Raw genomic sequence first — 52,329 nt, forward strand, 5'->3', positions numbered from 1 at the left:
CATGACAATGGCGCCTTCGCCAGAGCTGCCCATGACTCTCTCCACTCGCCTTGCCACGCCTGACGACCGGCCGCGCCTGCTGGCCGCCGTTGCATCGACCGCCTCGCCGCTGCAGTTGGCGCATGCCGTCGATACGCTGCTCGCGCATCCGAGCGTGCATCCTTGCTTCCTGGTGGAAAAAGGGGAGGTGTTGGCCGGCGTGGCGCCGATCACGCTCGTGCCGCATCTGGTGCTGGGCGGCTTGGTGGCGTGGTTGCCCGTTGGCGTGATGGTGCTTTCCGGTGACATGGCTACCCGTGACATCGCCTTGGCCGCCATCAATGAGTACGCCAGAGCACATGGCATACTCCACGTCCTGCTGCCGCCCGCGGCGCTTTCTGCTGAAGACGCCGCAGCGCTCGACTTTGCGCCCGATGCATCCGGCTGCTGGCGGCGCAGCGCGCGCCCGTCGCCCAAGTCGCTGGGCTAATCCTTCCCGTTTCGTTTCTCCTGATGGAATTCGCTTTGCTCGCCGTGGCTGGCTTTCTGGCCGGCCTGATCGATGCCGTGGCCGGTGGCGGCGGCTTGGTGCAGATTCCTGCGCTGTTCTCGGCGTATCCCAACATCGCGCCCGCTACGCTGATCGGCACGAACAAGGTCGCGTCGATGTCGGGCACCGCTACGGCGGCGGTGCGTTACGGCCGCACGGTGCGCATCTATTGGGGCGCGACGGCGCCGGCGGTGGTCACGGCGTTTGCCTTTTCGCTGCTGGGCGCGTGGGCGCTCATGCATATCCCGGCCGAGCCGCTGCGCCGCGCGCTGCCGTTCGTGCTGGCCGTGCTGCTCGTCTACACGGTCGCCAAGAAGGATCTTGGCGCCGATCACGCCCCGAGCCTCAAGGGCTGGCGTGAGCGTGCGGCAGCCCTGGTGGCCGGCGCCGCCATTGGCTTCTACGACGGTGTGTTCGGCCCGGGCACCGGCAGCTTTCTAATGATCGTGTTCGTGCGCGTGTTCGGATACGACTTCCTGCACGCGTCGGCGTCCACCAAGATCGTCAACTTGGCGACCAACGTGGCGGCCCTGTTGCTGTTGGCCGCCAAGGGCCACGTGTGGTGGCAGCTCGGCGTGGTGATGGCGGTGGCGAACGTCGCCGGCAACCAGGTGGGCAGCCACCTTGCGTTGCGGCACGGCAGCCGCTTCGTGCGCAAGGTGTTCATCGTGGTGGTGTTGGCGCTGATTTTGAAGACGGCTTACGACGCGTTCATCCGTTGAGTTGCTTATCGAGCGCTACCGTGCGCTCGGTCATGACATCGCCCGTGTGCTGCGTGGTGACGGTCTCGATCAACATGATTCCGCATTCCTCGTCGGCAACCGGAAAGTGACGCACGCCGCGCGGTACGACGCAGAACTCGCCGGGGCCGAGGTGTACGTCGGCGCGGTCTTCGAAGGCGATTTTCAGGTGGCCGTAGACCACGAAGAACAACTCGTCTTCATTTGGGTGGTCGTGCCAGACGAATTCACCCTTGAGCTTGGCCACCTTGATGTATTGGTCGTTGACTTGGCCGACAATGCGCGGCGACCAATAGTCCGTGACCTGTTCCAGCGCGTGCGTGACCTGTACGGCGTGTCCTGCGAGCATATTGCGCTCCGGTGTGTGGGAAGGCTCTGAAGATAAGGGCGGCCGCCGCGCATTCCCAACCAAACTTTCTAATCGCGCCGATCACGCAGGCTAATGCTCGGCGCGCTGTCACCCCGTTGACGCACGCGCGGACTAGGCTGCAAGGTTCCGCCTTCTCCCGCGCAGCATCATGGCCCTCAGCCTCAACGATATCCGCACGCTATTCGATCGCCACGGCCACATCGCTTACAGCGGCGAGCCCGTCACCCAGCTCGAACATGCCTTGCAGACGGCGGCACTGGCGGAGGCGGCCGGCGCCTCGGATGCGCTAATCACGGCGGCGCTGCTGCACGACCTTGGCCATTTGCTGAACCTGCAGGGTGAGACGCCGACCGCCCACGGCATCGACGATCAGCACCAATACTTTGCACTGCCGTTTCTGCGTGCGACGTTTCCCGATGCCGTGCTGGAGCCGATCCGCCTGCATGTGGATGCCAAGCGCTGCCTGTGCGCGATGGATGCGCATTACTACGCGCGTCTGTCAGCGGATTCCGTACGGAGTCTGGCATTGCAGGGCGGTGTATTTTCAGCGCACGAGGCCGAGGCATTCATGCAGCGTCCGTACGCGGCTGATGCACTGCAACTGCGTCGGTGGGATGACCTCGCCAAGGTAGCCGGTCAGTGCACGCCTGATCTTGCCCACTTCCTGGCGACGGCCGCGCGGGTTTCAGTGGCAGCCTAGGCTACGCAGCGTCGTGCCCACGGCTTCGTCCCACGGTGTGTGCGGCTCGGCCCCGAGCGCCTGCACGAGCTTGGCGTTGTCCATGCGCACCGGCTGCTGCCACAGATAACGCATTTCGCGCATCTCGCGCAGCATCTCCGAAAACGGCGCCAGCACGGGCATCAGCCACCACGGGAATGCGCGCGTCTTGACCGGGTGGCCCACCGCACGGCCGATCGATGCGGGCATCTGCGTGCCGTCGGCATCCCAGTGCCCGCGCATGTGATAAACGGCGAAGTCCGGCAGACGGTCGCCTTGCTCGACAAGACGCAGCATGGTTTCGGCCACATCGGGCAAGTAAGCCCATTGATGCCCTACGCCCGCCGCGCCCGGATACGTGACGGTGCGCACGGGCTTGCCCGGCTTGACCAACGCACCCGCGAACCACGTATTGCTTGTTTGCGGCCCGAAGAAGTCGCCCGCACGCACGATCAGGCTACGCACGCCCTCGGCGCTGGCGGCCTGCATGCGGCGCTCCAGTTCTGCGCGGATCTTGCCCTTGCGCGTGAGCGGTGCCTGCTTTGTCGTTTCGCGCAGCACCGGAAATGTGTCCGGCGCGAAGTTGTACACCGTGCCCGGCAGCACGATGCGCGCCCCCCAGGCGCGGGCAGCGGCGATGGTGTTGTCGATCATCGGCAGCACCTGGCCGGCCCAGTTCTTGTAGCCCGGCGGGTTGACGGCGTGGACGATCAACTCCGCGCCTTGTGCCGCGCCAACCACGTCTTCGCGCACCATCGCGTCGCCGCGAATCCATTCGAATGCGGTGTTGCGGTTCGTCAGTGCGTCCGGATTGCGCTGCAGCGCCCGCACATGCCAGCCACGTGCCACCAGCCGACGTGCCACTTCGCCGCCGATGCCGCCGGTGGCGCCCAATACCAATGCAATGCGTTGTGCCTGTTCCATGACCGTGCTCCTGGTTTGTGTGAGAGCGTTGCGATGGAGGCATTCTGGGCGCCGCTGTGCTTCAATTGAATTGTTTACGATGAGCGTGCAGCTATACGAATTTGTATGGGCGGATCTGAACCGGGTTGGGAGCTGTATCGGACCTTTCTTGCTGTCGTGCGAGAAGGATCGCTGTCGGGCGCGGCGCGCGCGCTCGGGCTGACGCAGCCGACGGCGGGCCGGCATGTCGATGCGCTGGAACGGGCGCTGGGCATGTCGCTGTTCATCCGCACGCAGCAGGGGCTGAGCCCGACAGAAGCGGCGCTATCGCTGCGGCCGTTTGCCGAATCGCTCGAAGCCACCAGCGCCGCCTTGCTGCGCGCCGCCTCCAGCCAGGGCGAGGGTGTGCGCGGCACCGTGCGCATCACCGCCAGCGAGGTCGTGGCGGTGGAGGTGTTGCCGCCCATCCTCGCCGATCTGCACGCCGCCTATCCGGAGCTGACGCTCGAACTTGTGCCGTCCAACCGCATGGAAGACCTGCTGCGCCGCGAGGCGGACATCGCCGTGCGCATGCAGCCGCCGAGCCAGGGCGTGCTAGTCGCGCGGCACCTGGGCGAGATTGAATTGGGGCTGTTTGCGCATCGGCGCTATCTGGCACAGCGCGGCACGCCAACCACGGTGGAAGAACTCGCTGGCCACACTTTGATCGGCTACGACAAAGAAAACGCATTCCTGCGCAGCGTGCGGACGCAGTTCCCATGGATCCAACGCAACCGCTTCGCACTGCGCACCGACAGTGATCTGGCTGCGATCGCCGCGCTGCGTGCTGGTTTTGGTGTTGGCTTTTGCCAGGTCGGCTTGGTACGGCACAACGCGGATCTCGTCCGGCTGTTCAGCGATCAGATCGCCATCACGCTCGACACCTGGCTCGCGATGCACGAAGACCTGCGTGACAGCCCGCGCTGCCGCGTCGTGTTTGATGCGTTGGCGACGGGGCTGCGGCGGTACATCAACGGAGATTGATCGATCGCGTTGTCACCGGCCCTGGCGCAACGGGTCGAGCAGACCCTTCAGCCCGTTGTGATCCAGCTCCTGCATCAGCGCGAGCAAGCGGCCGATCTGCCCCGGCGGAAAGCCCTCGCGCGCGAACCAGTTGAGGTAATGGCCCGGCAGGTCGGCAATCAGGCGGCCCTTGTATTTGCCGAAGGGCATTTGCGTGGTGACGAGGCGTTGGAGATCTTCGGGGTTCATGGGCGCTATTGTGCCGTCGATGTGGGGACGAGCGCGGGCACCTGCTCCAGCAAATGCGCAACAAAACCGGAGAGCTTCGGCAACGGCCGCCGGTCTTGCCGATACACGACATGAATCGGCCGCGGCTCGGGCGCATACGCTTGCAGCACGCGCACGAGGCGGCCGCTTGCCAAGTCCTCTGCGACGAGCACTTCGGGCTGCAGCAGCAGACCCGCACCGGCAACCGCTGCAGCGCGCAGGCCGTGGCCGTCGTTGCAGGTGAAGGCAGGGTCGTCGCGCCACGGCGTGTCGCCATCCCAGCCGCGCAGCTGCCACGCATTGCGGTTGTTCCACACCATGTGTGAGAGGCAGCGATGCTGCGATAGGTCCGCCGGTGTTTCCGGCCGCCCGTGCCGCGCAAGGTAATCCGGCGAGGCGCAGATGACCATGCGATACACGCACAGCGGCTTGGCGATCAAGTCGGCGTCGCCCAGCGGCCCGATGCGGATGGCAAGGTCGAACCCCTCGTCGACGAGATCGACCATGCTGTTGCTCAGGTTCAGCTCCACGCGCACTTGCGGATGCGCCTGCTGGAACGTCGCCGCCAACGGCGCGATCACGCATGCGCCAAACGTGGTGGGCGCGCTCACGCGCAGCGTGCCCGATGGTGACGCGCGCAGCCGTTCGACGGACGTTTCCGCCCAGCGCACCTGTTCCAGCACGCGTTTGGCGTCTTCGTAAAACACGCGGCCGGCGTCGGTCAGGCTCTGGCGGCGCGTGCTGCGCTGGAGCAGGCGCGCGCCCAATTGCGTCTCCAGCGCGCTCACATATTTGCCGACCATGACCGCGGACATTTCCAGCCGCGCCGCTGCCTCGGTGAAATTGCCGCCATCCACCACAGCGACGAAGGTTTCCATGCTGCGAAGCTTGTCCATATTCCGAACTATTGATTTGGAATGGTCGAAGGTATCACGGCTTTATCGCATGATGGGTTCGACCAAGAATAGGCGCCATTCCAACCGGATTTGTGAAGGAGCAGAGCATGAAAATCGTCGTGATTGGTGCCAGCGGCACGCTTGGCCGCGCCGTAGTTACGGAACTGGAGCAGGGCGGTGCGCACGAGGTCATTCGCGTGGGCCGTACGCAGGGTGAACATCAGGTCGACATCACCAACGCCGACAGCGTGGCCGCGCTGTTCGACAGGCTTGGCCGTGTGGACGCCATCGTCTCCACCGCCGGCAACTTGTTCTTCGGGCCGCTCACCAAGATGACCGCGGCGGATTTTAATGTCGGCCTGCAGGACAAGCTGCTTGGGCAGGTGCGCCTGGCGCTGGTCGGCCAGCACTATCTGAACGATGGTGGATCGATCACGCTGACGACCGGCATCGTCGGGCAGGAACCGATCGCGCAGGGCGCCAACGCGACCGCCGTGAACGCGGGCGTAGAAGGCTTCGTGCGCGCAGCCGCGTGCGAGTTGCCGCGCAGCCTCCGCATCAATGCCGTAAGCCCGACCGTGCTGGCCGAATCCATGGGCGCATATGGCCCGTTCTTTCCCGGCTTCGAACCGGTGCCGGCGGCGCGGGCGGCGCTGGCCTACCGCCGCAGCGTGGAGGGCGTGCAGAGCGGGCGGGTGTATCGCGTGGGCTGAATCTGCCCAGGTTGTGAACACGTTAAGGTTTCGGGTATCTCCCCCTTGCCCGGGTGGCGTGACTCCTTCTAGACTCGTTCATCCCCGACCCAGCGGTCGGCCAATCGCAGATCAGGGCGGGCGCAGACCCGCTCGGCACATCTCAGGAGACGGCATGAAGGTTTCGCGCGCATCCCGCATTGCACTCGCCGCAATGGCGCTGTTGGCAGGTACGGCATTCGCCCAGGTAAAAGTCGGCATCACGGTGTCTGCCACGGGCCCGGCCGCCTCGCTCGGCATTCCGGAAAAGAACACCGTGGCGCTGCTGCCCAAGGAAATCGCGGGCAAGAAGATCGAGTACATCGTGCTCGACGATGCGTCGGACACGACGACTGCCGTCAAGAACACGCGCAAGCTGATCACCGAAGACAAGGTCGACCTAGTGATCGGCTCGACCGTCACGCCGAACTCGCTGGCGATGGTGGATGTGGTGGCCGAGAGCGAAACGCCGATGATCACCCTGGCGGCATCGGCGCGCATCATCGAGCCGATGGACGCCAAGCGGGCATGGGTATTCAAGACGCCGCAAAACGATTCGCACATGGCGACCGCCATTGCCGAACACATGGTCAACCACGGCGTGAAGACCGTCGCGCTGATCGGCTTTGCAGATGCCTATGGCGATTCGTGGGCGCAAGAGTTCGATAAGGTGGCGGGGCTGCGCAAGCTGAAGGTCGTCGCCAACGAGCGCTTTGCGCGCACCGATACGTCGGTGACGGGGCAGGTGCTGAAGATCATGTCGGCCAATCCGGATGCGGTGCTGATTGCGGGCTCGGGTACGCCTGCCGCGCTGCCGGAGCGGACGCTCAAGGAGCGAGGCTACAAGGGCAAGCTGTATCAGACGCACGGCGTGGCGAACGCCGACTTCCTGCGCGTGTGCGGCAAGGACTGTGACGGCACGTTCCTGCCGGCAGGCCCGATCTTGGTTGCCGAGCAACTGCCCGACAGCAACCCGGTGAAGAAGCCAGCGCTGGCGTACAAGACGGCATATGAGAAGGCCTATGGCGGGCAGGTTTCCACCTTCGGCGGCCACATGTGGGATGCCGGTTTGTTGTTCACGCATGCGATGCCCGAAGCGCTGAAGAAGGGGCAACCCGGCACACCGGCGTTCCGCAAGGGGCTGCGCGATGCGATGGAGATGACGACCAATCTAGCGATCTCGCACGGCGTGATGAACATGAACGCGAAGGATCACCTCGGGCTGGACCAGCGGGCGCGGGTGATGGTGGAGATCAAGGACGGGAAGTGGAAGCTGCAGAACTGACGGCGTAGCCAACGTCATCGTCCCACGCAAAATGCACGGTTCGCGCCGTGCGTTTTGCTTTCTGCGGCTCAAGCGGTGACGAGGCGCTTCGGTATGGGCGCTGCCGTAGTCTTGGGCAACGCGGCCTGGATTTCGGTGGGGCCCGTCAGCCAACTTCAGACCGGCCGTGCGACGAGGCGCTCACGTGTCATGCGCGACCGCAGTTCCGATTGCTGCTGGGAACACTCGATGCCGCGCATCAGTAGCGAATAGGGTGGTTGCAGCGAACAATCGGCGCGGCAGAGCGGCGTGTTCCATTTGCGCCGCATCGAAATTCAAAACGCCTATGTGGGGGATTCTGCCGGCACACGGCTGCCTGGCCGATCACGGTTTCCACGTGGCCGATTTATCGCTTTCATCTCTATTTTTCCCGCACCGCCATAGCTTCCCCGGCAAGCTTCGGGTCTTCATCGATTTTTCTGCGCGCGCATTCACACTGCGAAGGCGGAGCGCCAACCGCTTGATGTGTTTCACGTGAAACACAAACGCGGCCAACAAGCGGTGCATGTTTCACGTGAAACACGAAAAGCGTCCGAAATTTGTCTCGATTGCCGCATGGCCGAACTGTGGTGTAGCTGCGCGACTTATAATTCCGCTTCTCCAAATTTTTGATGCCTCCATGCGAGGAGGAAGCCATGCTGTATCCAACTGAATTCGATGTGATCGTGGTGGGCGGCGGACACGCCGGCACCGAGGCCGCCTTGGCGGCGGCGCGCATGGGTTGCCAGACCCTGCTGCTGACGCACAACATCGAGACACTGGGGCAGATGAGCTGCAATCCGTCCATCGGGGGCATTGGCAAGGGCCATCTGGTCAAGGAAGTGGATGCGCTGGGCGGGGCCATGGCCATCGCAACGGATGAGGGCGGTATCCAATTCCGTATCCTCAATTCCAGCAAGGGGCCGGCCGTGCGTGCGACCCGTGCTCAGGCGGACCGCGTGCTGTACAAAGCTGCCATCCGCCATCGCCTGGAAAACCAGCCGAACCTGATGCTGTTCCAGCAGGCCGTGGAAGACCTGCTGGTGGAAGGCGACCGCGTAGTCGGGGCAGTGACGCAGGTTGGCGTGCAGTTCCGTGCCCGTGCTGTGGTACTGACGGCAGGGACGTTCCTTGATGGCAAAATCCACGTCGGGCTGAACAACTACACCGGCGGCCGCGCGGGCGACCCGGCTGCGGTGTCGCTGTCGGCGCGTCTGAAGGAATTGAAGCTGCCGCAAGGGCGCCTCAAGACCGGCACGCCGCCGCGCATTGACGGTCGTTCCATCAATTTTTCTGTGCTGGAAGAGCAGCCGGGCGATCTCGACCCGGTGCCGGTGTTCTCGTTCATGGGGCGTGCGGACATGCATCCGCGCCAAGTGCCGTGCTGGGTGACGCACACCAACGAGCGCACGCATGACATCATCCGCGCCGGGTTGGATCGCTCCCCGATGTACACGGGCGTGATCGAAGGCGTGGGGCCGCGCTATTGCCCGAGCATCGAAGACAAGATCCACCGCTTCGCCAGCAAGGATAGCCACCAGATTTTTCTGGAGCCGGAGGGCCTGACGACCAACGAGTTTTACCCGAACGGCGTGTCGACCAGCCTGCCGTTTGATGTACAGCTCGACCTGATCCACTCGATGCGCGGCCTGGAAAGCGCCCACATCCTGCGCCCTGGTTACGCCATCGAGTACGACTACTTCGACCCGCGCGGGCTGAAGGCCTCGCTGGAATCCAAGGCGATTTCCGGCCTGTTCTTCGCCGGCCAGATCAACGGCACGACTGGTTACGAAGAGGCCGCGGCGCAAGGTCTGCTGGCCGGTATCAACGCCGGCTTGCAAGTGCAGGGCAAGGATGCATGGACGCCGCGCCGCGATCAGGCTTATCTGGGCGTGCTCGTAGACGACCTCATCACGCGAGGCGTGACCGAGCCTTACCGCATGTTCACCAGCCGTGCCGAATTCCGCCTGAGCCTGCGCGAAGACAACGCCGACATGCGCCTGACAGAAGTCGGCCGCACGCTGGGTGTGGTCGACGACGCGCGCTGGGATGCCTTCAACCGGAAGCGCGACGCTGTTTCACGTGAAACAGAGCGCCTCAAGTCGACTTGGGTGAACCCGGCCACGCTTCCGTTGGAAGACGCTGAGCCGGTCCTTGGGAAGGGGATCGAGCGCGAGTACGCTCTTGCTGACTTGCTGCGCCGCCCGAACGTGACCTACGAAACGCTCATGGGCATGCAGGGCGGCAAGTACGCGCTTGAAGCTCCGTTGGCTGAAGATCCGGTGCTGGCCGAGCAGATTCGCGAGCAGGTCGAAATCGGCATCAAATACCACGGCTACATCGCCCGGCAAGCCGATGAGGTGGAGCGTTTGGGTGCAAACGAAAACACCCGTCTGCCAGCGGATTTCGACTATTCGCAAGTGCGCGGCCTGTCGATCGAGGTGCAGCAGAAGCTGGCCAAGCACAAGCCCGAGACCATCGGGCAGGCGTCGCGTATCTCTGGGGTCACGCCGGCCGCCGTGTCGCTGCTGCTCGTGCACTTGAAGAAGGGCGTGTTGCGCGGCCAAGTGGGCCCTCGCACCGATTCCCAAGGCGAGGCAGCTTGATGGCGGAGGCACTAACTGACGCCCGGGCAGAGTTGGAAGCCGGCGCCCGCGCGCTTGGCTTGTCGCTGGACAGCGCGCAAGTCGATCGCCTGCTGGCGTACCAAGGGCTGCTCGCCAAATGGAATCGCGTCTATAACCTGACGGCCATTCGCGACGCCGGCGACATGCTGACGCATCACTTGCTGGATTCGCTCTCGGCCGTGTCGCGCATTGCTGAGCTGGCTCGGCGTGCTCAACCTGACGCGCCGCGCGTGCTGGACGTCGGTTCGGGCGGCGGCCTGCCTGGTATTCCGCTGGCCATCGCTTTTCCAGATGTGAGCGTCACGATGGTCGACATCGTGCAAAAGAAGACGGCCTTCCTGACGCAGTGCCGTGCAGAGCTTGGCCTGACCAATGCCCAGTCGCATTGGGGCCACGTGGAAAAACTGGCCGATGCCACCGGCTACGGCGTCATCACCTCGCGCGCGTTTGCCGAGCTGGTGGATTTCGTGAATCTGGCCGGTCATCTGCTGGCTCCGGGCGGCCGCATGGTCGCCATGAAGGGCGTGCGCCCGGATGCCGAAATCGAACGCCTGCCCGCCGGCTGGACCGTCGAAGCCATCGAACGCCTGAGCGTGCCGGGGCTGTCGGCCGAGCGTCACCTGGTCATCCTTGCGCCGTCGGCGTGAGCGAACGTTGTAGCGAGCCATTCACCGCAGAGGAGTCATGTCGAATATTTTCGTGATCGCCAACCAGAAGGGTGGGGTCGGCAAGACCACCACCACGGTGAATCTCGCGGCCGGGCTGGCCGCGCAAGGGCAGCGCGTGCTGCTGGTCGATCTCGACCCGCAGGGCAATGCCTCGATGGGCTCGGGCATTGACAAGCACACGCTGGAATTCAGCGTCTACCAAGTCCTTGTTGGGCTGGCGACGATCCCGCAGGCGCGCAAGCGCTCCGAGGCGGGGCGCTATGACGTGTTGCCAGCGAACCGTGACCTGGCCGGCGCCGAAGTCGAACTGGTCGATCTGGAGCATCGCGAAAATCGCCTCAAGCTCGCGCTCGCCGAGGTAGAAGCCGATTACGATTTCGTCCTCATCGATTGCCCGCCGTCGCTGTCGCTGCTCACGCTCAACGGCCTGTGTGCCGCGCACGGCGTCGTCGTCCCAATGCAGTGCGAGTACTTTGCGCTCGAAGGCCTGTCGGATCTGGTGAACACCATCAAGCAGGTGCACGCCAATCTGAACCGCGACCTCAAGGTGATCGGTCTGTTGCGCGTGATGTTCGACCCGCGCGTGACGCTGCAGCAGCAGGTATCGGCGCAGCTCGAATCGCATTTCGGCGACAAAGTGTTCAAGACAGTCATTCCGCGCAACGTGCGTCTGGCCGAGGCGCCATCGTACGGCATGCCGGGCGTGGCGTTTGACGTGGCATCGAAAGGCGCCAAGGCCTATCTGGATTTCGGCGCCGAGATGATCGCGCGCGTGCGGCAGATGGCCGACGTGCCGGCCTGAGCGGCAAGAGGAACAACATGAGCACGATGAAGAAAAAGGGACTGGGCCGAGGCCTCGAAGCGCTGCTCGGCAGTCCGGCCGAGATTGTCGAAGCTGCCAAGCAAGAGGGCGCGCCGACGGTGCTGAAGCTCGAGCAGATGCAGCCCGGCAAGTACCAGCCCCGTACGCGCATGGACGAAGGCGCGCTGCAGGAACTCGCCGCGAGCATCCGCGCGCAGGGCCTGATGCAGCCGATTCTGGTGCGCAAGGTCGAGTCCGACGGCACCAAGCCGAAGTACGAAATCATTGCGGGTGAACGCCGCTTCCGCGCTTCGCGCCTTGCCGGTCTGACTGAAGTGCCGGTGCTTGTGAAGGACGTGCCGGATGAATCGGCCGCCGCCATGGCGCTGATCGAAAACATCCAGCGCGAAGATCTCAACCCGCTGGAAGAGGCGCAGGGCATCGCGCGCCTGGTGCGTGAATTCCAGTTCACACATGAGCAAGCGGCGGAATCGGTGGGGCGTTCGCGCAGCGCGGTGTCGAACCTGCTACGCCTACTGAATCTTGCCCAGCCCGTGCAGACCATGCTGATGGCCGGCGACCTGGATATGGGCCACGCACGTGCGCTGCTCGCAGTCGATGGTGCTACGCAAATCACCTTGGCCAATCAGATCGTCAACAAGCGCCTGTCGGTCCGCGAGACGGAAAAACTGGTGGCGTTGACGCTCAAGCCGTTTGAGCTGAAGTCACTGAAGCAGAAGGGCGGCCACCAGGGCGGTCGCGACGTCGCGCGTCTGGAAGAGGAATTGGCTGATCAACTGGGCTTGGGCGTGCAGATCAAGCTGGCAGCGAAGGGCCGTGGTCAGCTGACCGTGCAATTCAGCAGCCTCGATGAGTTCGACGGTCTGTTGGCGCGTCTGCGTCCTGACGGCGACGAAGAAGCTGCCTGAGTTCCGTCTGCGACAGTTTGACGCATAGGCCTTCGCCCGCGTCGTTGCGCCATTTGAGGGCAGTCAGTTGGCACGGAATTGGTGCGATTACCTCCCGCGTCATCGACGCGGAGTGTTGCCAACACCATCATGAAATCAACGGGGTGCCGCTCCATCAGGCGGATTCGGTGCCCCGGCAGCAGCAACGCATTGCGCACGCGGTATGGAACGCGGCCGCGCAGAGTGCTGTCGAAGGCGCCCGCACGAGCGTTCGCGTGCGCGTTGACTGGTGAACGCCATGTCCCGTAAAATCGTGCGGTTTTAAATCCGCCTGACCCAAAGCGGTGCGGCATGATGAAAGCACATTCTTCCATGCAGCCAGCCGACCGGCAACGGCCCGATTCTTACGCTTCGTTGAACGCCGCCCGACCTCAGTCGGTGCAGGATCCGAAGCACGACAGTTGGGACGATGAGGAGACGGCGGAGCCGCCGGTGCATGTGCTCTCACATGACGAAGCGGTCGCCCTGTTTGGCGAGCAGGCTCTGCAGGCCTCGCGCATCACGCCTTTTTCTATCGTGCTCGGCCAGGTGGCCATCACACTGTTGTGTGCGCTCGGTTGGTATGTCGGCAGTTGGTTCGCGGGCACGGGCGCTGCGTCAGCGGGCGAGGCTGCGCTTTCTGCGCTGTTGGGCGGCGGCGTGTGCGTGGTGCCTTCGGCATGGTTCGCGATGCGGCTGTCGAAGGCCAAGGGGTTCGAATCCATCGCCCGCCTGGTGGTGGGCGAAGCGATCAAGGTGCTCGGCACGGTCGCGCTGCTGGTGATCGTGGTGGTTGTCTTCAAGGGCCTGCATTGGCCGCCCTTGCTGATCACCCTGATCCTGGCGCTCAAGATGTATTGGGTCGGGCTCGCGCTGCGATAGCGCGTTGAGTCGGCTCCAGCCCACCGCGACATGGCGGGCACACTGGACGTGTTGGCACGTGGCAGGAACCTGTGTGGCAGGAGAGGCCCCCGGTTCATTGCGCTGACACTCCGAAAGAATAAGGTGGCGCGTTCCAGCCGCGTGCAGTCCGCGATCTCCAGGAGAAACCTGGTTGAATCGGGCGCGAGTCGGAACGGGTCACGAAGAATGTTTCGCAATATTGGACTGAATCATCATGGCAACTGAAGTCGCAGAAGCCGCCGGCCACGCCGCCGAGCACGCTCTCACGCCTTCCGCGTATATCGCGGAGCATTTGCAGAATTTCAATAGCATCGGTGGCAAGCAGGCCTCCGTTGTCGACTTCTCCGTCATCAACTGGGACACGATGTTCTGGTCCGTGTTGATGGGTCTGATCGGCATCATCTTCCTGGGCATTGCTGCACGCCGCGTCACCTCCGGCGTTCCTGGCCGCTTCCAGGCTTTCGTTGAACTCGTCGTCGAGATGGTCGATGACCAGGCCAAGGGCATCATCCACGGCGATCGTTCCTGGATTGCTCCGCTGGCGCTGATGGTCTTCGTGTGGGTCACGCTCATGAACGCGGTCGACTTGATCCCGGTGGACTGGGTCACGGGCGTCAACCACCTCCTCGGTACGTTTGGCGTGCACGTGCCGCACCACCGCGCAGTGGCCACGGCTGACCTGAACGGCACGTTCGGCATGTCGTTCGCTGTGCTGATCCTGATGATCTACTACAGCTTCAAGATCAAGGGCGCTGGCGGCTTTGCGCACGAGCTGCTGTCGGCACCGTTCGGCGCCAAGTGGTACCTCGCGCCGTTCAACCTGATCCTCAACATCATCGAATTCCTCGCCAAGGCTGTGTCGCTGGGCATGCGGCTGTTCGGCAACATGTACGCGGGCGAGCTGGTGTTCCTGCTGATCGCGCTGCTTGGCTCGGTCTGGACGTTCGGTGCCGACGCGTCGGCGCTGGGTTTCGTGGGTCACGTGGTGGCTGGTGCAGTGTGGGCGATCTTCCACATCCTGATCGTGCTGCTGCAAGCCTTCATCTTCATGATGCTGACGCTGGTGTATATCGGCCAGGCACATGAACACCACTAAGTAGTTGCGGTTCAGGTTCTCCGGTTCCGTTTTGATTTTTCCAAGTTCTCAAGTTCTTAGTCTTTCACGTAAAAGGGAGTCATCATGCAAGCATTTCTCGCCAACATCCAAGGTCTGACCGCCATCGGTATCGGCATCATCATTGGCCTGGGTGCTATCGGCGCCTGCCTGGGCATCGCACTGATGGGCGGCAAGTACATCGAAGCCTGCGCACGTCAGCCTGAACTGATGAACCCGCTGCAAACCAAGATGTTCCTGCTGGCTGGCCTGATCGACGCGGCATTCCTGATCGGCGTTGGTGTGGCCATGCTGTTCGCGTTCGCCAACCCGCTGCTGTCGGTCATCAAGTAATTCTTTTCGGTCTGCATGATGCCGGAGGCGGCCTGGGTGAACGCTACGCGTAACCCTCGCCGCTTCGTGCATTGATCCGTAGTCTCAATACCGAAAGGAACACACCATGAACCTGAACGCCACACTCGTCGCGCAGATGGTCGTGTTCTTCATCCTGTGGTGGGTTGTTGCCAAATTCATTTGGCCGCCCCTGGTGAAGGCGCTCGACGAACGCGCGAAGAAAATCGCCGATGGCCTGGCCGCTGCCGATAAGGGCAAGGCCGAGCTGGAGCTGGCCAACAAGCGGGTCGACCAAGCGCTGACCGAAGCGCGCAATGAAGGCGCGCAACGCATCGCGGACGCTGAAAAGCGCGCCCAGATGAGCGCCGATGAGATCAAGCAAAACGCCCAGGCCGAAGCCGCGCGCATCATCGCGCAGGCCAAGGCAGAAGCCGAGCAGCAAACCGTGCGCGCGCGTGAATCGCTGCGTGACCAGGTTGCTGTGCTGGCCGTCAAGGGTGCCGAGCAGATCCTCAAGCGTGAAGTCAATGCGCAGGTCCACGCCGATCTGCTCAATCAACTCAAGGCTGAGCTGTAATCATGGCAGAACTCGCAACCGTTGCCCGTCCGTACGCAGAGGCGCTGTTCCGCGTGGCGAAGGCCGGCAATCTGGGTGCATGGTCTGAGCTCGTGTCGGAAATGGGGCAAATTGCCGCCGTGCCCGACATGAAGGCAGTCGCCGATGATCCGAAGCTCTCCAAAGCCGATGTGGCGGGGATCTTCCTGTCGGCGCTGAAATCTCCGGTATCGCACGAAGCAAAGGAACTGGTTGGCCTGCTGGTGGCCAACAAGCGCCTGTCGTTGCTGCCGGAAATTGCCGCGCAATTCCATGTGCTGCGGAATGCCAGCGAAGGCGCCGCCGACGTCGAGATCACCAGTGCGTTCCCGCTTGAGGGCGCGCCCCTGACCGAACTGGTCGCCACGCTCGAACGCAAGTTCGGCAAGAAGCTGCAGGCTCACGTGAGCGTCGATCCTTCGTTGATCGGCGGCGTGCGTGTGCAGATTGGCGACGAAGTGCTCGACACCTCGGTGCGCGCGCGCCTGACGCAGATGCAGTCTGCGCTGACCGCCGCGTAATGCTGTTTCGCGAGGCGCCGATGCAATCGACGATATCGCGCTCGCAGACAGATTGAAGAATTAGGAGCATTCGATGCAACTGAACCCCTCCGAGATCAGCGACCTGATCAAGACCCGTATCGAGGGCTTGAAGGCTGGCGCTGACGCAAAGAACACCGGCACGGTCATCTCCGTGACGGACGGTATCTGCCGCATTCATGGCCTGTCGGGCGTGATGCAAGGCGAAATGCTGGAATTCCCGGGCAACACGTTCGGCCTCGCGCTGAACCTCGAGCGCGACTCTGTCGGCGCTGTGGTGCTGGGTGAGTACGAGCACATTTCCGAAGGCGACGAAGTCAAGTGCACGGGCCGCATTCTGGAAGTGCCGGTTGGCCCGGAACTGCTGGGCCGCGTGGTCAACGCACTGGGCCAGCCCATCGACGGCAAGGGCCCGATCAACGCCAAGAAGACGGACGTGATCGAGAAGGTCGCTCCGGGCGTGATCGCACGTCAATCGGTGAGCCAGCCGGTGCAGACCGGTCTGAAGTCGATCGACGCAATGGTGCCGATCGGCCGTGGCCAGCGTGAGCTGATCATTGGCGACCGTCAGACCGGCAAGACCGCTGTGGCAGTCGACGCCATCATCAACCAGAAGGGCAAGGGCATCTTCTGCGTGTACGTGGCAATCGGCCAGAAGGCTTCGACGATCGCCAACGTGGTGCGCAAGCTCGAAGAGCACGGCGCGCTGGAATACACGATCGTGGTGGCTGCTGCCGCTTCGGACTCGGCTGCCATGCAGTACCTGTCGGCCTACGCCGGCTGCACGATGGGCGAATACTTCCGCGACCGCGGCGAAGACGCCCTGATCGTGTATGACGATCTGACCAAGCAAGCTTGGGCGTACCGTCAGGTTTCGCTGCTGCTGCGCCGTCCGCCGGGCCGTGAGGCGTACCCCGGCGACGTGTTCTACCTGCACTCGCGTCTGCTGGAGCGTGCTGCACGTGTGAACGCCGAGCACATCGAGAAGATCACCAACGGTGAAGTCAAGGGCAAGACCGGTTCGCTGACCGCACTGCCCGTGATCGAAACGCAGGCCGGCGACGTGTCCGCGTTCGTTCCGACCAACGTGATCTCGATTACCGACGGCCAGATCTTCCTGGAAACCGACCTGTTCAACGCAGGTGTGCGCCCCGCAATCAACGCCGGTATTTCGGTGTCGCGTGTGGGCGGTGCTGCTCAGACCAAGGTCATCAAGAAGCTGTCCGGCGGTATCCGTACCGACTTGGCTCAGTATCGTGAACTGGCTGCGTTCGCGCAGTTTGCTTCCGACCTGGACGAAGCGACCCGCAAGCAGCTCGAGCGCGGCCGCCGCGTGACCGAACTGCTCAAGCAGCCGCAATACCAGCCGCTGCAAGTGTGGCAGCTGGCCGCGTCGCTGTACGCAGCCAACAACGGCTTCCTCGACAACGTGGACGTGAAGGACATCCTGGCTTTCGAAAAGGGCCTGCACGACACGCTGAAGACGAAGTACGCCGACCTCATCAACCGCATCGAAGATACGAAGGATCTTTCGAAGGAAGATGAAGCCGCCCTGCGTGCCGCGATCGAGGATTTCAAGAAGTCCGCCGCGTTCTAACCGCGTCATTCCCGAAACTGGTCGCGCGTAGCCAGCGTGACCAGGTTTGAACGGAGAGGAAGAAATGGCCGGAACAAAAGAAATCCGCACCAAGATCAAGAGCGTGCAAAACACGCGCAAGATCACCAAGGCGATGGAAATGGTCGCCGCATCCAAGATGCGCAAGGCGCAGGAACGGATGCGCGCTGCCCGCCCGTACGCCGAGAAGATCCGCAACGTGGCTGCGCACATGGCACTGGCCAATCCGGAGTACAAGCACCCGTTCATGGTTGCGCGCGACATCAAGCGTGCCGGCCTGATCGTGGTGACGACGGACAAGGGCCTTTGCGGTGGCTTGAACACCAACGTGCTGCGTGCCGTCACCACCCAACTGCGCGATCTGCAGAACAAGGGCGTTGAGACGCAAACCACCGCCATCGGTACCAAGGGCATGCAGTTCCTGGGCCGCGTCGGTGCGAAGGTGGTCTCGAACGTCGTGCATCTGGGCGACACGCCGCATCTGGAAAAGCTGATCGGCGCAATCAAGGTGCAACTGGACGCGTTCAACGCAGGCCAGATCGATGCCGTGTACCTCGCGTACACCCGCTTCATCAACACGATGAAGCAGGAGCCGGTGGTCGAGCAACTGCTGCCGCTGACCGCCGACAAGCTCGCGCAGAGCGACGCCGAGAAGCAGGCCTACTCGTGGGATTACATCTACGAGCCGGACGCACAGACGGTGGTCGACGAGCTGCTGATCCGCTACGTCGAGGCGCTGGTGTACCAGGCGGTGGCCGAGAACATGGCGTCCGAGCAATCGGCCCGGATGGTGGCGATGAAGGCGGCTTCGGACAATGCGAAGAACGTGATCGGCGAACTGCAACTGGTCTACAACAAGACCCGTCAGGCAGCGATCACGAAGGAACTGTCCGAAATCGTCAGCGGCGCAGCGGCAGTCTGATAGCCACGGCAAAGAATCAAGTTATTGGAGATACAAATGAGTATCGCAAACGGAAATATCGTGCAGTGCATCGGCGCCGTGGTGGACATTCAGTTCCCGCGCGACGCGATGCCGAAGGTCTACGACGCGCTGGTGCTGGACGACAGCAACGACGCTTCGTTCGCCGAGAAGGGCCTGACCTTCGAAGTGCAACAACAGCTGGGCGACGGCGTGGTGCGTACCATTGCGCTGGGTTCGTCCGACGGTCTGCGTCGCGGCATGCGCGTGGCGACCACCGGCGCGCCGATCTCGGTGCCGGTCGGTCACGGCACGCTGGGCCGCATCATGGACGTGCTGGGTCGTCCGATTGACGAAGCCGGCCCGATCGCCTGCGACGAAAAGCGCGCGATTCACCAGAAGGCCCCGAGGTTCGACGAGCTGTCGCCGTCGGTGGACCTGCTGGAGACCGGCATCAAGGTGATCGACCTGGTCTGCCCGTTCGCCAAGGGCGGTAAGGTGGGTCTGTTCGGTGGCGCCGGCGTCGGCAAGACCGTGAACATGATGGAGCTGATCAACAACATCGCCAAGCAGCACTCGGGCTTGTCGGTGTTCGCTGGCGTGGGCGAGCGTACCCGTGAGGGCAACGACTTCTACCACGAAATGAAGGACTCCAACGTGCTCGACAAGGTGGCCATGGTGTTCGGCCAGATGAACGAGCCGCCGGGCAACCGTCTGCGCGTGGCGCTGACCGGCCTGACGATGGCCGAGCGCTTCCGTGACGAAGGCCGTGACATCCTGTTCTTCGTCGACAACATCTACCGCTACACGCTGGCCGGTACCGAAGTGTCGGCACTGCTGGGCCGTATGCCTTCCGCCGTGGGCTATCAGCCGACGCTGGCTGAAGAAATGGGCAAGCTGCAGGAGCGTATTACGTCGACCAAGACTGGCTCGATCACGTCGATCCAGGCCGTGTACGTGCCTGCCGATGACTTGACCGACCCGTCGCCGGCAACGACCTTCCTGCACTTGGACTCGACCGTCGTGCTGTCGCGTGACATCGCTGCACTGGGTATCTACCCCGCAGTGGATCCGCTGGACTCGACTTCGCGCCAGCTCGACCCGCAAGTGGTTGGCCAGGAGCACTACGAAGTTGCCGACCGCGTGAAGAAGACGCTGCAGCGCTACAAGGAACTGCGCGACATCATCGCGATTCTGGGCATGGACGAACTGTCGCCGGAAGACAAGCTGGCCGTGGGCCGCGCTCGTAAGATCCAGCGTTTCCTGTCGCAGCCGTTCCACGTTGCAGAAGTGTTCACGGGCTCGCCGGGCAAGTACGTGCCGCTGAAGGAAACCATCCGCGGCTTCAAGATGCTGGTGGACGGCGAGTGCGATCACCTGCCGGAACAGGCGTTCTACATGGTCGGCTCGATCGACGAAGCCTTCGAGAAGGCCAAGAAGCTCCAGTAAGAGCAACGTCTGGCGCCGCGCGTAAGCCGGGGCCAGTACTGGCTTCCTGAAGCCCATTCAGGAAGCCGCTTTTCTGAGCAAAGGAATCGAGATGGCAACCATTCATGTAGACGTCGTCAGCGCTGAGCACGAGATCTTCTCCGGCAATGCCAAGTTTGTGGCCCTGCCCGGCGAAGCCGGCGAGCTGGGCATTCTGCCCGGTCACACGCCGCTGATCACGCGCATCAAGCCGGGCGCCGTGCGCATCGAGAAGGAAGATGGCGGCGAAGAGTTCGTGTTCGTTGCTGGTGGCATTCTCGAAGTGCAGCCGAAGAAGGTGACCGTGCTGGCCGATACCGCAATCCGCGGTCACGACCTGGACGAAGCCAAGGCGAACGAAGCCAAGCGTGCGGCCGAAGAGGCGCTGCAGAATCAAGGCAGCGACCTGGATCTGGCCCGTGCGCAAAGTGAACTGGCCGTGGCCGCTGCGCAGCTTGCAGCGATCGCCCGCCTGCGTCGCAAGCGCTAAGGCAAGTGTGTACCGGCCGGTGTCATCGGCCGGCGCAGACGAAAAAGCAGCCCCGAAGGGCTGCTTTTTTTTCGCCTGCGAACTGGCGCGGCACTTGGTCAGCGGTGCTCGCCTTCGCGCTTCTCATCACCGCGATTGCCTTGCGGATGCGGTTGGGCTTCATGGTGTTCCTGCCGTGGCGGTTGGGCCTGCGGTTGAGGTTGCGGCGGGCGCGCCTCAGGCGGACGCGGCTGGGCCTGCGGTTGCGGCGGGCGCATCTCAACATGCGGTTGCGGTGCGGGACGGGGGGCTTCCATATGCGGTTCCGGCCGACGCTGTTCAGGCTCCGGGCGTGCGCGCATCTGCGGCGGCTCGTTGTGCGGACGCTCCTGCATTGCCGGTGCGGGGTTGCTATTGAAGCGATTCGGCTCCTGGCCACTGCGCTGTGGTTGCGTTTGAGGATGCGGCGCCTGTGTGCCAGCCTGCGGCAGTTGCGGACGCGGCTCGAAGGCGCGGCGCTCGTCGCGCGGTGTACCTGGTGCGCCTTCGCGCTGCGGCGGACGTGTCGTCATGCCGGCCGGGCCTTGTGGCGCAGGCGCAGTCTGCGGTTGCGCCGGCCGCTCCTGCGGTGCGGCGGCGCCTGGCAAGGGGCGTGGACGGTTGATCGCGTCGGGGGCCATGAGGGCCCGCGGAGCCGGTCCAGGCTGGGCGCCATGCTGCGGCGGTGTGCCCTGCGGGTTCGGGGAGCCCATCAATCCTTGCGGACCATTCGGACCGCGTTGTTCCGCCGGTCGGACAGGCTCGGCGTGTGCGGCCCCGTTCGGTGCGGCGCGACTCAACCGTAGACCCGCTGCCTGCGCAGCCGCAGGTGCGGTCGGCACCTCCATTTTGGCGTGACCCCGCACCGGTGCAACGCGGGCGCCCACGTTGCCGCCCGTCCACGCCGGGCCTGCGCCCGGGAGCGCGCCGCCTTGAGAGCGGAAGCGTTCTGCCAACGCATCGTGTCCGCCTGCCGGTGTGGCGGGGGCGTGCACCGCAATTGCCTGACGTGTAAACGCCTGCGGCGGCGGCAACTGATGAGGCCCGCCGTTGGCCGCCGCGCCTACCAGGCTGGCACGCACCGGTGCCAGCGCCGGCGTCGACACAAACTGCGCGTGCGCCATCTGCGCGCGCAGTTGCTCCGGCCGCAGATGCGTCATGGCAGGGCCGACCGGCTGGCCGTTCACGAACGTCTTGGCCGGCACTGCCGTCAGTGCGGCGGGGTTGTTTGCGTTGACATAGGTGACCCGGTTCACGTTTCGAACGTTGGTCACGTTGGTGGTGTTGTTGATGATGGTCTTGTTGACCGTGACGTTGTTCACCACCACCGTGCGGTTGATGTTCGTCACGTACGTCGGGCTGGCCGCGTACACGGGGCGATATGCCTCGCCCGGCGCCAGCGGGAACCACGCCACACCCGGCGAGCCGATCGAGATGTTGATCCCCCAGCTCACGCCGCCGCCACCTCCGCCGCCCACGAAACCAACGAGTGCCGGCGCATAGACCGGACGCGGCACCACCGGCCCGGGCACCCAGCACCAAGTGGAGCCGACATACGCCCAACGGCCGTAGTGGAAAGGCGCGAAACCCCACGGCGCGTCATCGACCCATGTCCAGCCCCAGGGCGCCACCCACGCCCAATGGCCTGTGCGATATGGGGCCCAGCCGGCGGGCACGGCGCGCGGTACCCACACGGCGCCATAGCCGTCTTCTTCACGCCATGAGCCGTTGTCGTCGAGGGCTTCATAGCCAGTCATTTCACGACCGACGTAGCGGGCAGAGACGGATGCGTCTTCGCGGGCATCGCGCGATTCCGCCCAGCGGTCGAAGGCGTCGCGCCCGGGGTTGTCGGTGCCGCCGGCCTCGGCGAGGTCGGTGCCGCCAAAGCGGATTTGCTGGCCCGCGCCCAGCGGAGTGGAGCGGTCATCGCCGTAGGCCGTGCCCTGGCCGTGCCACACGGTGACGGTCGTGCTTGAGCCATCGGGGGCGACATCGAGACGGTATTCGCCCGGTGCCTGTGGCGTGAACGCAAGGTTGGGCGTGTCGATCTCGATGGTCTGGTCGGCGGGCAGCGAACGCACGCGAACCGACAGGGCGCCTTGGGTGAGTTTCACCTGGGTGTTGCGGTCGTCCAAGTCGACGAGCGTGGCGCCAGTGTTCTGGCCCAGCCGCAGCGCCGTGGACCCGACGTGCAGCTCGCTGTGGCTGCCCTGGTCCGACCACAGGCGGTCACCTGTGGTGAGCGGGCGGTTGAGCGAGGCGCCGGCCCAGTCATCGGAGCCGGCGGGCGCGAAGCTCACCGTGCCGGAAAAGTCCGACAGCCGCGCCACCCGCGAGGCCGGATCGGCGGCCATCGCGGCCTGCGCACCGCAGACAAGCAATACGGCGGCAACGCCCACCGCGCGCAACATATGCGGCAGCCGTACACCGGAGAGGGGAGAACGACGGGAAACATTGGACATGATGAGCCCTCGTTTTTATGGCGGCCTGTGCCGCGTGGATGTCTCCATTTAACGCGGCAGGCGTCGAGGGGTCGACTTGGCTTTGTAAGAGCGTGTTTCCTGGCGCGGGAAGCCGACACACAAGTCAGCCGCCTCCAGAGCGCGCTGGGGAAGGGCGGGAAGCAGGCGGGCAGGCGCGCGAATGGCGCGCACAAAAAAAAAGCGCGCGGGCCGGGGAGCACCGCGCGGACGGGAAATCCCTTCGAGGGGTCAATTCGAAAGGAGGGGGTAACCTTGCACCGTGGATCGTGTCGTCGCCATCGTGTCGGAGGAATGACCGTTTGGGGCGCGATATGGCGCACAACAATTGGACACAAACGCTGGGGTGCGAAGGCATTTTGGGTGACGGGCTCGCCCTGAGGCGTAACAAAGTGTGTCGGATTGCAATCGAATGCAAGCGCTGTAAAGGCCGCTTGGTGTGCATGCAAGAGCGCCTGGAGGGCCTGCTCAGGGAACGCCTGCTGCACCCGCACAGTCCCAGCACTTTGCCGCTTAGGCAGACGAGGCTTGGAGAAAGGCGAACCAGCGGGGTGTGTCCTAGTCTGGGGTGTCGGTTTCATAGGAGGGAGGCATGCACAGGCATGCGATGCACCATGTGTTGCAGAAGTCGGTGGGCGCGGGCGTTTTTGTTACCTTGATGGGGGCACTGGGCGCGGCCGGGGGCGCACAGGCCGGCACCGAAGCGGCCTCTGCTCCGCCTGCAACGCCGGCGAGTGCGCCTGCCGCCTCCGCACCTGTTGCTTCTGCGCCAACTGTCCCTCTTGCAAAAACGAAAGAGCAGTCCGAGCGTCCCGCCGGCAGTTTCTGGCAGGGCGCGGTGGGAAAGGGCGCCGACAGCCCCGGTTGGAACGTGTGGTTGAACGTGTACGACCCGCCACCCAAAGAGCAGGACAAAGACAAGGATCCGGTGGCCGACACACTGACCGGCGAAGCCTACGATGACCGCCCCCAGGGCCGCGCCTTATGGACCATCGAAGGGCGCAACGTGCCCGAGCGCCGCTTCGTGTGGCGCGAACATGCAGAAACGCTCGATGCGGCCGGCCAGTCCGTCGTGCGCGACGGCGGCACGCTCTCCGGTGCGTTCTCGGCCGACGGCGCCACCGCTACTGGCACCTGGAGCGACGGTGGCCGCAGCCAGCCCTTCACGTTAAAGCGCGTGGCGCGCTATCAGGAGGCCACGGGCGCCTCCGGCCAGGCCAAGCTGACCGAGCGCTATCCGGTGACGGGCGATGCCGCCATCGATGCGCTGATCCAATCGCTGCGCGTGCGCAAGTGCGACCAATACGACACCGAATGCGTCATCCGCATCAGCGCCGTCGGCCTGGGCGACACCGTGAGCCTGTTGCGCATGGTGTGGGCCTACAGCGGCGGGGCGCACGGCAACTACAGCTTCACAGCCGGCAACTGGCGACGTAGCGCGCAGGGCTTTCAGCCGATTGCCTTGGCAGATGTGCTGAACCCCACATCCGCGTGCCTGCAGAGCTTCAACACGCAGATTGTCGATGCGCTCAAGCGAGAAGGCGCACCCGATGCGCCGCGCGGCGCGCTCAAGGAGCGCGATCTGCGTAACGCCGCGTTTCCGTTTACGCTGCAAGGTGACCGCATCGTCGTGCACTACGGGCCGTATGAGGTCGGCCCGTATTCGTCGGGGGCGTTCCGTGCCGCCGTGCGCGTCGATGACCTGGGCTCCGCCTGCAAGCGGCCCACAACCTGATTGCCTCTGCACCGCCAACCATGTCTGCCAATCCTTCCTACGTCGACGAGCAAGCCACCATGCGCCGGCTGCTGTCCGGCAAGACCATCGCCGTGGTCGGGCTGTCGCCGCGGGCGACGCGGCCCAGCTATGACGTGGCGCGCTATCTGCAGCAGGCCGGCTATCGCATCGTGCCCGTCAACCCGCAGCACGCGGGCGAAGACGTGCTCGGCGAACCTTGCTACGCCACGCTCACCGAAGCGGCGACGACGCTTGCCGCCGCCGGCCAGCGCATCGATCTGGTCGATATCTTCCGGCGCTCAGAACAGGTTCTGCCCGTCGTGCAGGAGGCCGTGACGCTCGGCGTGGGAGGCATCTGGGTGCAGCTCGGCATCGTGAATGACGAGGCGATGGCCGTGGCGCGCAACGCCGGCATTCCGGCCGTGCAAGACCGCTGCACGAAGATCGAACACTGGCGACTCGGTATCGGCGAGCAAAAATGAACGCCGGCCCCACGGCCTTGTGACAAACACGATGGCGCAAAGGGCAGAGGTTTCGTCGACGACCGCGCCGATCACTTCCTGACGGATCAAGGGAGTTCAGCCAACCTGGCGCGCTACACTCTGGCGGTCATCGCATCCTGCTTACATCATGGCCGTCGATCCGCAAATCCTGCAGTTCTACCAACGCCTTGCCGAACAGTTCGGCGCCTTGCCCCCGCCTGAAGATGCACCCGCGCAGCGCGCGCGCTTTGAGGCGATTGCTGCGGTATCCGACCGCCCCGATCCTGATGGTGTTGAGGTTTCAGACCTCAGCCTGCCGCTCGCGGGACGCACGCTCGACGCCATCGTCTTTCGTCCAAGAGGCGTGACCACGCCGCGCCTGCTGGTGTGGTTCCACGGTGGCGGCTGGGTGGTTGGCGCGCCGCGCACAACGCATCGCATGCTCGCCGCATTGGTGGCGCAAGACACGGGCTGTGCCGTTGTGAGTGTCGATTACCGCCTTGCGCCCGAGCATGCATTTCCTACGCCGGCGGACGATGCACGCGATGCGCTCGCGTACTTGGCCGAGCAGCGCGCGGACCTCGACTTCGATCCGGACTTCCTGGCGGTGGGCGGCGACAGTGCGGGCGGCCATCTTGCGGTGCAGGCCGCGCAGGGCATGCGCCCCGGCCTCGTGAATGCGCAGTTGCTGCTGTACCCCGTTACCACGCCCGCATTTGGTAGCGAAAGCTACAACGCGTTTGCACAAGGCCCCGGCCTCACGCGTGACGAAATGCGCTGGTACTGGGAGAAATACATCGGTGCAGACGCCCTCGCCAAGCCGCTCGCCGAGCACGACCCACGCATCTTCCTGATGGCGCGTGCGCCGGCCTATACGCCGCCGGACACCGTTGTCATCGTGGCCGCGCACGACGTGTTGCGCGACGATGGCCTGCAATACGCCGACTACCTCGTGCAGCACGGCGCGCAGGTTATCACCATCGAAGCCTCCGGCATGACGCACGCCTTTGCGCGCATCCAGTTCGAAGCAGAGCGCGCACGCGAATGGATGCGCCGCGCAGCGCATGCATTCGTCGGGATGATCAGCGGGGAATAAGCAGGGCGGGACTAACGCGTGGGCGTGCGGCGCGGGCGGAACGCGGCGAGCACCCGGCGTGTGACAAACAGCGAGAGATAGTCGTGCACGCTGGCATCTGCGGCCAATGTGCGCATTGTCTGCATGTACTGCTCGCGGACGAGATCAGCCGGTGCGCCGGTGTCCTGTGCGATCTGGTGGATCTGCTCGTCCTGGTCTGCGATGGCGGTACCCATGTTTGCTTTCCGGTCGTTGCTTTGGCAGTGACGCGCGGGCTGACTTGCGCGGCGAGTGACCACTATAGGAAACGCGTCGAAACAATCCAGCCTTGTTGCAAAGCTTTCAACGGGTCACCTGCGCGGCATCAAAACGGTGCTGTTGCCAGTGCAGAGACTGCACCCGGCAATGATCATTTGCCCCAGTTCGCGGGCATGCTCTGCAGGCCGATGGCGGCGCCCGACGTATCGGTCACGCGTGCCAGTTCGCGATACGCAATCGCCTGCACGCGCTCGGGCAGCGGCACGAATTTCGCACGCGCGGCCAGCTCGTCGCCGTGGAAGTAACCCCACGTCAGGAACTTCAGCGCGGCCAGCGTACGCGGCCCCGATGCGCTGACTGCCGGCACGACGATGAAGGTGCCCATGGTGATCGGCCACGTCTCGGCACCCGGCAGGTTGACCAGCGGCGCGGTGAAATCCCCCTTGCGATTCCACGCGCTTTGCATCACGGCCTCGCGGAAACCGCTCACCTGCGCGCTGACAAAGCGGCCGGCCACGTTGCGTAGCTGCACGCCGCTCAGGTCGTTGTCGAGGATGTAGTTGTAGTCGACATAACCAATGGCTCCGGATGTAGCCTGCACCGCTTTGACCACATCGCCGCTGCCCTTTGCGGCTGTGAACCCCGCCGGCCAGTTGATGGTCGATTTGGTGCCGTAAGCGCTTTTCCAATCGGCGCTGACTGCGCTCAGATAATCGGTGAAGTGGTACGTCGTGCCTGAGCCATCGGAGCGCACCACGGGATGGATCTTCAGCTTGGGCAGCGTCACGCCCGGGTTCAGCGCACGCAGCTCCGGCGCATCCCAGCTCTCGATCTTGCCGAGGAAGATCTGCGCCAGCAGTTCACCTGTCAGCTTGAGCTGACCGCGCGGCACGCCTGGCACGTTCACAAACGGCACCGCTCCTGTCACCACCGACGGCACGCAGACGAGGCCTGCCTTGGCAGCCTCCGCGCTGGAGAGCGGCACGTCAGACGCACCAAAATCCACCGCGCCCGCGCGAATGCGCTTCAGGCCTTCTCCTGAACCTACCGCGTCATAGCTGAGCGCAACGCCCGACGATGCGGCATACCCCGCCGCCCAGACGCGATAGACCGGCGCAGCGGCGGTCGAACCTGCGCCGCGCACATCGGCGCGCGCGAGGAGCGGCAAGCCCGCAGCCGCAATGGCGAGGGCGAGAACAACGTGCTTGAACATGGGGAGAGCTGCGGACTGCAGAAGACGCGAAGCGTGCGATTGTAGCGACGCGCCTGTGACAGCACGGCGTGCAGCCCCGATAGGGCCCATCTACAACATGGGGATCTGTTGTAAGACGTTCCGCAAACGTTGGGCGGAGTAGGGGGTGGGATCGGCGGTTTTGTTTAGGGCTCGCCGATCCCGGGCCATCGGTCAGGCGACGGCGCTGGCTGCATCGGCCTTGATCAGGCCCTCGGCCGTCAACGCTTCAATCACCTGCGGCCGCGCGCCCACCCGCGCCATATACGCCTGCACGTTCGGATACGCGCTCATCGGCAGCGCCAGGAAGTTCGTCCAGTTCAGCACCGCAAAGGCATAAGCGTCGGCCACGCTGTACGTGTCGGCCAAGTACGGCTGTTTGGCGAAGCGTGCGTCGAGTTCGGCAAAGCGCTTGGCGAGCTTGTCCTTGGCGCCCTGGCGGGTGGATTCCGGCGTTTCCTTGTACCAGAGCGGCCCGAAGCCCTTGTGCAGCTCGGTGCTCACAAACGTGAGCCATTCGATCACGGCCAAGCGGTGCGCGCTGCCTGGCTTGCCGATCAGGGCCTGCGCCGGGTCGAGGTCGGCCACGTATTGCAGCAGCGCGGCGGCTTCGGTGTGGCGCGAGCCATCGGCCAGCTCCAGCAGTGGCACGTAGCCGCGCGGCGAGATCGTGTAGAAATCTGTGCCGTCGGCGGTGACATGCTTGGCAAGGTCAACGGCGGTCAGGTCAAACTGCACACCCACTTCGCGCAGGGCGATATGAACGGCCAGCGAGCAGGCGCCGGCGGAGTAGTAGAGCTTCATGGTTGTCATCTCGTGAACGGGTTGGGAAGCCGCCGACGGCGGCGGTGACGACACTGTAGGATTGCGTCGGTGCCAACGAAATAGGCGGAGCAGCAAATCATGCTTGCACAGACGCAATACCGATTAAGCGCGGCAGACCTTGAGATCGTGCTGGCGATGGTGCGCACGGGCACGCTGGCGGCGGCCGGCGAGCGGCTTGGCGTGGATGCATCCACCGTGTTCCGGTCATTGCAGCGCATCGAGCGCGGGCTGGGGGCCACGCTGTTTGCGCGTTCGCGTACGGGCTATCTGGCGGGGGACTTGGCGCAGGCCCTGGCCGAACAGGCCGAGCAGGTGGAGTCCGCGCTCGAGGCCGCGCGATCGGCGGTGCATGCGGTGCCGGATCAGGTGTCAGGCACGGTGCGCATCACCACCACGGACACGATCTTGGTCGGCATGGTCGCGCCCGCGTTGAAGGCGTTGCAAGCCGAGCACCCGAATCTGAGTTACGACCTTCGTGTGAGCAACGAGCTGGCCAGCCTGACCCGGCGCGATGCCGACATTGCCGTGCGGGCCACGCGGCGCCCGCCGCAGCATCTGGTGGGCAAACACATCGGGTCGATTCGCGTGGGGCTGTATGCGGGGCGCACGAGCGGCATCACCTACGCCGATGTCGAAGCCGGCCGCACGCCGTGGTTCGCCATTGACGACGCGATTCCAGATCACCCGTCGGTGAGTTGGCGCAAGCGGCATTTCCCCAAGGTCATGCCCACGTACTTCGTCAACAGCCTGCAGATCGCGGCCGAGATGGTGGGGATGGGTATGGGCGTCGGGATCCTGCCCGTGGTGATGGCGCAGGAGCGCAGCGATCTGGTGGCGCTGAGGGATCTGCAAGATGCCAATCAATCAGAGTTATGGCTGCTGACGCATCCGGAATCGAGGCACTTGCGGCGGATTGCCGTGGTGTATGGCCACCTGGCGCAGACGTTGCGTTTGCCCTGATTCAGTTGGCTGCAACGGCCGGTGCGATTGGCTGCTCTTCGGGAATGAGCGCGGCGCGGCGGCGCAAATCCTCCGTCGTGTCGCCATTGCCATCGGGCCGCCAGCCTGGCGGGCGGAACAGATAGCCGAGCACTTCGCTGGCCGAGCGCGCAGTCTTCAGGTCTTGCCACAGCCCGCGCCAATGTGCGAATTCGATCACCAGCAGGTTGTATGTGCGCATCGGGTGCACGAGGCCGTACCGGCAGGGCACGTTCTTGCGCTCGGGGATGTACGTGCCGAACAGCCGGTCGAACACGATCAGCACGCCGCCGTAGTTGCCGTCGAGGTATTCGAGGTTGGATGCGTGATGCACGCGGTGTGCCGACGGCGTGTTGAGCACCCATTCCAGGGGCCCCAGGCGGGGGATCCACGTGGCGTGAATCCAGAACTGGTACAGCAGATTGAGCGAAAGCAGCATCAGCACGATGCGCGGCGGCATGCCCAGCAGCGGCGCCAGCGCAAAGAAGGCGAGCGTGCCAGTCAACCGTCCTGTCCAGCCGAAGCGGTAGGCCGCCGACAGGTTCAGGTCATTTGGCGAATGGTGGATGGCGTGCGTACACCAGAACCAGCGCACGCGGTGCGCGGCGCGGTGGTACCAGTAGTAGCAGAACTCCTGGCCGAGAAAGCATGCGGCCCAGCCCGTCCAGTGGTCCATCGGCAGTGTCCACAAACGATGCTGGTAGACCCATTCCAGGCCTTGCATCCAGAACGCCAGCGGCACCAGCCAGCGCAGTGGGTACTCGCGTACCAGGAAATCCACCACCGACACGCCGGCGGCCTTCCAGTCGTAGTTGGTCCAGCCGTTTCTCAAGGACAGCACGATCGCCTCGGCCAGTGACGACACCAGCACGAGCACGACGGCAATCTTCAGGATGGTGAACAGCACGGCCATGGCGCGGGGCTCCCGGCTCCGTAGGAATGCCAGCGACGGTACTGCAAACGATGCCGGGGCGGCAATTGGGGCCGACGCCGGGGCCTCTTACAACGTATTCAGCGCCCCCAGGTGTTGTTGCGGTTGTGCAGAAAGATGTGCACGCCGCCGCTCTTGTCTTGCGCCACCCCGGCGCTGCCCCAGGGGTAGCGCGTCAGGCCGCCCGGGTCCTTGCCGAGTTTGCTGGCGATCCAGCGGCGGTGCCGTTCTTCCACGACGTCGATGTCGTCGTACGAGACCGGCTGCGCCAGCTCGACGAATACGCTGACGAGCGCATCGGCCTCAAACCGTAGGCTGACGGTCACGGGCGTGGCGTCGTCCAGCGCAGCCACTGTTGCGAATTGGCAGGGAACGTCTTTCCCCTCGACGCTCACGGAGCGCACGGGCCCGACTGCAAAGCGTGCCGGCAGGGCATCGGCTTTTGTCTGCGGCGTGATGCGGATGTCAGCGAACCGGATGTCGCCGGTGGCGGGGTCGATGTGGAGGGCGTCGTGCATGGGCTTCAGTTTCAGGGGAATGAATTGCCTGGGCAGTCATGTGGGGCGTTTCCTTTTATAGCAGTCATCCCCTCGTGGGGGCGGGTTTCGCCGGCTCAAGTTCGCCTGCGCGGTGCCGTAGCAGTTTGGAGTGGCCCCCGACAGCCGGCAGTCGGATCTGGAGGGCGCTACGGCAAATACCGTACGCAGTCAGATTCATGGAAAACGTTTGGCCTAGAAGAATCATGATCTCCTCTCTCCGCACCCGAATTCTCCTCATCTCATCGGTCACCGTAGTCGGTGCCCTGGCGTTGTCCGGCGCCGCCACCTATTCCATCGTGCGCTCCAACACGATGGAATCGATCGAACAGAATCTCGCTGCCATCACCAGCGCCAACACCCTCGTCATCGACAAATGGGTGGCCGCCAAAGCGCGTGCCGTAAAGACCACTGCAGACGTCGTCGAGCATGGCGATCCGCGCGGCCTGGTCAAGCACATGGGCGACGCCGATGGCTTTCCCATCACCACCATCGGCTGGACCGACAAATCGTTCCTGTCTACCAGCGCCACCACGCCCAAAGACTACGACCCAACGGTCCGCCCCTGGTACAAGGAGGCCATTGCAGCCGGCAAGCTGCTGGTCACCAAGCCCTACGGTGACGTGGCTACGGGCGTGAAATACGTATCGTTCTCTGCCCCGCTGATCCGCGGTGGCGAAGCCACCGGCGCGGTGAGCGGTGCCGTGCCGCTGGATCGCGTCCGCGACGTGGTGGCTGCGGTGCATCCGACGCCGTCGAGCCTCGCGTTTGTCGTGGCAAAGGACGGGCAAGTCATCGCCCACCCCGACGCCAAGCTGATGCTCAAGCCGGTGTCCGATGTGTCGGCGGCGCTCAATGCCGATGTGCTGGCATCGCTCGCCAAAGCCAATGCTCCGCTGGAAGTGGAACTTGCTGGCGCGCCGAAGCTGCTGAAGGCACAGGCCGTGCAAGGCACCGACTGGAGCCTGGTGATCGCGCTGGACAAAGCCGAGGCCACCGCGGGTTTGCGCAGTGTCGTACGTGCCCTGGCCGTCGCCATCGTGCTGCTGACACTTGCCGCGCTGGGCATCGCCGCGTTCTTCACGTCGCAGTCGTTCCGCCGCCTGTCGCAGGTGCGTGATGCGATGGACACCATCGGCTCCGGCGGCGGTGACCTCACGCACCGCCTGCCCGTGGTCGGCAACGATGAAGTCGCGCAGATCAGTGCCTCGTTCAACACGTTCATCGACAAGATTGGCGAAGTGCTGCTGGAAGTGCGCGCCAGCGTTGACAGCATGAAGTCCGCCACCGGCGAGATCGAAGCGGGCAACCGTGACCTGTCCAACCGCACCGAAGTCTCGGCCAGCAACTTGCAGGAAACCTCTGCCGCGTTGACCGAACTGACGACCAGCGTGAAGAACTCCGCCGACGCGGCCGTTCAGGCCACGCGCCTGGCCAGCGACGCCAGCGATGCCGCCACGCGCGGCGGCGACGTGGTCTCTAGCGCGGTCAGCACGATGGACGAGATTGCCAAATCGTCGGCGCGCATCACCGAAATCATCGGCGTGATCGACAGCATTGCGTTCCAGACCAACATCCTCGCGCTGAACGCCGCGGTGGAAGCCGCCCGTGCCGGCGAGAACGGCCGCGGCTTTGCCGTGGTGGCCGGCGAGGTGCGCACGCTGGCGCAACGCAGCGCTACGGCCGCCCGCGAGATCAAGGACCTGATCCAGGCATCGGAAGCCAGCGTGAAGACCGGCGCGCAACGCGTGCAGGCCGCCGGCGCAACGATGCAGGAGATCGTGCAGGGCATCGAGCGTGTCGCGCGCATCATCGGCGAAATCGACGGCGCGATGCACGAGCAAAGCACCGGTATCAGCCAGATCGATCGCAGCGTCGCCGAGATGGACCAGGCTACGCAGCAGAACGCCGCGCTGGTGGAGCAGTCGACGGCTGCATCGTCGATGCTCAACGAGCAAGCGCAAGGCTTGGCACGCACGGTCGGGCTGTTCAAGCTGCGCAGCGCCTGACGCGCCTTACCCCTCTTCAACGCGCCCGGGCCGGGTGCTCCTTTGCCTAGAATGGAGCCCCGGCAACTTCTCCCGCGCCTCTCGCCTTCGGCGGACGTTGCCTGACCTCAACGCTTCGCCGGTATGCCCAATGTGCTGATCCTCGGTGGCCGCGCGCCGGTGGCGCTCGACCACGCTCGCCGCTTTGCCCACCAGGGGTGGACGGTCTGCATTGCCGACAGCATTCCGTGCCAGATCAGCGGCGCCTCTCGGGCCGTCGCGGCCACCTTTCGCATTGCATCGCCACGTCATGCGCCGGCGCAGTTTGCGGCGGACCTTGCACGCATCGTGAACGAACGGTCCATCAATCTGGTGGTGCCGACTTGCGAGGAAGTCTTTTTCGTATCGCGTTATCGGCATCACTTGCCGAACCACGTGCGGGTGCTGGCCGAGGACTTCGACAAGCTGCGTGCGGTGCACAGCAAATGGCAGTTCCTGGAACTTGCGCAGGATTGCGGCGCGGATGTGCCGGTCTCTGCGCGGGTGCGCACGTTGGCTGAAGCGCGCGCCTGGGCAGGCGGGCGCCCGATCGTGCTCAAGCCGGAGTTCTCGCGCTTTGGCGTGCATGTGCGCCTGTATCGCAACGGCATTCCCGACGATGCACCGCCGCTGGCCGACCTGGGCGCGTGGGTGGTGCAGACGTTGGTGGCGGGGCAGGAATTCTGCTCGTACAGCGTGGCCGATCGCGGCCGACTTGTGGCCCATGCGCTGTATCGCCCCGATTGGCGTATGTCGACGAGCGCGAGTTTCTATTTCGCGCCCGCGCGCATCGACGCGGTACGCAATTTCGTTGCCAACTTTGCGCGCAAGCTTGATTTCACGGGGCAGCTCTCGTTCGACTGGATCCAGCAGGCCGATGGCCGCGTGAGCCCGCTTGAATGCAACCCGCGCGGCACCAGCGGCTGCCACCTGTTTGGCCTTGACGATGCACTGCCCGCCGCGCTGGCCGGCACGCTCGACGGTTGTATCGAACCGTCGCCGGGTGTGCCGCGCATGGCGGCTGCGGTAATGGCATCGGCGGGGCTGTTCGATGCGGTGCGCCACGGCAGGCTGCGCCAATGGCGCCAGGACTGGCGTGCCGCCACCGACGTCATCGCCACGCCGGGCGACCGCGGCCCGCTGTGGGGCGGCGTCTGCGATCTTGCCGCGTATGCGCGCATGGCTATCGCGCAGCGTTGCAATATGCGCGAAGCTGCCACGCAAGACATCGAGTGGGACGGCCAGGAGCTACCCGAGGTATGAATGCCCCCGGCGCCGTGCCGCATGCGTGCTTTGCCGACAAGGCGGGCGCGTTCCTGCACGTGCATCGCGGGCAGGCGTCGCTGCCGTTCGTCGCCAATCTGGTGACGCAGGTCGACGTGGTGGAGGCCGGCGGTTTGCCACTGCCGGTCACGATCAACGACGGGGAGGATCGCGCCGGTCATGCCGAGAATGCCTGGGTCTGCTCGCCCATCACCACGTATGGCCGCTATGCGGCGGAAGAGTCCGAGCGGTTGATGCCGCGCGTGCTCCGGCCGCTCTTGCGCGGTGCGATTGGGCTGGCCGATGCGTGGATGCGGCATGCGCAGCTGGACCGGGCGGTGGCTGTCAACAACTGGTTGGTCAGTACGAACCTGTATCCACCGGCGGCGGCTTTTGATCTGGATGTGTTGGTGCATACATGCCGCGACCGGTGGCCGGATCGCGCGATCTGGCTGCGTTCGCTCAATACATTGCAGCATGCCGATTGGCTGCGCGCCGCCACGTCGGCCGGCTTTGCGTTGATTCCCACGCGGCAGGTCTATGTGTTCCGGAATCTGCGCCGCACGCGCCAGCACCAGAACCTGCGCCGCGACCTGCAATGGCTGGACAAGACGCCGCTGACGTTCGTGCCGCACGACGCCTTTACCGACGCCGATTTCGCCCAGGCCGAGCGGCTGTATGCGCAGCTCTATCTCGACAAGTACTCGACGCTGAACCCGCGCTATACGGCTGCGTTCATGCGTGCATGGCACGCGGCGGGGTTGCTCGACTGCGCGGGCTTTCGTGATGCGCATGGTGTGCTGCGCGCGGTGGTCGGCGTGTTCGGCCAGGGGCCGCTGCTGACCGCGCCCATCGTCGGGTATGACACGACGTGGCCGCAGCATGCGGGGCTGTATCGGCTGCTGATGGCGCACGTGCTGCGCACCACGATCGCGCGTGATGCGGAGCTGAACCTGAGCGCCGGCGCCGCCCACTTCAAGCGCCTGCGCGGTGGCGTGCCGGCCATTGAGATGAGCGCCGTGTACTGCCGGCATCTGCCGCCCGCCACGCGCCGCGCCATTGCCGTGCTGCGTAACCTCACGACCCGGATCGGCGTGCCGATCATGCAACGCTTTCAGTTATGACTGCCTGGAATTCCACGCTGCTGCGCGGTTGGTATCCCGTTGCCGAAGCGCGCCGCCTGCGCGACAAGCCGATGCGCGTGACCGTATTTGGTCGTGCGGTGGTGCTCGCGCGTTTGCCTTCGGGCAGCCTGCTCGCGCTTGATGACCGCTGCCCGCATCGGCATGTGCCGTTGTCCGATGGACAGCTCGTCGGCGAGACACTTCAGTGCAAGTATCACGGCTGGACGTTCGGCGCCGACGGCCGCTGCACCGCCATGCCGGGTATGTGCCCGGGCGCGGCTGTGCCCGCCGTGCAAGTGAACGCGTGGCAGGTCTTCGAGCACGACGGGCTGATCTGGCTGAGCGCACGGGCGCCAGGTGAAGCCGCCCCCGCAGCATTGCCGGCGTTCCTGAATTGCTTGCCGGCCGGCAGCCGCCGCTTTCTGTGGAGCACGTTGTGGCATGCGCGCCCGGTTGATGCGCTGGAGAATTTTCTCGACCCGCTGCACACGCACCTTGTGCATCCTGGCCTCGTGCGCAGGCACGGCGCGCGCCAGCCCGTGACGGTCACGCTTACGCAATCGGCTGAGGGGCTGCAGGTGACTTACGCCGGCCAGGCGCAGCAAAGCGGTCTGCTCTATCGGCTGTTCGAATCGCCGCGTTCGATGGAGCGCGCGCACTTCGGCACCGCCGCGCCTGCCTCGGCCCAGCTCGAATACCGCTACGCCAACGGCAGCGCGCTGTACTTCACGCTGCATTTCACGCCCGAAGACGAAATGCGCACGCGCGTGTTCGGCACGCTGCATGTGGAAAAGCGCTGGGCGCCTGCCTGGGCCGTGCGTGCATTCGTCTGGCCGTTCCTATATCGGGTGGCTGAGCAGGACCGCCGGGCGGTCGAAGCGCAGGCTGCCAATAGCGTGCGCTTTGGCCGGCAGGACGGCATCTCCACCGAGCTCGACCTTGTGCGACCCATGCTCGATGCCGTGTGGATGCCCAATGGCAAGCCCGTGGAGCCGGGCGAGCGGATGATGCAGATGTGGCTGTAGCGCACCACGCCGTTACATTGACCGTCCGTCGAAGTGGGTGACCGGCACGCTGGCCAGATCGATATCTTCCAGGCAGCGGACGTTGACGGCAATCATTGGTGTGCCGTCGGGCATGACGCCTTCGGCATACGGATGGATGCCGCAAGTCGGGCAGAAGCGGTGTTTGATCACATGCTTGCGGAAGAGATAGGTGCTGGCGTTGTCTTCCGGCGTGAGCAGCCGCACCTTGTCGGGCGCCACGAACCACAGCAGCGAACCCTTGCGCTGGCAGATCGAGCAGTTGCACGCCATCGCACTTTCCGGATGACCTTCAACTTCGAACGCGACGTTTCCGCAGTGGCAGCTTCCCTTGTGTGTCATGCCGGTCTCCTTGTGGCGTGTTTGTGGTGGATGTGGCGCCGTCCCACTATAGGCGAGCCGGTCCGCGCACGATGCCCGCTTTCTCGGGAATCGCCCTAGGTCTCTGCCTCCGTGGAGCGATGCGACAATCGCCGCGAGTCGACCACACGAACGCCCCACGGATCGCCGCGCCTTGACGGCGACCGCGTCACGAGGAGCCATCATGCATCGCCATCGTCCTGTTGCTGTGATCCGGGCGGTTTCTGCCGCCGCCATCTTTGCCGGCTGCGCCGGTGCGTTTGCGCAAGCGTCGGAACCGGCGGCGGTTCCTCCCTCGGCGCCACCGCTCTCGGCGCAGATCATCAACATGGGCGGCATGACGCCGGACGAGATCGGCCCCGTCATCGCCGAGATGGGTACGCTGCGCACGAAGACGCTGGTGACGGCGGCCAACGGCACGGTCGGCATCCAGGTGGGCACCGTGGCCAGGCACACGCATACGTACTCGGACGAGATCCAGTACGTGATGTCGGGCACGGCCACCGTCTGGCTCGACAACGCGCCGCGCGAGGTGCGGGCGGGTGATCTGATCGTGATTCCACGAGGCGTGGTGCACGGAACGCTGACGACCAGCACGGATTTCAAGGCGATGGCGATCAAGCTGCCGCCGCAGCGTGCGGGCGATACGCACAAGGTGCCGTGATATCTGCAGCGTGATCTGCGACATGTTGGCCTGGGTCAGGGCGGGATAAAAACACCATCCCTTACAATGGCGCCCTCCTAAAGAGTCCATCGCCATGTCCGCCCCGCTCGCCAACGACACCTTCCTGCGCGCCCTGCGCCGCCAGCCCACCGACTACACGCCGCTGTGGCTAATGCGCCAGGCGGGCCGCTATCTGCCCGAGTACAACGCCACGCGCGCGCGGGCCGGCAGCTTTCTCGGCCTGGCTAAGTCGCCGGCGTATGCGACGGAAGTGACGCTGCAGCCGCTGGATCGCTATCCGCTGGACGCGGCGATTCTGTTCTCCGACATCCTGACCGTGCCTGATGCCATGGGCCTGGGCCTGTCGTTTGCGCAGGGCGAGGGCCCGCGCTTTGCCAAGCCGGTGCGCACGGAAGCCGATGTGGCGGCGCTGTCGGTGCCGGACATGTCGTCGCTGCAATATGTGTTCGATGCCGTGGCGGAAATCCGCCGCGCGCTGGTGCAGGACGGCCGCCAGCGTGTGCCGCTCATCGGTTTCTCGGGCAGCCCGTGGACGCTCGCCTGCTACATGGTCGAAGGCGGCGGCTCGGACGATTTCCGCACCGTCAAGTCGATGCTCTACGCGCGCCCGGACCTGATGCACCGCATCCTGGAGATCAACGCGCAGGCCGTCATCGACTATCTGAACGCGCAGATTGATGCCGGTGCCCAGGCAGTGCAGGTGTTCGATACCTGGGGCGGGGCGCTGGCCGATGGCATCTACCAGGAGTTTTCGCTGGCCTACATGGCGCGCGTGGTGAAGGGTATTCGCCCCGGGGCCGACGGCCAGCGCGTGCCGGTCATCCTGTTCACCAAGGGCGGTGGCCTGTGGCTCGAAGCCATGGCCGAGACCGGTGCCGACGCGCTGGGCGTGGACTGGACCGTCAACCTGCAGCTCGCCCGCCAGCGAACGGCAGGGCGCGTTGCCCTGCAGGGCAACCTGGACCCGACGGTGCTGTTTGCCGAGCCGGACGCCATTCGCGCCCAAGCGCGCCGCGTCCTGGAAGATTACGCAGCCAGCGGCGACAGCGACGGCCACATCTTCAACCTCGGCCATGGCATCTCGCAGTTCACGCCACCCGAAGCGGTGACGGTGCTGGTGGACGAGGTGCACAGCTTCAGCCGCGCACTTCGCACCAAAGCGAAGTAACACGTATAGATCAATGCTGCGGTGCGATAGCGTTTGAATTGGGCCGCAGTTGTGCGTGAAGCCGGGGGCACGGGTGGAATCTTCGCCGCTTTGGTGCAGTCGGGGTGAGTGACTGCTCGCCTGCGGGTGGCCCCATCTGGCGCCAAAAGGGTGTCAAGCGATTTATTTCGCGCTTTCTGGTGCGTAAGTCGGCTGTCAAGACTTGACTTATGCACAAAGCTGTCGCGGCTGGTTCTTTCCGCGGCGCAACAGGGCAGGCTGTGTGCATCCAACGCATAAGTGTTTGATTTTTATAAAAGAAAGCCGCGTGCGCGTAAATCGTGCAAGCTAGAAAAACGGTGAATCCATTGGCCTGCGCGGGCGCGGCAGGCGACTTTTCAACAAAGTTATCCACAGGCCGTGTGGATAGCCGGGAAAACGGTCGCCGATCAGGGCGCCAAGGCACAAACCTCAAGTAATACTTGAACATTGAGCCGACCACGGCAATGGCTGTGAAGGCAAGGTGAGATGGGCAAGACGCATTTCCCAGGTGCAGGATTCGCCGCTGCATCGCAACAATCCCTTTGCAATTCAACCGTTTGCGCTCTGCATGACCACCACCCAAGTCGACGCCGCTTTCTCTGATGCCAGGGCGTCGGCCGCCATCGCGCGCGTGGTGATCGATACGCCGCTTGATGCGGTGTTCGACTACAGGTGCGGGTCGCCTGTGCTTCCCGGGCAACTTGTGGTCGTGCCGTTCGGCAATCGCCGTGTGGTGGCGTTGGTGGTCGAAACTGCCGCGACCACCGACGTGCCGCAAGAGAAGCTGCGCGATGTCGAGCGCGTGCTCGACTGGGTGCCGCCGCTCGACGGCGAATGGCGTGCCCTGGCCGAATTTGCCGCCGGCTACTACCACCGCGCACTGGGCGAGGTGACGTTGCCGGCGCTGCCGCCTCTTTGGCGGACGCCCGGGAGCTGGGACAACCTTGCGCGCCAGGCCAACGAAACCGTCTATGTGATGTTCGAACCGGCCCGGGCCGCGTTGCTGGACAGCATCCCGAAACGAGCGTCCGGCGCCATGCGCCTGGCTGAAGCGCTGACCGGCGATGGCGAGCTGTCCACCAGCGCTGCCGTCGAACTGCACGGGCAAGCCGTCGCTAAGCTGCGGGATTGGGCGACCGTCGGATGGCTGCACGCAGAACTGCGGCCGAAGGCGCTGTTGCCGCAACCGCTCGAATTGCCGGCACCGTCCGTCGCGCCTGCCCTGAACGATGAACAGGCGACCGCCGTGGCGGCCATCGCCCAAGCTGGCGCGGCCGGCACATTTAGCCCATTCCTTCTGTACGGCGTCACGGGGAGCGGCAAGACCGAGGTCTACCTGCACGCCATCGCCGACGCCCTGGCACGCGATCCTGCCGCGCAGGTGCTGATGCTGGTGCCCGAGATCAACCTGACACCGCAACTGGAAGCGCGCATCGCCGCACGTTTTCCCGGCGTGCCCATGGCGGCGCTGCACAGCGGGCTGGCCGAGCAGCCGCGTGCGCTGAACTGGCTGGCCGCCCATCGCGGCGAGGCGCGCATCGTGCTCGGCACGCGGCTGGCGATGCTGGCGTCGCTGCCCAACCTCGCGCTCATCCTCGTCGATGAAGAGCACGACACGTCGTACAAGCAGCAGGAGGGGCTGCGCTACTCCGCACGCGACCTGGCGCTATGGCGTGCCAAGCAACGTAACATCCCTGTCGTGCTGGGCTCGGCCACGCCGTCGCTGGAAACCTGGTGGCGCGCGGAGCAGACCGCCACCACGCGCCTGACGCTCTCGCAACGTGCGCAGGCTGAAGCGGTGCTGCCGAGCGTATCGCTCATCGACCTGAACCTGGAACGCCGCGCCGGGCGTGAGATTCGCGATGGGCTGTCCAAACCGCTCGTCGATGCGATTGCCGATCGCCTCGCGCGCGGCGAACAGAGCCTGCTGTTTCTCAACCGCCGCGGCTACGCGCCCGTGCTCTCGTGCGACGCGTGTGGCTGGCTCTCGGGCTGCCCGCGCTGCTCGGCGTACCTGGTGCTGCACAAGCCCGAACGGCGCCTGCGATGCCACCACTGCGGGTATGAATCCCGCATCCCGCATCACTGCCCCGACTGCGGCAACGTCGACATCGCCCCGCTGGGGCGTGGTACACAGCGCATCGAAGAGACACTCGGCGAGCTGTTTCCGCAGGCCCGCGTCGCCCGCATCGACGCCGATTCCACCCGCCGCAAGGGCAGCGCCGAGGCGCTGTTCGACACCGTGCACGAAGGCAGCGTCGACATCCTGATCGGCACGCAGATGGTCGCCAAGGGGCATGACTTTCAGCGCGTGACGCTGGTGGGCGTAGTCGCCCCCGACTCCTCACTGTTCTCGCACGACTTTCGTGCGGGGGAGCATCTCTTTGCGTCGCTGATGCAGGTGGCGGGCCGCGCGGGCCGGGCCGGGCTGGCGGGGGAAGTGCTGATTCAGACGCGGTATCCGGATGCCCCCGCGCTGCAGGCGCTGGTTCGGCACGACTACGGCGGTTTCGCGCGCCAGTTGCTGCGGGAACGCAAGCAAGCCGGGCTGCCCCCGTTTGCCTATCAGGCGCTGCTGACCACCGAGCACAAGGAAGTGGCGCGGGCGCTGGAGTTCTTGGGGGCGGCGCGTTCTGCCGGTGAAGCCTTGGCCGCTGAATTGGGCGCGCCGGTGTTTTTGCATGATCCGGTGCCGATGACGATGGTGCGGCTGGCTAACCGCGAACGCGCGCAGTTGCTGGTGGAGTCGGCTTCTCGGGCGGCTTTGCAGAAGTTCTTGTCTGCCTGGACCGAGGGGTTTGCTGGGATCGGCAAGACTGTGAAGGGGGTGCGGTGGCAGTTGGAGATTGATCCTTTGAGGATTTGAGTGCTGGTGGTCCATCCCCCTTTCGTTCCCTGCCGGGACCGACCTACTTTTCTTTGGCAAGACAAAGAAAGTGAGTCAGCCCCGGCAGGGGATGAAACAAGGGATGCACCAAAAACAAAAAAAACCAAGCCCATAAATCGACCCCAAGCATCTCCAACATCACCTGCGGTTGCACCCCAATCTACCCATTTCGAACCAAGGGGTTTCACTAGGTTGCACCTTCAAGATCGCCAGGCGTATGATCCGCCCAATTTGCCGGCCACAAGCTAGGCAATGGCAGCTCTGGATAGGAACCCACATGGCTACAACCACCCTCGGGGTCAAGCTGGACGATGCTTCGCGTGAACGCCTCAAGCGCGTTGCGCAGTCCATTGACCGCACGCCGCACTGGCTGATCAAGCAGGCGATCTTCACGTATCTGGACCAAGTGGAGCGGGGGCAGCTGCCAACTGACGCAAACGGCACGGCAGCGGATGGCCTCCCGTCCGCCGCCGCAGCCGTCTCGGACGTGCCCGAGGGTGATGAGCCCGCGGTGCAACCGTTCCTCGAATTCGCACAAAGCGTGCAACCCCAGTCGGTCTTGCGCGCTGCCATCACCGCCGCTTATCGCCGGCCGGAAACCGAAGCCATTCCGATGCTGCTGGAGCAGGCCCGTCTGCCGGGTGCGCTCGCCTCGGAAGCCAAGCAGCTCGCCCGCGATCTGGCTGGCAAGCTGCGCACGCAAAAGGTCGGCACTGGCCGCGAAGGGCTGGTGCAGGGCCTGATCCAGGAATTCTCCTTGTCGAGCCAGGAAGGCGTGGCGCTGATGTGCCTGGCCGAGGCGCTGCTGCGCATTCCCGACAAGGCCACGCGCGACGCACTCATCCGCGACAAGATCAGCAACGGCAACTGGTATTCGCATGTCGGCCAGAGCCCGTCGCTGTTTGTGAATGCCGCCACCTGGGGCCTGCTGCTCACGGGCAAGCTGGTCGCCACGCACAACGAAGCGGGGCTGTCGAAGGCGCTCACGCGCATCATCGGCAAGAGCGGCGAGCCGCTGATCCGCAAGGGCGTGGATATGGCGATGCGCTTGATGGGCGAGCAGTTCGTCACCGGCGAAACCATTTCTGAAGCGCTGGCCAACGCGCGCAAGTTCGAGGCCGAAGGCTTCCGCTACTCCTACGACATGCTCGGCGAGGCCGCGATGACGGAGGAAGACGCGCAGCGCTACCTCGCGTCGTACGAGCAGGCCATCCGCGCGATCGGCCAGGCGTCGGGCGGGCGCGGCATCTACGAAGGGCCGGGCATCTCGATCAAGCTGTCGGCGCTGCATCCGCGCTACTCGCGCGCGCAGCACGACCGCACGATCAACGAGCTGTATCCGCGTGTGAAGGCGCTGGCGATGCTGGCGCGTGAATACGACATCGGCATCAACATCGACGCGGAAGAGGCCGACCGCCTGGAGCTGTCGCTCGACCTGCTGGAGCGCCTGTGCTTTGCGCCCGAGCTGGCCGGCTGGAACGGCATCGGCTTCGTGGTGCAGGGCTACCAGAAGCGCTGCCCGTTCGTGCTCGATTACATCATCGACCTGGCTCGCCGCAGCAAACACCGTCTGATGATCCGCCTGGTGAAGGGCGCGTATTGGGACAGCGAGGTCAAGCGCGCGCAGGTCGACGGCCTGGAGGGCTACCCGGTCTATACGCGCAAGGTCTACACCGACGTGTCGTACCTGGCCTGCGCCCGTAAGCTGCTGGCCGCGCCGGAGGCGATCTTCCCGCAGTTCGCCACGCACAACGCGCACACGCTGGCGGCCATTTACCACATGGCCGGCCAGAACTATTACCCCGGCCAATACGAATTCCAGTGCCTGCATGGCATGGGCGAACCGCTGTATGAGCAGGTCGTCGGCAACAAGCCGGGCAAGCTGAACCGCCCGTGCCGCATCTACGCGCCGGTCGGCACGCACGAAACGCTGCTGGCGTACCTCGTGCGCCGACTGCTGGAAAACGGCGCCAACACCTCGTTCGTGAACCGCATTGCGGATGAGTCGATTCCTCTGGACGACCTCGTCGCCGATCCGGTGGCGGTGGTGGAAAAGATGCACGCCGATGAAGGGACGCTCGGCCTGCCGCATCCGAAGATTCCGCTGCCGCGCCACCTCTACGGTGACGTGCGCGCCAACTCGTCCGGCATCGATCTGGCGAACGAGCAGCGCCTGGCGTCGTTGTCGTCCGCCCTTCTTGCGGGCACGAGCACGGTCTGGAACGCTGAGCCGACCATCGGCGATGCGCCTTACGCTGGCGGCACGCCGCAACCGGTGCGCAATCCGTCGGACCTGCGCGACGTGGTCGGCCACGTGACGGAAGCCACCGAAGCCGACGTGGATGCCGCGCTGTCGGCCGCTGTCGCTGCCGCCCCGATCTGGCAAGCCACGCCGCCCGAGGCGCGCGCCGCGTTGCTTGATCGCGCAGCAGACCTGATGGAAGGCGAGATGCAGCACCTGATGGGGCTGATCATCCGCGAGGCGGGCAAGACGCTGTCCAACGCCATTGCCGAAGTGCGCGAGGCCGTCGATTTCCTGCGCTATTACGCGGCGCAGGTGCGCGGCGGTTTCTCGAACGACACGCATCGTCCGCTGGGCCCCGTGGTCTGTATCAGCCCGTGGAACTTCCCGCTGGCGATCTTCACTGGCCAGGTGAGCGCAGCGTTGGCCGCCGGCAACCCGGTCCTGGCCAAGCCTGCCGAGCAGACCCCGCTGATCGCCGCCCAGGCTGTGCGCATTCTGCGTGAGGCCGGCGTGCCGGCTGGCGCCGTGCAACTGCTGCCGGGCCGCGGCGAGACCGTCGGCGCCGCGCTGGTGAAGGACATGCGTACCAAGGGCGTGATGTTTACCGGCTCGACCGAAGTCGCGCGCATTCTGCAGCGCACGCTGGCCGGCCGTCTGGACGCCAACGGCGCGCCGATCCCCCTGATTGCGGAGACGGGCGGCCAGAACGCGATGATTGTGGATTCTTCCGCGCTGGCTGAGCAGGTGGTGGCGGATGTGCTGTCGTCTGCGTTTGATTCGGCAGGCCAGCGTTGCTCGGCGCTGCGCGTGCTGTGCCTGCAGGATGACGTCGCCGACCGCGTGCTCGCGATGCTCAAGGGCGGCATGGCTGAATTGGCGATGGGCAATCCGGATCGCCTCGCCACGGATGTGGGCCCGGTGATCGACGCCGAAGCGCGCGACAACATCGTCGGCCACATCGAAGCAATGCGGGCCAAGGGCCGCCGCGTGCACCAGGCGCCTGTGCCGGCCGCGTGCGCGCACGGTACCTTCGTGCCCCCGACCGTGATCGAACTCGACAGCCTGTCGGACCTGACGCGCGAGATCTTCGGTCCCGTGCTGCACGTGGTGCGCTGGAAACGCTCCGGTGACAACGCCGGCCTGACCAAGCTGATCGAGCAGATCAACGGCACGGGCTACGGCCTGACGCTGGGCATCCATACGCGTATCGACGAGACCATCGCGCACGTGGTGGATCGGGCGCACGTCGGCAACCTGTATGTGAACCGCAATATCGTCGGTGCCGTGGTGGGCGTGCAGCCGTTCGGCGGCGAAGGCCTGTCGGGCACGGGCCCGAAGGCCGGCGGGCCGCTGTATCTGCTGCGTTTGCTCTCGACGTGCCCGCAGGACGGCATGCGCACCGCGCTGCAACTGACCGCAGGTGCCGGCACGGAAATCGATACCGATGCGCGCCGCGCGCTGTTGGCGCCGTTCGACGCGCTGACGGACTGGGCACGCAAGCAAGCGCCTGAGCTGGCTTCGCTGTGCGAACGCCTGGCTGCGGCGTCGGCCACGGGCGCCACGGCCACGCTGCCGGGCCCGACGGGCGAGCGCAACACCTACACGCTGCTGCCGCGCGAAGCGGTGCTGTGCGTGGCGGCAGATCCGGCCGATTGGCTGCGCCAGCTGGCGGCTGTGCTGGCCGTGGGCAGCGTGGCCGTTGTGCAGGAAAACCCTGCCGTCGAAGCGGTACTTCGGGGCTTGCCGGCGGCAGTACAATCGCGCGTCCGCGTGGTCGGGTCGACCGACGAAGCGGCGTTTGATGCGGTGCTGCACCACGGCGATTCGGACCATCTGCGCGCCATTTGCGAAGGACTGGCACGACGTGCCGGCCCCATCGTGGGCGTGCAAGGCCTGCCGCATGGCGGGGAAGGGCTGGCGCTGGAGCGCCTGCTGATCGAGCGTTCGCTGTCGGTCAATACGGCCGCAGCGGGTGGCAACGCCAGCCTGATGACCATCGGCTGACGGGGAGCACGAGCAGGATTCGCAGCGCCATCCGCACGACGGGTGCGGATGGAGCGCGAAGCGGGAGGAGGGCGACGGTGATCCCGTCGCGCTATTGATCCAAATTGCGTTTGAACTAGGAGACGCACAAATGAAATTGAAGCAACTGTGTCTGGCGGCAGCGCTGTGCGCGCTGGGTAGCGCGGCATCGGCCCAAGAAGTCATCAAGCTGGGCTACGCCGGCCCGATGACCGGTCCTCAAGCCCAGTACGGCAAGGACATGCAGAACGGCCTGACGCTGGCGGTCGAGGAATTCAACGCCACGCATCCGAAGATCGCCGGTAAGGAAGTCAAGTTCCAGCTGATTTCGGAAGACGACCAAGCTGACCCGAAGACCGGCACCACCGTCGCACAGAAGCTTGTGGACAGCGGCATCAAGGGCATGCTGGGCCACTTCAACTCGGGTACGACCATCCCGGCCTCGCGCATCTACAACAACGCCGGCATCGCAGAAATCGCGATGGCAACGGCACCGGAATACACGAAGCAAGGCTACAAGACGACGTTCCGCATGATGACCTCCGACACCCAGCAGGGTTCGGTGGTCGGCACGTACGCCGTCAAGAAGCTGGGCTACAAGAACATCGCCATCGTTGATGACCGCACGGCTTACGGCCAAGGTCTGGCAGACGAGTTCGAGAAGGCCGCCAAGGCTGCCGGCGCCACCATCGTGCGTCGCGAGTTCACCAACGACAAGGCCAGCGACTTCAAGTCGATCCTCACGCAGATCAAGGCCAAGAAGCCTGACGCCGTGTTCTACGGCGGCGCGGAAGGCCAATCGGCTCCGCTGGTCAAGCAGATGCGCGAACTGGGCATGAAGTCCACGCTGATGTCGGGCGAAATGTCCAAGACCGACGACTTCATCAAGCTGGCTGGCGCGCAATCGGCCGAAGGCGTGGTGTGCTCGCTGGCCGGTCTGCCGCTGGAGCAGATGCCGGGCGGCGCTGGCTACAAGGCCCGCTATGAGAAGCGCTTCGGCACGCCGGTGCAGACGTACTCGCCGTACGCCTACGACGGCGCAATGGCCCTGATGCAAGCCATGGTCAAGGCCGGCTCGTCGGATCCGAGCAAGTACCTGCCGATCCTGGCTGCGACCAACATGCAAGGCGTGACCGCCAAGCACTACGCCTATGACGAGAAGGGCGACCTGAAGGACGGCGGCATTACCGTCTACAAGGTCACCGGCGGCAAGTGGGCACCGCTGGAGAGCGTCGGCGGCAAGTAATCCGACCGGCTCTCAGCCATTCGCAGTATGAAAACCGCCCTCCGGGGCGGTTTTTCTTTGCCGGCAGCCCAAGGCCCCAAACGCAGGCTTGTCGCTTTCTACATCGAAAACCATCGATCTATCGTTAAATATCGGGTAACGCGGGTCTAACGCGTGTCAGTGCTTGGCTGACTTTTCCAATCGGGTGCTTCGGGTACCATGTCGGCCATGACAGGACTTCACGATCTCTTCCCTTCGTGGCCGCCCGCACCTGGCGGTCTCTTCTGGATCGGGCTGGCGCTGGTCGGCGCGGCGTTGTGCGGCGAGTTTGCGCGCGCGGCGCTCAAGCTGCCCCGCATCGTCGGCTATGCGGCGGCGGGCCTGGCGGCCGGCGTGCTCGGCCGCCCGCTCATCGACGCCGACATGCTCGACCAGACCCACATCCTGATCGAGATGGCGCTGGCGTTGGCGCTGTTCGAACTGGGGCACCGGCTGTCATTCGAGTGGCTGCGTGCCAATCGCTGGCTCTTGCTCACCAGTGGCTTCGAGAGCCTGCTGACCTGGGGCCTGGTCACCTGGGTGCTGCAGTTGTTTGGCGTGGCGGCGCCGGTGGCGGTGGCCGCAGGCGCCATCGCGGTGGCCACGTCCCCCACGGTGCTGCTGCAACTGAAGAACGAACTGCGCGCCGAAGGCCAGGTGACGGAGCGGTTGCTCTCGTTGGGCGCGCTCAACAGCATCTACGCAAGCGTGCTGGCGCCGCTCACCGCCGGGTGGCTGCACAGCGAATACGGCCACTGGGCGGCGGCGCTGTTCCATCCGCTGTACCTGCTGGCAGGTTCCGTGCTTCTAGCCTGGGTGGTCGGCAAGGTGGGCCATGCGCTGTATCACCGCATGGCGGGTGACGATCACTACGCGTTCCTGGTGCTGGTGGGGCTGGTGCTGTTTGCGCTGGCGATGGCCAAGCTGCTCAAGCTGTCGGTGCCGCTCACGCTGCTGCTGGCGGGCGTGGTGTTCAAGCACCAGGACGATCACCCGCGTGTGTGGCCATCGCACTTCGGCAGCGCGGGCAGCATCCTGATTGTGGTGATGATCGTGTCGCTCGGTTTGCCGCTCAAGGCGTCGGACTGGGTGATCGGCGGTGTGGCGGCGGTGGCATTGGTGCTCTCGCGCTTCATCGCCAAACTGGCGGCCACGACGGCGCTGGGCTCGTTCTCGGGCCTGTCGATGCGGCAGAGCATCGCGCTGGGCCTAGCGCTCGGGCCCATGTCAGGATTGTCATGGTTGCTGATGCACGATACGGCGGCACTGTATCCACAAACCGGCGGGCCGCTTGCGGCCATCATTCTTTGCACGCTGGCGATCCAACAGATTGTTGCGCCGATCCTGACCGCGCGTTCGCTGCGCTGGGCAGGTGAGGTGCGACAAGACGAAGGGAGGCACTGAACCCCATGTCCCTCGAACCGTTCTCGAAATCCGAAGCCCTGACGTTTGGCGTCGAGCTGGAATTGCAGCTCGTCAATCGCCATGACTATGATCTCGCTTCGGCGTCGCCCGACTTGCTGCGCATGCTCAAGGGCAAGGAATACCCCGGTGACATCAAGCCGGAGATCACCGATTCGATGATCGAGATCTCCACCGGCATCTGTCACAGCCATGATGAAGCGCTCTGGCAGTTGCGCGAGATGCGCGACCGCATGGCCGACGCCGCTACGGCGCTGAACATCGGCATCTGCGGCGGCGGCACGCATCCGTTCCAGCAATGGAGCCAGCGCCAGATTTCGCAATCGCCGCGCTACCAGTACATCTCGGATCTGTACGGTTACCTCGCCAAGCAGTTCACCGTGTTCGGGCAGCACGTGCATATTGGCTGCCCGAATCCGGACGACGCGCTGTATCTGCTGCACGCCATGTCGCGCTACGTGCCGCACTTCATTGCGCTGGCCGCGTCGTCACCGTTCGTGCAGGGCGTGGATACGGGGTTTGCTTCCGCGCGCATGAACTCGGTCAGCGCCTTCCCGATGTCGGGCCGCGCGCCGTTCGTGCTGACGTGGGATGCCTTCATTGCGTACTTCGACAAGATGCACGCCACCGGCGTCATCGAAAGCATGAAGGACTTCTACTGGGACATCCGCCCCAAGCCCGAATTCGGCACGATCGAAGTCCGCGTGATGGACACCCCGCTGACCGTCGAACGCGCGGCCGCCATCGCCGCTTATATCCAGGCATTGGGCCGCTGGCTGCTGCTCGATCGCCCGTTCATGCCCGTGGAAGACGATTACCTCGTCTACACCTTCAACCGCTTCCAGGCATGCCGCTTCGGGCTGGCCGGCGAATACGTCGACCCGGCCACGGGCAACCGCGGTGCGCTGGCCGATCACATCCTGGAGACAAGCAAGGTGCTGTCGACACATGCCGAAGCGCTGTCGTCCGAAGGCGCGCTCGATATGGTGCGGGAAGTGGTGGAGGCGCGCGATGCGGATGCAGAATGGATCCGCGCGGCGCAACGTGAAACCCGCAACCTGCACGAGACTGTGCGACGCGGTTGCGGGCGGTGGACGCAACAGGCGGCAACGCAGCCCGCCTGATGCATCAAGGAACGGTCAGTCGTTGCGGACCGTTCCTGGCGCTTCAAGCCACCGCTGCATGAAGACGAGGTCGAGCCACTGGCCGTGCTTGATGGCCGCCTCGGGCATGCGGCCCACTTCCTTGAAGCCAAGCTTTTCGTGCAGGCGGATTGAACCTGCATTGGCGCCGTCGATGGCGCCCACCATCAGGTGTTTGCCCAGCGCCGCGGCGCGTTCACACAGCGCCTCAACCAGCAGGCTGCCCAGGCCCTTGCCGCGCCAGTCGCGATGAATATGCACCGAGTGCTCGACGGTGGTGCGAAAGCCTGGGTACGGCCGGAAATCCCCAAACGATGCAACGCCCGCGACTTGCCCGCCATCATCGGCCACCAGCACCGGATACCCCTGCGTGGCACGCAACGCCAGCCACGCGGTGCGGTCTTCCAGCGTGACCGGCGTTTCGGTGTAGATCGCGTTGGAGGTGGCGATCACGTCGTTGTAGATGGCGAGAATGGCTGGCAGATCGGCCTGCGTTGCGTCGCGGAGCAGCATGATGCGTGATGGGCTCAATGGGTCGGGCGCACCGCCAGAACACGGCGCGCGAAGGCCCAGCATACCAAGGCAAACACGATCAGCCCAAGCCATTGCGCCGTGCCTTCAAACGACGCGCCCACGATCGCCAGCGGCGCATCTTTGCCTGTGGCCCCGATGACGGCCGCCATCAGCACGCCCACCAGGCTTTCGCCCACAATCAGGCCCGACGCCAGCAGCACGCCGTGGCGGTTCGGTACCTCGGCATAGCGCGCGTACGGCACGCCGGCTGCCTGCGCACGCTTGGCAAGAATCTTCTCGATGATCCACGCCAGCACCGCGCCGGTCACCAGCACCGTGCTGATCGTCGGCGGCAGGTAGATGCCGATGCCCACCGCCAGCACCGGCAGCCGGGCGACACCGCCACGCTGCTTGAGCGCCCAGTCGACAGCGATCAGCAGCATGCCGATGACGATGCCCGCAATCACCATGTTCCATTCCAACTGGTGCGTGAAGATGCCGGTGGCAATGGCCGTCATGAGCGTGGCCTGCGGGGCAGAGAGTGCCTGCGCAGCGTCCATGCCGGCACGCGGCAGCGCACCCGGAAAGCCATACGCGTTGTATAGCAGCTCCAGCACCGGCGAGATGACCGCAGCACCCGCAACGCACCCGATCAACAGCGCCACCTGTTGGCGCCACGGTGTGGCACCAACCAGCCAGCCCGTCTTCAGATCCTGCAGGTTGTCATTGGAGATGGTCGCCACGGCCACCACGGCCGACGTTGTGAAGATCGCCAGCGCAATGCCCAGCTTGCTCGCTTCGGGTGAGCCCACGATGCCGTTGTCCGCGCCGATAGCCAACAGCAGCAGCGACACCAAGGTGATGGCGATGATGCCAATGCCTGAAATCGGGCTCGACGACGAACCGATCAGCCCGGCCATGTAGCCGCACGCCGCTGCCACCAGAAAGCCGAACACCACCGCAAAGATCACCGCGCAGGTGATCAGCGTCCAGCGCGAGCCGGCCGACAGCATGGTCGGCGCCAGGAACGCGGCAAACGTGATCACCAGCACCACGACCATGGCCAGTGTGACCAGCAGAATCCAGCGCGGCGCCATGTCCTGCTCGATGCGCTGCGCGCCATCGGCCTTCGGGCGCAGGCTGCCGAACGAGCGCTTCACGCCGTGCACCACCGGGCCGATCAGCGTGCCCAGCGTCCACACGGCCGCCACCGCAATCACGCCTGCACCGATAAAACGCACCTGCGTGCGCCACACATCCGTGCCGAACGCCGAGAGCGCCTTGCCCGCCGGCACTGGCGTGATGGACGTCAGATACGGCACGGCGATGCCCCAGGCGATCACCAGGCCCACCAGCATGGCCAGCCCGGCCACGAGGCCGATCAGATAGCCAGCGCCCAGCAGTGCCGTTGAAAAGCCCAGCGGCAAGCGCACCACCGCGGCACCCGCTGCGAACCACCAGCTTGCCCCTTCGCCCAGCAGGCGCAGACCACTGGTTGCAAACGCCACGATGGCCGCGACGATGCCGCCAGCAGCCAGATCGCGCATGCCAGTGGCGGCGGGCACGGCGTCAGCGTCCGAGCCATCCGACGTTTGGCCGCTGCCCACGCGCAGGATTTCCGCCGCCGCCACGCCTTCGGGATAGGGCAGGTCGCTCTGCACCACCATCGCGTGGCGCAGCGGAATCGTGAACACCACGCCGAGCATGCCGCCCGCCATGCAGACCCCAAACGTTTGCCAGAACGGGAAACCTTGCCAGTGCCCAATCATCACCAGGCCGGGCAGGATGAAGATGATGGAAGACAGCGTCCCGGCCGCAGACGCCTGCGTCTGCACCATGTTGTTCTCAAGGATGTTCGTGCCGCCGAGCATGCGCAGCACCGCCATGGAAATCACCGCTGCGGGAATCGCCGATGAAAACGTCAGGCCGACTTTCAGGCCGAGGTACACGTTTGAAGCGGTAAAAATTACGGTGATGATGGCACCGAGGATCATGCCGCGTAGCGTCAGCTCGGGCAGGGTCGCTGCCGAAATGTGCTTGGGAGGATGGAGGGATTGCATCCTGCGGGTCTCCAAAGAGGGTTCTTGTGGCGCGGATTATAGGAGTGGATGGGGGC

47 protein-coding genes are annotated in these 52,329 nt (G+C 64.7%); 34 read left to right on the forward strand and 13 right to left on the reverse strand.

Translation table 11 applies throughout. The features are described 5' to 3' along the window. Positions 1 to 31: 31 nt before the first annotated feature. Both ACCD03_RS12615 and ACCD03_RS12620 read left to right on the forward strand, forming a co-directional pair. Entirely contained in the window at positions 32 to 469 is a 438-nt protein-coding gene (locus ACCD03_RS12615; protein ID WP_253535761.1) for a hypothetical protein, read from the forward strand. Between the two features lie 23 nt (positions 470 to 492). Beyond that, positions 493 to 1,251, forward strand: coding sequence for a sulfite exporter TauE/SafE family protein (locus tag ACCD03_RS12620; RefSeq protein WP_253535760.1), 759 nt, complete (start codon positions 493 to 495; stop codon positions 1,249 to 1,251). Here ACCD03_RS12620 and ACCD03_RS12625 read toward each other — a convergent pair. After that, positions 1,241 to 1,618 carry a cupin domain-containing protein gene (locus ACCD03_RS12625; protein WP_413411809.1) on the reverse strand — a complete coding sequence of 126 codons (378 nt, stop codon included), beginning with the start codon at positions 1,616 to 1,618 and terminating at the stop codon, positions 1,241 to 1,243. The two genes, ACCD03_RS12620 and ACCD03_RS12625, sit on opposite strands and share 11 nt — an antisense overlap. 169 nt (positions 1,619 to 1,787) lie before the next feature. Between ACCD03_RS12625 and ACCD03_RS12630 the strand changes: the two genes are divergently transcribed. Further along, positions 1,788 to 2,339, forward strand: coding sequence for a phosphonate degradation HD-domain oxygenase (locus ACCD03_RS12630; protein ID WP_413411810.1), 552 nt, complete (start codon positions 1,788 to 1,790; stop codon positions 2,337 to 2,339). Here the strand turns inward: ACCD03_RS12630 and ACCD03_RS12635 are convergent. Continuing rightward, a complete protein-coding gene (locus ACCD03_RS12635) occupies positions 2,325 to 3,281 on the reverse strand; it encodes an SDR family oxidoreductase (RefSeq protein WP_413411811.1) in 957 nt (318 codons plus the stop codon). The two genes, ACCD03_RS12630 and ACCD03_RS12635, sit on opposite strands and share 15 nt — an antisense overlap. Before the next feature lie 105 nt (positions 3,282 to 3,386). On the opposite strand from ACCD03_RS12635, the gene ACCD03_RS12640 reads away from it, so the two are divergent. Beyond that, the gene (locus ACCD03_RS12640; protein WP_413411812.1) at positions 3,387 to 4,283 is read left to right on the forward strand and encodes a LysR family transcriptional regulator; all 897 of its coding nucleotides are present in this window, start codon (positions 3,387 to 3,389) and stop codon (positions 4,281 to 4,283) included. A gap of 12 nt (positions 4,284 to 4,295) precedes the next feature. Here ACCD03_RS12640 and ACCD03_RS12645 read toward each other — a convergent pair whose 3' ends face one another. Further along, complete coding sequence (locus ACCD03_RS12645; RefSeq protein ID WP_027678837.1) at positions 4,296 to 4,511, reverse strand: DUF3820 family protein; 216 nt, start codon at positions 4,509 to 4,511, stop codon at positions 4,296 to 4,298. A gap of 5 nt (positions 4,512 to 4,516) precedes the next feature. Beyond that, complete coding sequence (crgA, locus tag ACCD03_RS12650) at positions 4,517 to 5,425, reverse strand: LysR family transcriptional regulator CrgA (protein WP_413411813.1); 909 nt, start codon at positions 5,423 to 5,425, stop codon at positions 4,517 to 4,519. A 107-nt stretch (positions 5,426 to 5,532) separates the two neighbouring features. Here crgA and ACCD03_RS12655 point away from each other — a divergent pair, with 107 nt between their 5' ends. The 15 genes from ACCD03_RS12655 to ACCD03_RS12725 all read left to right on the forward strand — a co-directional run bounded on the left by ACCD03_RS12655 (position 5,533) and on the right by ACCD03_RS12725 (position 20,478). Next, on the forward strand, positions 5,533 to 6,138 hold the full coding sequence (locus tag ACCD03_RS12655; protein ID WP_413411814.1) for a short chain dehydrogenase: 606 nt from the start codon (positions 5,533 to 5,535) through the stop codon (positions 6,136 to 6,138). A 154-nt stretch (positions 6,139 to 6,292) separates the two neighbouring features. Further along, positions 6,293 to 7,441, forward strand: coding sequence for an ABC transporter substrate-binding protein (locus ACCD03_RS12660; RefSeq protein WP_413411815.1), 1,149 nt, complete (start codon positions 6,293 to 6,295; stop codon positions 7,439 to 7,441). A 674-nt stretch (positions 7,442 to 8,115) separates the two neighbouring features. Continuing rightward, a complete protein-coding gene (gene mnmG / locus ACCD03_RS12665) occupies positions 8,116 to 10,065 on the forward strand; it encodes a tRNA uridine-5-carboxymethylaminomethyl(34) synthesis enzyme MnmG (RefSeq protein ID WP_413411817.1) in 1,950 nt (649 codons plus the stop codon). Further along, positions 10,065 to 10,733, forward strand: a complete 669-nt coding sequence (rsmG, locus tag ACCD03_RS12670) for a 16S rRNA (guanine(527)-N(7))-methyltransferase RsmG (RefSeq protein ID WP_413411819.1) — start codon at positions 10,065 to 10,067, stop codon at positions 10,731 to 10,733. The genes mnmG and rsmG overlap by 1 nt, the downstream gene beginning before the upstream one ends. A gap of 37 nt (positions 10,734 to 10,770) precedes the next feature. Continuing rightward, complete coding sequence (locus ACCD03_RS12675; protein ID WP_413411820.1) at positions 10,771 to 11,556, forward strand: ParA family protein; 786 nt, start codon at positions 10,771 to 10,773, stop codon at positions 11,554 to 11,556. A 17-nt stretch (positions 11,557 to 11,573) separates the two neighbouring features. After that, entirely contained in the window at positions 11,574 to 12,485 is a 912-nt protein-coding gene (locus tag ACCD03_RS12680) for a ParB/RepB/Spo0J family partition protein (protein ID WP_024977228.1), read from the forward strand. A gap of 351 nt (positions 12,486 to 12,836) precedes the next feature. Next, positions 12,837 to 13,385: an ATP synthase subunit I gene (locus tag ACCD03_RS12685; protein ID WP_325653801.1), complete on the forward strand. Its 549-nt coding sequence runs from the start codon at positions 12,837 to 12,839 to the stop codon at positions 13,383 to 13,385. Positions 13,386 to 13,620: 235 nt separating this feature from the next. After that, positions 13,621 to 14,502 (forward strand): F0F1 ATP synthase subunit A, encoded by an 882-nt coding sequence (atpB, locus tag ACCD03_RS12690; protein WP_045205301.1) that lies wholly within the window; start codon positions 13,621 to 13,623, stop codon positions 14,500 to 14,502. Positions 14,503 to 14,586: 84 nt separating this feature from the next. Next, the gene (gene atpE / locus ACCD03_RS12695; protein ID WP_003262709.1) at positions 14,587 to 14,853 is read left to right on the forward strand and encodes a F0F1 ATP synthase subunit C; all 267 of its coding nucleotides are present in this window, start codon (positions 14,587 to 14,589) and stop codon (positions 14,851 to 14,853) included. A gap of 106 nt (positions 14,854 to 14,959) precedes the next feature. Beyond that, complete coding sequence (locus ACCD03_RS12700) at positions 14,960 to 15,430, forward strand: F0F1 ATP synthase subunit B (protein ID WP_045205302.1); 471 nt, start codon at positions 14,960 to 14,962, stop codon at positions 15,428 to 15,430. A 2-nt stretch (positions 15,431 to 15,432) separates the two neighbouring features. Further along, a complete protein-coding gene (locus tag ACCD03_RS12705) occupies positions 15,433 to 15,969 on the forward strand; it encodes a F0F1 ATP synthase subunit delta (RefSeq protein ID WP_009239555.1) in 537 nt (178 codons plus the stop codon). Positions 15,970 to 16,042: 73 nt separating this feature from the next. After that, positions 16,043 to 17,584 carry a F0F1 ATP synthase subunit alpha gene (gene atpA / locus ACCD03_RS12710; RefSeq protein ID WP_045205304.1) on the forward strand — a complete coding sequence of 514 codons (1,542 nt, stop codon included), beginning with the start codon at positions 16,043 to 16,045 and terminating at the stop codon, positions 17,582 to 17,584. Positions 17,585 to 17,648: 64 nt separating this feature from the next. Beyond that, the gene (atpG, locus tag ACCD03_RS12715) at positions 17,649 to 18,524 is read left to right on the forward strand and encodes a F0F1 ATP synthase subunit gamma (protein ID WP_004628636.1); all 876 of its coding nucleotides are present in this window, start codon (positions 17,649 to 17,651) and stop codon (positions 18,522 to 18,524) included. Positions 18,525 to 18,566: 42 nt separating this feature from the next. Further along, positions 18,567 to 19,970, forward strand: a complete 1,404-nt coding sequence (gene atpD / locus ACCD03_RS12720; protein ID WP_045205355.1) for a F0F1 ATP synthase subunit beta — start codon at positions 18,567 to 18,569, stop codon at positions 19,968 to 19,970. A gap of 91 nt (positions 19,971 to 20,061) precedes the next feature. Then, positions 20,062 to 20,478: a F0F1 ATP synthase subunit epsilon gene (locus ACCD03_RS12725; RefSeq protein ID WP_325653796.1), complete on the forward strand. Its 417-nt coding sequence runs from the start codon at positions 20,062 to 20,064 to the stop codon at positions 20,476 to 20,478. A 98-nt stretch (positions 20,479 to 20,576) separates the two neighbouring features. Here the strand turns inward: ACCD03_RS12725 and ACCD03_RS12730 are convergent, their stop codons facing one another. Then, positions 20,577 to 22,958, reverse strand: a complete 2,382-nt coding sequence (locus ACCD03_RS12730) for a DUF6600 domain-containing protein (RefSeq protein ID WP_413411826.1) — start codon at positions 22,956 to 22,958, stop codon at positions 20,577 to 20,579. Between the two features lie 610 nt (positions 22,959 to 23,568). On the opposite strand from ACCD03_RS12730, the gene ACCD03_RS12735 reads away from it, so the two are divergent. From ACCD03_RS12735 to ACCD03_RS12745, 3 genes are all read left to right on the forward strand, one after another. Then, positions 23,569 to 24,711, forward strand: a complete 1,143-nt coding sequence (locus tag ACCD03_RS12735) for an RsiV family protein (RefSeq protein ID WP_413411828.1) — start codon at positions 23,569 to 23,571, stop codon at positions 24,709 to 24,711. 20 nt (positions 24,712 to 24,731) lie between these two features. Next, the gene (locus ACCD03_RS12740; RefSeq protein WP_413411830.1) at positions 24,732 to 25,193 is read left to right on the forward strand and encodes a CoA-binding protein; all 462 of its coding nucleotides are present in this window, start codon (positions 24,732 to 24,734) and stop codon (positions 25,191 to 25,193) included. Between the two features lie 148 nt (positions 25,194 to 25,341). Beyond that, positions 25,342 to 26,289, forward strand: coding sequence for an alpha/beta hydrolase (locus tag ACCD03_RS12745; protein ID WP_413411832.1), 948 nt, complete (start codon positions 25,342 to 25,344; stop codon positions 26,287 to 26,289). Positions 26,290 to 26,300: 11 nt separating this feature from the next. On the opposite strand, the gene ACCD03_RS12750 is transcribed toward ACCD03_RS12745, so the two are convergent. The 3 genes from ACCD03_RS12750 to gstA form a co-directional block, all read right to left on the reverse strand. Next, positions 26,301 to 26,504, reverse strand: a complete 204-nt coding sequence (locus ACCD03_RS12750; protein ID WP_024977239.1) for a DUF3562 domain-containing protein — start codon at positions 26,502 to 26,504, stop codon at positions 26,301 to 26,303. Between the two features lie 173 nt (positions 26,505 to 26,677). Beyond that, positions 26,678 to 27,739, reverse strand: coding sequence for a phosphate ABC transporter substrate-binding protein PstS (gene pstS, locus ACCD03_RS12755; protein WP_413411835.1), 1,062 nt, complete (start codon positions 27,737 to 27,739; stop codon positions 26,678 to 26,680). Between the two features lie 192 nt (positions 27,740 to 27,931). After that, entirely contained in the window at positions 27,932 to 28,561 is a 630-nt protein-coding gene (gene gstA / locus ACCD03_RS12760) for a glutathione transferase GstA (protein ID WP_413411836.1), read from the reverse strand. A gap of 99 nt (positions 28,562 to 28,660) precedes the next feature. Here gstA and ACCD03_RS12765 point away from each other — a divergent pair, with 99 nt between their 5' ends. After that, the gene (locus ACCD03_RS12765; RefSeq protein WP_045205311.1) at positions 28,661 to 29,542 is read left to right on the forward strand and encodes a LysR family transcriptional regulator; all 882 of its coding nucleotides are present in this window, start codon (positions 28,661 to 28,663) and stop codon (positions 29,540 to 29,542) included. Between the two features lies 1 nt (position 29,543). Here the strand turns inward: ACCD03_RS12765 and ACCD03_RS12770 are convergent, their stop codons facing one another. Together ACCD03_RS12770 and ACCD03_RS12775 are read right to left on the reverse strand one after the other, a co-directional pair. Further along, on the reverse strand, positions 29,544 to 30,473 hold the full coding sequence (locus tag ACCD03_RS12770) for a sterol desaturase family protein (protein WP_253535738.1): 930 nt from the start codon (positions 30,471 to 30,473) through the stop codon (positions 29,544 to 29,546). Positions 30,474 to 30,571: 98 nt separating this feature from the next. Next, the gene (locus ACCD03_RS12775) at positions 30,572 to 31,009 is read right to left on the reverse strand and encodes a hypothetical protein (protein ID WP_413411839.1); all 438 of its coding nucleotides are present in this window, start codon (positions 31,007 to 31,009) and stop codon (positions 30,572 to 30,574) included. Between the two features lie 224 nt (positions 31,010 to 31,233). Between ACCD03_RS12775 and ACCD03_RS12780 the strand changes: the two genes are divergently transcribed. From ACCD03_RS12780 to ACCD03_RS12795, 4 genes are all read left to right on the forward strand, one after another. After that, positions 31,234 to 33,036, forward strand: a complete 1,803-nt coding sequence (locus ACCD03_RS12780) for a methyl-accepting chemotaxis protein (RefSeq protein ID WP_045205314.1) — start codon at positions 31,234 to 31,236, stop codon at positions 33,034 to 33,036. Positions 33,037 to 33,159: 123 nt separating this feature from the next. Then, positions 33,160 to 34,317, forward strand: coding sequence for an ATP-grasp domain-containing protein (locus tag ACCD03_RS12785; RefSeq protein ID WP_413411841.1), 1,158 nt, complete (start codon positions 33,160 to 33,162; stop codon positions 34,315 to 34,317). Continuing rightward, entirely contained in the window at positions 34,314 to 35,441 is a 1,128-nt protein-coding gene (locus ACCD03_RS12790) for a hypothetical protein (RefSeq protein ID WP_413411842.1), read from the forward strand. Before ACCD03_RS12785 ends, ACCD03_RS12790 begins: the two co-directional genes overlap by 4 nt. Continuing rightward, the gene (locus ACCD03_RS12795) at positions 35,438 to 36,466 is read left to right on the forward strand and encodes a Rieske 2Fe-2S domain-containing protein (protein WP_413411843.1); all 1,029 of its coding nucleotides are present in this window, start codon (positions 35,438 to 35,440) and stop codon (positions 36,464 to 36,466) included. Before ACCD03_RS12790 ends, ACCD03_RS12795 begins: the two co-directional genes overlap by 4 nt. A 12-nt stretch (positions 36,467 to 36,478) precedes the next feature. Here ACCD03_RS12795 and ACCD03_RS12800 read toward each other — a convergent pair whose 3' ends face one another. After that, on the reverse strand, positions 36,479 to 36,826 hold the full coding sequence (locus ACCD03_RS12800) for a GFA family protein (RefSeq protein ID WP_045205317.1): 348 nt from the start codon (positions 36,824 to 36,826) through the stop codon (positions 36,479 to 36,481). Positions 36,827 to 37,028: 202 nt separating this feature from the next. Here ACCD03_RS12800 and ACCD03_RS12805 point away from each other — a divergent pair, with 202 nt between their 5' ends. From ACCD03_RS12805 to ACCD03_RS12835, 7 genes are all read left to right on the forward strand, one after another. Further along, complete coding sequence (locus ACCD03_RS12805; RefSeq protein WP_413411845.1) at positions 37,029 to 37,508, forward strand: cupin domain-containing protein; 480 nt, start codon at positions 37,029 to 37,031, stop codon at positions 37,506 to 37,508. A 94-nt stretch (positions 37,509 to 37,602) separates the two neighbouring features. After that, positions 37,603 to 38,697, forward strand: coding sequence for a uroporphyrinogen decarboxylase (gene hemE, locus ACCD03_RS12810; protein WP_413411847.1), 1,095 nt, complete (start codon positions 37,603 to 37,605; stop codon positions 38,695 to 38,697). 589 nt (positions 38,698 to 39,286) lie between these two features. Then, complete coding sequence (locus ACCD03_RS12815; protein WP_413411848.1) at positions 39,287 to 41,584, forward strand: primosomal protein N'; 2,298 nt, start codon at positions 39,287 to 39,289, stop codon at positions 41,582 to 41,584. Positions 41,585 to 41,882: 298 nt separating this feature from the next. Then, positions 41,883 to 45,854, forward strand: coding sequence for a trifunctional transcriptional regulator/proline dehydrogenase/L-glutamate gamma-semialdehyde dehydrogenase (putA, locus tag ACCD03_RS12820; protein WP_413411849.1), 3,972 nt, complete (start codon positions 41,883 to 41,885; stop codon positions 45,852 to 45,854). A 130-nt stretch (positions 45,855 to 45,984) separates the two neighbouring features. Next, entirely contained in the window at positions 45,985 to 47,118 is a 1,134-nt protein-coding gene (locus ACCD03_RS12825; protein WP_045206831.1) for a branched-chain amino acid ABC transporter substrate-binding protein, read from the forward strand. Between the two features lie 198 nt (positions 47,119 to 47,316). After that, positions 47,317 to 48,540, forward strand: coding sequence for a cation:proton antiporter (locus ACCD03_RS12830; protein WP_253535728.1), 1,224 nt, complete (start codon positions 47,317 to 47,319; stop codon positions 48,538 to 48,540). A 5-nt stretch (positions 48,541 to 48,545) separates the two neighbouring features. Then, a complete protein-coding gene (locus ACCD03_RS12835; RefSeq protein ID WP_316675785.1) occupies positions 48,546 to 49,682 on the forward strand; it encodes a YbdK family carboxylate-amine ligase in 1,137 nt (378 codons plus the stop codon). Positions 49,683 to 49,697: 15 nt separating this feature from the next. Here the strand turns inward: ACCD03_RS12835 and ACCD03_RS12840 are convergent, their stop codons facing one another. Together ACCD03_RS12840 and ACCD03_RS12845 are read right to left on the reverse strand one after the other, a co-directional pair. Continuing rightward, positions 49,698 to 50,213 carry a GNAT family N-acetyltransferase gene (locus tag ACCD03_RS12840; RefSeq protein ID WP_024977257.1) on the reverse strand — a complete coding sequence of 172 codons (516 nt, stop codon included), beginning with the start codon at positions 50,211 to 50,213 and terminating at the stop codon, positions 49,698 to 49,700. A gap of 14 nt (positions 50,214 to 50,227) precedes the next feature. Continuing rightward, a complete protein-coding gene (locus tag ACCD03_RS12845) occupies positions 50,228 to 52,273 on the reverse strand; it encodes an OPT family oligopeptide transporter (protein WP_413411850.1) in 2,046 nt (681 codons plus the stop codon). Between the last annotated feature and the right edge of the window lie 56 nt (positions 52,274 to 52,329).

The organism is Ralstonia sp. Ralssp135 (genome assembly GCF_047304345.1).
Lineage (GTDB): Bacteria > Pseudomonadota > Gammaproteobacteria > Burkholderiales > Burkholderiaceae > Ralstonia > Ralstonia chuxiongensis.

Excerpts from the sequence above, each read along its gene's own strand:
- ACCD03_RS12615 (WP_253535761.1), top strand. The coding sequence starts at position 32 with ATGACTCTCTCCACTCGCCTTGCCACGCCTGACGACCGGCCGCGCCTG.
- ACCD03_RS12620 (WP_253535760.1), top strand. The coding sequence starts at position 493 with ATGGAATTCGCTTTGCTCGCCGTGGCTGGCTTTCTGGCCGGCCTGATC.
- ACCD03_RS12625 (WP_413411809.1), bottom strand. The coding sequence starts at position 1,618 with ATGCTCGCAGGACACGCCGTACAGGTCACGCACGCGCTGGAACAGGTC.
- ACCD03_RS12630 (WP_413411810.1), top strand. The coding sequence starts at position 1,788 with ATGGCCCTCAGCCTCAACGATATCCGCACGCTATTCGATCGCCACGGC.
- ACCD03_RS12635 (WP_413411811.1), bottom strand. The coding sequence starts at position 3,281 with ATGGAACAGGCACAACGCATTGCATTGGTATTGGGCGCCACCGGCGGC.
- ACCD03_RS12640 (WP_413411812.1), top strand. The coding sequence starts at position 3,387 with ATGGGCGGATCTGAACCGGGTTGGGAGCTGTATCGGACCTTTCTTGCT.
- ACCD03_RS12645 (WP_027678837.1), bottom strand. The coding sequence starts at position 4,511 with ATGAACCCCGAAGATCTCCAACGCCTCGTCACCACGCAAATGCCCTTC.
- crgA (WP_413411813.1), bottom strand. The coding sequence starts at position 5,425 with ATGGACAAGCTTCGCAGCATGGAAACCTTCGTCGCTGTGGTGGATGGC.
- ACCD03_RS12655 (WP_413411814.1), top strand. The coding sequence starts at position 5,533 with ATGAAAATCGTCGTGATTGGTGCCAGCGGCACGCTTGGCCGCGCCGTA.
- ACCD03_RS12660 (WP_413411815.1), top strand. The coding sequence starts at position 6,293 with ATGAAGGTTTCGCGCGCATCCCGCATTGCACTCGCCGCAATGGCGCTG.
- mnmG (WP_413411817.1), top strand. The coding sequence starts at position 8,116 with ATGCTGTATCCAACTGAATTCGATGTGATCGTGGTGGGCGGCGGACAC.
- rsmG (WP_413411819.1), top strand. The coding sequence starts at position 10,065 with ATGGCGGAGGCACTAACTGACGCCCGGGCAGAGTTGGAAGCCGGCGCC.
- ACCD03_RS12675 (WP_413411820.1), top strand. The coding sequence starts at position 10,771 with ATGTCGAATATTTTCGTGATCGCCAACCAGAAGGGTGGGGTCGGCAAG.
- ACCD03_RS12680 (WP_024977228.1), top strand. The coding sequence starts at position 11,574 with ATGAGCACGATGAAGAAAAAGGGACTGGGCCGAGGCCTCGAAGCGCTG.
- ACCD03_RS12685 (WP_325653801.1), top strand. The coding sequence starts at position 12,837 with ATGCAGCCAGCCGACCGGCAACGGCCCGATTCTTACGCTTCGTTGAAC.
- atpB (WP_045205301.1), top strand. The coding sequence starts at position 13,621 with ATGGCAACTGAAGTCGCAGAAGCCGCCGGCCACGCCGCCGAGCACGCT.
- atpE (WP_003262709.1), top strand. The coding sequence starts at position 14,587 with ATGCAAGCATTTCTCGCCAACATCCAAGGTCTGACCGCCATCGGTATC.
- ACCD03_RS12700 (WP_045205302.1), top strand. The coding sequence starts at position 14,960 with ATGAACCTGAACGCCACACTCGTCGCGCAGATGGTCGTGTTCTTCATC.
- ACCD03_RS12705 (WP_009239555.1), top strand. The coding sequence starts at position 15,433 with ATGGCAGAACTCGCAACCGTTGCCCGTCCGTACGCAGAGGCGCTGTTC.
- atpA (WP_045205304.1), top strand. The coding sequence starts at position 16,043 with ATGCAACTGAACCCCTCCGAGATCAGCGACCTGATCAAGACCCGTATC.
- atpG (WP_004628636.1), top strand. The coding sequence starts at position 17,649 with ATGGCCGGAACAAAAGAAATCCGCACCAAGATCAAGAGCGTGCAAAAC.
- ACCD03_RS12725 (WP_325653796.1), top strand. The coding sequence starts at position 20,062 with ATGGCAACCATTCATGTAGACGTCGTCAGCGCTGAGCACGAGATCTTC.
- ACCD03_RS12730 (WP_413411826.1), bottom strand. The coding sequence starts at position 22,958 with ATGTCCAATGTTTCCCGTCGTTCTCCCCTCTCCGGTGTACGGCTGCCG.
- ACCD03_RS12735 (WP_413411828.1), top strand. The coding sequence starts at position 23,569 with ATGCACAGGCATGCGATGCACCATGTGTTGCAGAAGTCGGTGGGCGCG.
- ACCD03_RS12740 (WP_413411830.1), top strand. The coding sequence starts at position 24,732 with ATGTCTGCCAATCCTTCCTACGTCGACGAGCAAGCCACCATGCGCCGG.
- ACCD03_RS12745 (WP_413411832.1), top strand. The coding sequence starts at position 25,342 with ATGGCCGTCGATCCGCAAATCCTGCAGTTCTACCAACGCCTTGCCGAA.
- ACCD03_RS12750 (WP_024977239.1), bottom strand. The coding sequence starts at position 26,504 with ATGGGTACCGCCATCGCAGACCAGGACGAGCAGATCCACCAGATCGCA.
- pstS (WP_413411835.1), bottom strand. The coding sequence starts at position 27,739 with ATGTTCAAGCACGTTGTTCTCGCCCTCGCCATTGCGGCTGCGGGCTTG.
- gstA (WP_413411836.1), bottom strand. The coding sequence starts at position 28,561 with ATGAAGCTCTACTACTCCGCCGGCGCCTGCTCGCTGGCCGTTCATATC.
- ACCD03_RS12765 (WP_045205311.1), top strand. The coding sequence starts at position 28,661 with ATGCTTGCACAGACGCAATACCGATTAAGCGCGGCAGACCTTGAGATC.
- ACCD03_RS12770 (WP_253535738.1), bottom strand. The coding sequence starts at position 30,473 with ATGGCCGTGCTGTTCACCATCCTGAAGATTGCCGTCGTGCTCGTGCTG.
- ACCD03_RS12775 (WP_413411839.1), bottom strand. The coding sequence starts at position 31,009 with ATGCACGACGCCCTCCACATCGACCCCGCCACCGGCGACATCCGGTTC.
- ACCD03_RS12780 (WP_045205314.1), top strand. The coding sequence starts at position 31,234 with ATGATCTCCTCTCTCCGCACCCGAATTCTCCTCATCTCATCGGTCACC.
- ACCD03_RS12785 (WP_413411841.1), top strand. The coding sequence starts at position 33,160 with ATGCCCAATGTGCTGATCCTCGGTGGCCGCGCGCCGGTGGCGCTCGAC.
- ACCD03_RS12790 (WP_413411842.1), top strand. The coding sequence starts at position 34,314 with ATGAATGCCCCCGGCGCCGTGCCGCATGCGTGCTTTGCCGACAAGGCG.
- ACCD03_RS12795 (WP_413411843.1), top strand. The coding sequence starts at position 35,438 with ATGACTGCCTGGAATTCCACGCTGCTGCGCGGTTGGTATCCCGTTGCC.
- ACCD03_RS12800 (WP_045205317.1), bottom strand. The coding sequence starts at position 36,826 with ATGACACACAAGGGAAGCTGCCACTGCGGAAACGTCGCGTTCGAAGTT.
- ACCD03_RS12805 (WP_413411845.1), top strand. The coding sequence starts at position 37,029 with ATGCATCGCCATCGTCCTGTTGCTGTGATCCGGGCGGTTTCTGCCGCC.
- hemE (WP_413411847.1), top strand. The coding sequence starts at position 37,603 with ATGTCCGCCCCGCTCGCCAACGACACCTTCCTGCGCGCCCTGCGCCGC.
- ACCD03_RS12815 (WP_413411848.1), top strand. The coding sequence starts at position 39,287 with ATGACCACCACCCAAGTCGACGCCGCTTTCTCTGATGCCAGGGCGTCG.
- putA (WP_413411849.1), top strand. The coding sequence starts at position 41,883 with ATGGCTACAACCACCCTCGGGGTCAAGCTGGACGATGCTTCGCGTGAA.
- ACCD03_RS12825 (WP_045206831.1), top strand. The coding sequence starts at position 45,985 with ATGAAATTGAAGCAACTGTGTCTGGCGGCAGCGCTGTGCGCGCTGGGT.
- ACCD03_RS12830 (WP_253535728.1), top strand. The coding sequence starts at position 47,317 with ATGTCGGCCATGACAGGACTTCACGATCTCTTCCCTTCGTGGCCGCCC.
- ACCD03_RS12835 (WP_316675785.1), top strand. The coding sequence starts at position 48,546 with ATGTCCCTCGAACCGTTCTCGAAATCCGAAGCCCTGACGTTTGGCGTC.
- ACCD03_RS12840 (WP_024977257.1), bottom strand. The coding sequence starts at position 50,213 with ATGCTGCTCCGCGACGCAACGCAGGCCGATCTGCCAGCCATTCTCGCC.
- ACCD03_RS12845 (WP_413411850.1), bottom strand. The coding sequence starts at position 52,273 with ATGCAATCCCTCCATCCTCCCAAGCACATTTCGGCAGCGACCCTGCCC.